The following is a 49,145-nucleotide window of genomic DNA, read 5'->3' as shown; positions in this document are numbered from 1 at the left end:
TGCAGGACGGCAGCACCGACTACTTCGACGAAAACGGCAGCAGCGCCGAGCAGTTTCTGCTGCGCAATCCCTTGCCCAATGGCCGGTTTACGTCCGGGTTCGGTGCCAGGCGTCACCCCATTTTGGGGTATGTGAAAATGCACACCGGCACCGACTGGGCAGCTCCCGTGGGATCGCCGATCATTGCCGCGGGCAACGGCGTCGTCGAAAAGGCCGGCTGGGCCGGCGGCTATGGCAAGCAGATCATCTTGCGTCACGCCAATGGCTACGAGACGTCCTACAATCACCAGAGCGCCTTTGCCAAAGGCATCGAGCCGGGTGTTCGCGTTCGCCAGGGTCAGGTTATCGGCTATCTCGGCTCAACCGGCCTCTCCACCGGTCCGCATCTTCATTACGAACTGATCGTCAACGGCACAAAGGTCGATTCGATGCGCGTCCGCCTACCGGTCGGTAAGACGCTGAAGGGCGACGACCTCGTCGCCTTCAAGCGCGAGCGCGAACGCATCGACGACCTGCTCAAGCAGGAAGACAGCAATCAGTTGAAGGTCGCGAGCGCCAAGATCGAAGGCTGAGCCGACGTTTTTCGTCGTCAGCCCTGCTGATTCGCCGTGTCGCGCGCCCATGGCAGCCGCTCGCCGGAAACCGTCGTCCACGCGGTGATTGCCGAAAACAGGCAAAGCAGCGCGGTCACCGCGGCAACGGCGGCGAATGCCGCGTCGCTGGCGGCAAGTCGTGCCGTATCGAGGCCGGGCGCCAGGCCGGCTGGCGGCGGTTCGCCGAAACCCGGAATGCCGGAGCCGGCAGCGGTGCCGAGCACGCCAGCATAGACCCAGGCCGCCAGCGATCCCATCGCCGCCACGGCAATCAGGCCGCCGATGCGCGAGACGGCGTTGTTGATGCCCGAGGCCGCACCCGTATCCTTGTCCTCGACCGCCGTCATGACGGCGGTCGACAGCGGCGATACCACCAGCGCCATGCCGAACCCCATCAGAGCCATCAGCGGGAATACCCCGATCCAGAAATTGTGGATGCCCCAATAGGCCAGCAGGGCAAGTCCGGCAAAGGCAAGAGCCACAACCAGACTGCCGCTGGCGATCGGAAAGCGAGGCCCGATGCGGTCGGACCACTGGCCGACCGGTCCGGACAACACTGCGATCAATGCCGAAAGCGGCAGGAAGATGAAACCGACCTCGGCCGCGCTCAGCCCCCATCCGGCGATCATGAGCATCGGCAGATAGAACAGATTGGCCGACAGCGCGAAATAAAGGAAGAAGGTCGCCACATTGGCGCCCGCGAACGCGCCGATTCGAAACAACGACAGCTCGATCATCGGCTCGCGCCGCCGGCGCTCGAAGACGATGAACACGACGAGCAAAACCGCACCGGCGGCAATACTCGGGCCGGACATCAGCCCCTCCCCGTCGCCGCTCATCGAGGTCAGACCGTAAGCGAGAGCTCCGAACGCCAATATGGCGAGTGCAGCGCCGCCGAGATCGAGGCCGCGCTTTTCCGCCGGCGCGTCGGCAGGGACCTTGGCCAGCAGAAGATAGACCGAGATAAGGCCGAGCGGCAGATTGATGGCGAAGATCGCCCGCCAGATGCCGTCGCCGAACGCCGACAGCACGAAGCCGCCCAGCACCGGGCCGAGCGCCGTCGTCAGTGCTGATGCTGCGGCCCAGATGCCGATCGCCCGGCCGCGTTCCTTTTTCGGATAGGCTTTGGCGATAATGGCCAGGCTGCCCGGCACCATGATGGCCGCTCCGACACCCTGGATAGCCCGAAACGCAATAAGCACCGTCGGGTTAGGCGCCAGCGCGCAGGCAAGCGAGGCGGCAATGAACAGGACGATGCCGGCGACGAAGGAGTGGCGCAGGCCGAAGCGATCGCCGGCGGCGCCGCCGACGAGAATGAGGGCTGAGAGTGTCAATGCGTAGGCATTGGAAATCCATTGTGCCTCGGCGAGGCTGGCGCCGAGGTCGACGCGGATCGCCGGCGTCGCAATGGCTAGGACCGACCCGTCGATGAAGCCGAGCGCAGAAGCCAGGATCGCGGCGATCAGCACGAACCGCCGCTGCGCCTGCGGACAGAACGTATCGGCGGGAAGTGAGCCGGTCAGGGGAACGGCGCCGGTACCGACTTTGGTTGGCGTGTGCATGCCGCCTTACCTAGATCGCCGGCGCGCCGGCGACAACCGGCCAGCACGCTGTTCTCGTTGAAACCAGGCCCAACCTGGCCACACAGGCAGGATCACGCCGCTCAGGGTGCAAACGGCAAGTGCCGTGCTAAGCTTCTCGCAGCGCTACCGGCAAGGGGGAAATACCGCATGAAACGACCGCTCGAACCCTCGGCGGAAGGACGCGGGCGCGTCGTCGGCATCACCGACGGCGTGTTCGCCATCGCGCTCACCCTGATCGTTCTCGAGATCAGGGTGCCGGCGCATGAAACGGTGCATTCCGAACGCGAGTTGATCACAGCGATCACAGCACTGGCGCCGCGCTTCCTGACCTATGCGCTCAGCTTCCTGACGCTGACCATCTTCTGGTTCGGCCAGCAGGCGCAACACGGGCTGATTGCAAAATCCGACCGGCGGCTTGCCACGCTGAACCTCTGTTTCCTCGGCTTCATCGCCTTGCTGCCGTTCTCGACCGACCTTCTCGCCGACTTCCTCGAATTCAGGACTGCGGTGCTCGTCTACTGGTTCAATCTTTTGATGCTCGGACTGACGCTGCTCGCCAGTTGGCGCTACGCGGACAAAAACGGATTTCTGGCCGAAGGTGTCGACGCGGAGACCACCCGAACGGTCTATCTGCGCATCGTCAAGGCACAGATCCTGTGGGCCGTCGGCGCTGCACTCTGCCTGATCAGCCCGTTGCTCAGCGTCGGCTTCATCCTGGTGGTGCAGCTGATCTATGCCGCAGCGCTGCGCGCGCCACTGCTGCGCAAGGTCATCGGGTGATTCGGGCGAAGGCGTTGCGCTTTAGTCGACGAACTCCACGATAACGCCGGGCGTCACGATCTTGGCAAGCTCGCGCGCGTCCCAATTGGTCAGCCGCACGCAGCCATGGCTTTCGGTCTTGCCGATCTTGGACGGATCCGGCGTGCCGTGAATGCCGTAGGTCGGCTTGTCCAGCGCAATCCAGACCGAGCCGACCGGGCCGTTCGGCCCCGGCGGGATGGTCAGGATCCTGTCGTTTTCGCCCTGCTTGAAATTGATGTTCGGGTTGTAGGTGTAGTTCGGGTCCAATGCGACACGCGACACCGCATGCGTGCCGGACGGCGACGGCGTGTCGGACGAGCCGATAGTCGCCGGATAGGCTGCGACCAGCTTGCCCGCCGCATCATAGGCGCGGACCTGCTTATTGGACTTGTCGGCGATGATGCGCGCCACCGGCGTCGCCACCAGCCTGCCGAAATTGGCGACCTTGATGATGGTGCCCGGACGATTGAAATTGGCGTCCGGATTGAGCTTGTTCAGATAGGTTTCATCCATATGAAAGCGCTCGGCCAGCGCTTCGGGTACCGACGTGTAGCCCATCCGATCGAGCTGGGCCTTTTGGCTGTAGTCCTCCGGTATCGAGGCGACATAGGGACCGGCCGCATCCTCGGGCGTGATCGTATAGGAGGCGAAGGCATCGCCGCCGGATTGCGCCAGGGCCGCCTGGATGCCGATTGCGTCGGTCGATTTCAGATTGCTGCCGGTGATCTCATTATAGGCGGCGAGTGCCTTGTCGACATTCGAGCCGAAGCGTCCGTCGATGACGCCGGGCGATGCACCGGCACGGTCGAGCAGCACCTGCAGTGCCGCCACGTCCTCGCGGGCGCCGAGCGCAAGCGACGGGTCGACCGCCGTCTTGCCGCCAGTGCTTGGCGGCGGGGCTGTGTCTGGCGGTAAGGCCGCCTGCTCGTTCGGCACCGTCGGCTCGACCGGCTCGATCGAGGCCTCGTTGAGCGGCTGGCGCTCGATGGTGCGCGGCTTTACCGGCTGCGCTGCCTCCGGATAACCGTTGCCGTAGCCGTCATCCCGTGGCGCTTCGGGGAAGGCTTCCACCGAATTGTCGCCATTAAGATCGTAGTCGTCGGCCGGCGGCACGATGATCCTGCCCTCGTCTTCCAACTGCCTGCGGCGGTAGCGCGCCATGTCCTGCGGGTCGTCGAGATAATAGCGGTCGTCCTCGACCGGTCCGAGATTGCGCAAGCGCTCGCGGCGCAAGGCGCGGCGGTCGAGCCTGGTCTGCGGCGGCTGGATGGCGATGACCTTGCCGGTCTCCGCATCGACGATGACGCGGTTTCCCCTGGCATCGTAGTAGATATCGAGATTGCCGTTCTGGGCGACAAGAATGCCGCCGCCATTGGCGGCACGAACCACCCGTGGCGCGGTATCCACTATTGGCGAGGCCATCGCATTCGACGCCAGCAGCCCGGCAGCAAGCGCTGAAAGGGTGAAGATGGTGCGCAACATGATGGCCAAATTCTCCGGTCCGTAATTGCCGCCGCCGGCATTGTCTCTTCAAAGCGCCGCGCGTCTTTTTCGACGCGCAAAGGACGCTCTAACGCTTTAAATCTCCGCATCGTGCTTTGCGAAAATCAAAACTCGATTTCGGGCCGATGTGGTAGGCGAACCCCTTCGCCAGCAAATCAGTTGCCAACGATAAGGTTCCAATATGAACCGGGCATGAAGATGGCGGATTTCTGACCGATTAACCGGCAGCGAGTCCCAATTCCTTGCGCGCCTGCTTCGTCAGCTTCAGCACGACAAGACGGTGGCTTTCGCGCAGGTAATCCTTCAGCGCGCCATCATCCATGCTTTCGCCGGTCTGGCGCTGGATCCATTTCATGCCGCGTGAGGCAAGATAGGGCGCGGGCCGAAGGCCCGGCTGCTCCCTCAGCACGTCATAGGCGATGTCGGAGCATTTGAAGGTAACGAACGGCTCCTTGCCCTCACTCCAGCCGCCGATCGCGAAGACCTTGCCGCCGACCTTCCAGACATGGGCGCCGCCCCACTGCACGACATGGGTCGCCGAAGGCAGCGAGGCGCAGAAGCTGTTATAGTCGTCCAGCGTCATCTGCGCCCCGCCAGTGATGTTGGACCATGAACCGAAGGCCGGCGTAACAAAAGGGTATGCCGGTTTTTCGGAAAGGATCATGGTCGAGATTGAAGACAGGAATTCCATCCCGATTCGATCGGGATGGAACAGGCTCTTGGCTTGAGCTCAGGCGGCTGCCTCGGTTGCCACGACCGCGGGCTTCGAGCGGAAGTTCAAGCGGTCGGAGCCGGCGGTGACCTTGACGGTTGAGCCGTCGAGGATCTCGCCGAGCAGGATCTTTTCCGCCAGGGGGTCCTGCAATTCCTTCTGCATCACCCGCTTCAGCGGCCGCGCGCCATAGGCCGGGTCGTAACCCTTGGCCGCCAGCCAGTCGATCGCCTCCTGATCGAGCGAAAGCGCGATCTTGCGGTCGACAAGCAGGTTTTCCAGGCGCTTGAGCTGTATCTCGACGATACGACCCATATCCTGGCGGCGCAGCCGGTGGAACAGGATTACCTCGTCGATGCGGTTGAGGAATTCCGGCCGGAACGAAGCCCTGACGACATTCATCACCTCGTCGCGCACGACGTCGACATCCTGGTCCTCGCCGAGATTGACCAGATATTCGCCGCCGAGGTTCGATGTCATGATGATCAGCGTGTTGCGGAAATCGACCGTGCGGCCCTGCCCATCGGTCAGCCGGCCGTCGTCGAGCACCTGCAGCAGCACGTTGAAGACATCAGGATGCGCCTTCTCGATCTCGTCGAACAGCACGACCTGATAGGGCCGGCGCCGCACCGCTTCGGTCAGCGCGCCGCCTTCCTCATAGCCGACATAGCCGGGAGGCGCGCCGATCAGCCGGGCGACCGAGTGCTTCTCCATGAACTCCGACATGTCGATGCGCACCATGGCGCTCTCGTCGTCGAACAGGAAGCTGGCCAGCGCCTTGGTCAATTCGGTCTTGCCGACGCCCGTCGGTCCGAGGAACATGAACGAGCCGAGCGGCCGGTTCGGGTCCTGAAGGCCGGCGCGCGCACGGCGCACGGCTTTCGACACTGCCTGCACCGCCTCGCCCTGGCCGACGACGCGCTTGCCGACCTCGTCTTCCATGCGCAACAGCTTGTCGCGCTCGCCTTCCAGCATCTTGTCGACCGGGATCCCCGTCCAGCGCGAGACGATATGGGCGACGTGATCGGGACCGACCACTTCCTCGACCATGCCGGCCTTGCCATCCCTGGCTTCGGCCTGCTTCAGCTGCTTTTCGAGTTCCGGGATCTTGCCATAGGCAAGTTCGCCGGCGCGCTGGAATTCGCCCTTGCGCTGGGCAATGGCAAGTTCGTTGCGCGCCTCGTCGAGCTGCTTCTTGAGGTCGGCGGCAAGCCCGAGCTTCTGCTTCTCGGCCTGCCATTTCGAGGTCAGCTCGGTCGATTCCTCCTCGAGGTTCGAGAGTTCCTTCTCAAGCCGGGCGAGCCGGTCCTTCGAGGCATCGTCCTTCTCGACCTTCAGCGCCTCGCGCTCGATCTTGAGCTGCATGATGCGGCGATCGATCTCGTCCAGCGCCTCGGGCTTCGAATCGACCTGCATGCGGAGCCGCGACGCGGCCTCGTCGACGAGATCGATCGCCTTGTCCGGCAGGAAGCGGTCGGCGATGTAACGGTTTGACAGTGTAGCGGCCGCGACCAGCGCCGAATCCGAGATGCGCACCTTGTGGTGCTGCTCGTATTTCTCTTTCAGGCCGCGCAGGATCGAGACGGTGTCTTCGACCGTCGGCTCATTGACGAAGACCGGCTGGAAGCGGCGGGCAAGGGCCGCATCCTTCTCGACATGCTTGCGGTACTCGTCGAGCGTGGTGGCGCCGACGCAGTGCAGTTCGCCGCGGGCGAGCGCCGGCTTCAGCAGGTTCGACGCGTCCATGGCGCCATCCGCCTTGCCGGCACCGACAAGCGTGTGCATCTCGTCGATGAACAGAATGATGCCGCCGGCGGCAGACGTGACTTCGGAAAGCACCGCCTTCAGCCGCTCCTCGAACTCGCCGCGGTATTTGGCGCCGGCGATCAGCGACCCCATGTCGAGCGCCATCAGCTGCTTGTCCTTGAGCGATTCCGGCACATCGCCATTGACGATGCGCAGCGCCAGCCCTTCGGCGATCGCCGTCTTGCCGACGCCGGGTTCGCCGATCAGCACTGGGTTGTTCTTGGTGCGGCGCGACAGCACCTGGATGGTGCGGCGGATTTCGTCGTCGCGGCCGATGACCGGATCGAGCTTGCCCGCGCGGGCGTCCGCCGTCAGGTCGCGCGCGTATTTCTTCAGCGCGTCGTAGCCCTGCTCGGCGCTCGCCGAATCGGCAGTGCGACCTTTGCGTACGTCGTTGATGACCTGGTTCAGCGCCTGCGGCGTGACACCCGCCTTGGACAGGATGTCGGCGGTCTTGGCCGATTTTTCCATGGCCAGCGCCTGCAATAGCCGTTCGACGGTAACGAAGCTGTCACTGGCCTTCTTGGCCAGTTCCTCGGCGGTCGAAAACACCTTTGCCAGCGGCTGCGCCAGATAGAGCTGGCCATTGCCGCCCTCGACCTTGGGCATTGCCTCCAGTGCCGTTTCGACGCCGAGCTTGACGTCACGGACATTGCCGCCGGCGCGCTCGATCAGCGACGCAGCCAGGCCCTCGTCGTCATCGACAAGGACCTTGAGGATATGCTCGGGGGTGAATTGCTGGTGATTGCGGGAAAGCGCCATGGTTTGCGCGGACTGGATAAAGCCGCGCACGCGCTCGGAATATTTTTCAAGATTCATGCCTGTCTCCTTCCGTCACCGGCCCGCTTCGCGGCACCGGATCAGATTGCGGTGACGGACCCGCCCGTTCGAGCCGGGTCCTGTTCACGCAAGATATGGGACGCAAACCACAGACCCTCAAGACGCCTCGACACTGGCGAATGCATAATATTCCGAGCGCGCAAAACAAAAACGGCGGAGATTTCTCTCCGCCGTCCAGGGTAAAGGATGCGCTAAGATCGGCTGAACGTTTTTCCGATCAATTCTCGACGTCTGCGATCACAGCTTGACCGCCGGGGCCTTCAGCCGGCGCTGCATCGACATTGCCAGCGTCGGTATTGCCAGTCTCGGCATTGCTTGTCTCGGCACTGCTTGTCTCGGCACTGTCACGGCCGGCGTTGTCGTTGCCGCCATTTGCCGGTTCGACATCGAGCCGCGGACGGCGCGGACGCCTGGGGCGGCGTGCCGGGCTGTTTTCGGCCGCGGCTTCGTTGAGCTCGGCCTGGGCGGCGAGACCCGCTGGCGAAAGGTTTTCGAATTGCGGTGCGGGCTCGCTCACAAAGACCGGCTCAGCGGCCGGCACGGGCTCCGCCTGCGCCGGCGTCTCGTCGCGCCGTGGCTGTTCGACGCGCTGTCCACCCTGCTGCTCGCCGCGCGCGCCATACTCGCCGCGCTGGCCGTTCTGGCCGTAACCGCCATTGGGGCGACGGTCGCGGTGGCGTCCGCCATTGTTGTCGCGTCCGTCACGGTTATCGCGGCCGCCCCGATTGTCGCGGCTGTTTTCCTGGTTCAGCGCCAGCTCGGCCGGCGTGCCATCGATGACCGGCTGCGGGCCGGCCCCGTGATTGACCGCCGAACCCGACGTCTCGTTGGCATTGTTGCCGGCATTGTCGAACTCGTCGCGATCCTCGTCGCCGTCATCGTCGAAATCGTCGCGATTCTGCTGGGCGTTCTGGATCGGCATCTGCGCCTGAGCGGCTGCGATGATGCGGTTATAGTGCTCTGCATGCTGGAGATAGTTTTCCGCCATCACCCGGTCGCCGGAGCTTTGCGCGTCACGGGCAAGGGTTGCGTACTTCTCGGCAATCTGCTGAGCCGATCCGCGGATCTTCACGTCCGGGCCGTTGCTCTCATAGTTACGCGTCAGGGGATTCGGCCCCTTACGATTGTTGTTGTTATTGTTGTTGCCGCCGCCGCCACTGTTGTTGCGACCGCGCATGCGCCTGTTTTGCTGTTGTGGCCTCATTAGACTCTCTTCACTTTGAAATTTTCGAAAAACTCTTCACGAACGGAGGCGCTCATACGGCCAGCCGTTTCGTTCCTTCACCGGCGTTCGCCCGCATCAATTGCGTTGGCGCCACGTGCCATCCTGTTCCGGTTACTTCACTTGCCGGACGATTCCCGCACGAAGCTTGGGCGTCGTTTGCGCAAGAAGGCAGCTATTTCCAAGGAAAACCGAATCGCTAAGAGCACTGCCTGCTTCGTCTCATCCGGTTAACGCGACCCTAGCCGCATTCCCCGGTATTGCCAAGCGCTTTTTTCGCACTGCATCACGGCTTCCACCGTTCGAACACAAGAACTCTGTCGTTTCCGCCGAGATCACGAAACACCCCGACCGAACGGTACCCGGCCGCGGAGAATATCTCCGTAACCTGTTGGTGCTGCGTATGGCCGATCTCGACCGCAATCCTGCCTTGGAGTTCCAAATACGCTGCCGCTCCCGCGGCGATCTTCCTGTAGGGGCTCAGACCGTCCACGCCGCCATCGAGGGCCTGGCGTGGATCGAAACCGCGGACCTCGTCCTGCAGATTTCCAATGTCGTCTGAGGGTATATAGGGAGGGTTTGCGACAATTACATGGTACAGGCCAGAAACTTTTTCAAACCAGTCGGATTTGACCGGCGTGAACCGGCCGACGAGCCCCAATTCCCCGGCATTACGCATGGCTGTGGCCAGCGCCTCCTGCGAAATGTCAACGCCGGTGGCGGTCGCGGCCGGAACGGCGCTGAGCAGCGCCAGCGCGATGGCACCGGTACCGGTCCCTAGATCGAGGATGCGGCAGCCGCCCTCGCGTGCCGCCATTGCCTTGACGAAGGGCAGTATAGCCTCGACCAGCGTTTCGGTATCCGGCCGCGGCTCCAGCGTTTGCGGCGAAAGCGAAAGGCGCAAGCCGTAGAATTCGCGGTAGCCAAGGATCCGGTGTACCGGCTCGCCGGCGATGCGCCGCCGCAAGGCGGCTTCGATTACCGCCGTCACGTCCGTATCGACAGCGCGCCCGGGATCGGCGATGGCCTGCGTGCGACTGGTGCCGGAAAAATGCTCGACGATCAGCCTGGCATCGAGCGCCGGATCCGCGATCCCGGCTGCGGCGAGCCGGTTTCGCGCCTCCCGCAGCAGCGGCGCCAGCGTGGCGGGCAGGCTGTCAGCCATCGATGCCGATATCGGCGAGCAGCTTCGACTGGTGATCGGCTATCAGCGCGTCGATGATCTCGTCGAGTTCGCCCATCATCACCCGGTCGAGCTTATAGAGCGTCAGGTTGATACGATGATCGGTGACGCGACCCTGCGGAAAATTATAGGTGCGGATGCGTTCCGAGCGGTCGCCCGAGCCGACCTGCGACTTGCGCGATTCGGAACGTTCCTCGTCCGCCTTGCTGCGCTCGAGGTCGTAGAGCCTGGCGCGCAGGATCTGCATGGCCTTCGCCCGGTTCTGGTGCTGCGACTTTTCCGCCTGCACCACCATGATGCCGGTCGGCAGATGGGTGATGCGCACGGCCGAATCGGTGGTGTTGACGTGCTGGCCGCCGGAACCCGAGGCGCGCATCGTGTCGATGCGGATGTCTTCGGCCCTGATGTCGATGTCGACCTCTTCGGCTTCCGGCAGCACCGCGACCGTCGCCGCCGAGGTATGAATGCGTCCGCCCGCCTCGGTCGTCGGCACGCGCTGCACCCGGTGCACGCCGGATTCGAACTTCAGATGGGCAAAGACGCCCTTGCCCGAAACGGTGGCGATGATTTCCTTGTAGCCGCCGACCTCACCCTCGCTGGCCGACACCGTCTCGAAACGCCAGCCATGCGCCGCGGCATAGCGCTCGTACATGCGAAACAGGTCGCCGGCGAAAAGCGCCGCCTCGTCGCCGCCGGTGCCGGCGCGGATCTCGAGGATGGCGTTCTTGTCGTCGGCGGCATCCTTGGGCAACAGCAGGATCTGGATGTCCTTCTGCAGCGCCTCGATGCGATGCTTGACCTCCGGCAGGTCGGCCTCGGCCAAGGCGCGCATCTCGGCGTCGGTGCCCTTGTCGGCGAGCATCGCCTCCAGATCGGCCTGTTCGCGCTCGGCGGCGCGCAGCGCCCTGATCTTTGCCACCATCTCCTGGATGTCGGCATATTCGGAGGCCATCCTGACATAGGCGTCCGGCGCTGGCCCGGCCGACATCTGCGCTTCGAGCATGTCGAAACGCTTGACGACTTGATCCATACGGTCGCGGGGCAGGTTGATCATGGCGAAGTCTATAGCGGTATCGAGCGGTCATCGGCAAAGGCTTGCAGCAGCGCCCGCATCGGCAGGCCATGCGCCGGCGCCATCAGATTGTCGTCGAAGAACGCTTCCAGTTCGCTGAGCGGCAGTTCCGTCAGCATCGCCTTGACCGGGCCGATCGATGCCGGCGACATCGAGATCGAGCGATAGCCAAGGCCGATCAGCGCCATCGCCGAGATCGGCTTGCCGGCAAGTTCGCCGCACAGGGTCACCGGCGTCTGGTTGCGAGCCCCGGCATCGGCAATTTGCTTCAAAACACGCAGGAACGGCGTCGACAGCGGGTCGAAGCGGTCGGACAATTGGGTATTGCCACGGTCCACCGCCATGACGAACTGGAACAGGTCGTTCGAGCCGACCGAGACGAAATCGACCGCCTTCATCAACTCGTCGAGCTGGAACAGCAGCGACGGCACCTCCAGCATCGCCCCCACCTTAAGGCTGGTCGGCAAATGATGGGCAAAGCGCGACAAATGCCGGACCTCGCGATCGATGATCTCGCGCGCCTGCACGATCTCACCGAGTTCCGTCACCATTGGCAGCATCAGCTTCAGTTCGCGCCCGCCGCACGCCTTGAGCAGCGCGCGGATCTGGGTGCGCAGCAGGCCAGGCCGGTCGAGCGTCAGGCGGATGGCGCGCCAGCCGAGCGCCGGGTTCTCCTCCTGGATCGAGCCCTTGAAATAGGGCAGCACCTTGTCGCCGCCAATATCGATGGTGCGGAACGTCACCGGCTTGTCGCGCGCCGCCTCGAGCACGTCACGGTACAAGCGCTCCTGGGCTTCCGCGCGCGGAAAGGTCGAGGCGACCATGAATTGCAGCTCGGTGCGGAACAGGCCGATGCCGGCCGCGCCCGCTTCGGCCAGTTGCGGCAGGTCGACCGCCAGCCCGGCATTCATCAGAAGGTCGACCTGGACACCGTCCTTGGTCACCGACGGCTTCTTGCGCAGCTCGCGGTAGACCTCCTGCCGCCGCGCCCGGAAACGCACTTTCTCGGCATAGGCCGCCTCGAGGTCGGGCTGCGGGCGCAGATGGATCGCGCCTTCCTCGCCGTCGACGATGATGGCATCGCCGTTTTCCGCCATGGAAACGGCGCCCTTCATCTGGCCGGCGACCGGTATGCCCATGGCCCGCGCCACGATGACGACATGGCTGGTCGCGGCGCCGTCCTCCAGCACCAGCCCGCGCAGCTTGTCCCTGGGATAATCGAGCAGCTCCGCAGCACCCATGGAGCGGGCGACGATGATGGCGTCCTTGGGCAGCGAGGCCGCGACGTCCTCCGGTCCGCGCCCCATCAGCTGCCGCAGCAGCCGATTGGCGAGATCGTCGAAATCGCTCATCCGTTCGCGCAGATACGGATCGGTCATGTGCAGCATGCGGGCACGCATGTCGCTCTGCACCTTTTCGACCGCCGCTTCGGCCGTCAGGCCGTTGCGGATCGCCTCCTCGAGCCGGCGCACCCAGCCGCGGTCGTTGGCGAACATGCGATAGGCTTCGAGCACCTGGCGATGCTCGCCCTCGAAGGCGACGTCGCGGCGCTCCAGCATGTCGTCGATGGAGAGCCTGAGCGAGCCGAGCGACGCGTCGAGCCGCCTGACCTCTTCCTCGCTGTCCTCGTTGAAAAGATTGGTGACGACGATGCGCGGCTCGTGCAGCACCACATGGCCGAGACCGACGCCTTCGTTGAAGGACAGGCCGGTAAAGCTTACCGGGCGGCGCAGATCGAGCTCGAGGCCGGGCCTTGTCAGCCGCTCCAGATCGCCGGTGGCGATCATCTCGGCGATCACCATCGCCGTTGTTTCCAGCGCCTCGACCTCGTCGTCGCGATAATGGCGCATGGTCTTGTTCTGCACGACCAGGACGCCGAGTGTCCGCCCTGCCCGCAGCACCGGCACGCCGAGGAAGGAATTATAGATTTCTTCCCCTGTCTCCGGCAGGTAGGCGAAGGCAGGATGCTCCTGTGCATTGGAGAGGTTGAGCGGCCGCGCCGAGGCCGCGATCGTGCCGACCAAGCCTTGGCCCAGCCTGAGCTGCGCCAGGTGGACGGCGTTCGGGTTCAGGCCTTCGGTGGCGTAGAGTTCGAGCACCGAATCGGCGCGCAGCACATAGAGCGAGCAGACCTCGGCAACCATGTTGGAGGCGATGTCGCGCACGATTCGGTCAAGCCGCTCCTGCGGCTCCAGCGGCTCTTGCATGAGCTCGCGGAGCCGTTTCAGCAAAACGCGCGGGCCACTGGCCGAATCACGCATCGCGGCTTCTTCTCCAATAGCGTTTCAACCGGTGCAGGTTGCCCTGCACAGCGGCACAAACGCAACAACTCAATTAGAGCGCCATCGTCCAATTGGACGCATAAAGACCGCTCCAAGATTTTCGATCCGCTGCATCCTGCCTTCCGAAAATCGATTCCGATTTTCGGGCCGATGCAGTCCGCTACTGCTTATCCAGACCGTACACGGAATGCAAAGTGCGAACTGCTAGTTCCGTATAGGGACCGTCGATCAGGATCGAAATCTTGATTTCGGACGTCGTGATGGCGCGGATGTTGATCGCGCGGTCGGCCAGCGCCTTGAAGGCGGTAGCGGCGACGCCGGCATGGCTGCGCATGCCGATGCCGATGACCGAGACCTTCGACATGCCGGCTTCCGACTGCACCACGTCGTAGCCGATCGTCGCCTTCAGCCGCTCAAGCACGGCGAGCGCCTTGTCGACGTCGCCGGATGGCACGGTGAAGGTCATGTCAGTGAACTTGCCGTCCTCGGAGATATTCTGGACGATCATGTCGACATTGATGTTGGCCTCGGCCAGCGGCCCGAAAATGCCGGCGGCGACGCCCGGCCGATCGCCGACGCGGCGCAACGAAATCTGCGCCTCGTCCTTGGCGTAGGCAATTCCGGTGACGACCTGCTGTTCCACGATCTCTTCCTCGTCGCAAATAAGCGTTCCCGGCGGATTAAGCAAATCCCCCATTCCTGGTGCGTCGGGATCGTCGAAGGACGACCGCACGAAAGTACGCACCCTGTGCACCATGGCAAGCTCGACCGAGCGCACCTGCAGGACCTTGGCCCCGAGCGAGGCCATTTCGAGCATTTCCTCGAAGGAAATCTTGGCCAGCCGCCGCGCCTTCGGCTCGATGCGCGGATCGGTCGTGTAGACCCCGTCGACATCGGTGTAGATATCGCAGCGGTCGGCCTTGACCGCTGCCGCGATGGCGACAGCGCTGGTATCGGAACCGCCGCGGCCGAGCGTTGCGATCCGGTTGTCCGGCCCGATGCCTTGGAAACCGGCGACCACCGCCACCTGGCCTTCGCCGAAGCGCTTGATCAGGAATCCGCCGTCGATATCGAGAATGCGCGCCGCGCCATGCGCGTTGTCGGTCTTGATCGGGATCTGCCAGCCTTGCCAGGAGCGGGCATGCACGCCGATATTCTGCAGCGCGATCGCCAGCAAACCGGCAGTGACCTGCTCGCCGGACGCGACGACGGCGTCATATTCGCGCGCATCGTGCATCGGCGAGGCCTCGCGCGTCCATTGCACGAGCTCGTTGGTCTTGCCGGCCATCGCCGAGACCACGACGGCGACCTCATGGCCGGCGTCGACCTCGCGTTTGACATGACGCGCCACATTGCGGATGCGGGCGATGTCGGCGACGGAGGTTCCGCCGAATTTCATCACGATGCGCGCCATAGAAGCGAAATGCCTTTGACTGGATGCCGGACCGGAGGCCGAAAAGCGGAAAAATGCGCCAAGCTGTGGCCGGGCGCTCAATGCGCGGCCTCCTTAGCCAAATGATCGCGGTTTCGCAAGGCGGTGAGGATTCCGTCGCCTTGCCCCGTCCATCAACCAGATTTCAAGCCACGCTCTTGGTGAGTTTTGGCTTTTGCTGCTCGACACGGGCGAGACCCGCTCCGGCGATGACGCGGTCACGGCCCTCAGCCTTTGCCTGATACAAAGCGCGATCCGCGGCATTGACGATCTCCGCCCATGAGGCGCCGAGCTCCGGGAAGGCGGCGACCCCGAACGACGCGGTGATGGTGCCGAGCGTGCGGCCGCGATGCGTGACATGCAGCTGCTTGATCGCCTTTCGCAGAGCTTCGGCGCGATCGGCGCCATCGGCCAGTGACGTTCCCGGCATCATCAAGGCAAATTCCTCGCCGCCGTAGCGCGAAACCACGTCGCTTTCCCTGACATGGTCGACCAGCGTGGCGGCCACCTGCTTGAGGACGAGATCCCCCGCTTCGTGGCCGAACGTATCGTTGAACTGCTTGAAATGATCGACGTCGAGCATGATCAACGTCAGCGGCTGCTCGGCACGTTCCAGGCGCCTGAGCTCGCGGCTGCTGGTCTCCTCGAGGTAGCGGCGATTGTAGAGCCCTGTATTCGGGTCGCGGATCGACTGCTGCCGCAACGTCTCGCGCAGACGCAGATTGGCAAGCGCCAACGCCAGCGTATCGACGACGCCACGCAGTATCTGCTGCCGTTCGGCAAGCCACTCCGGCTTGTCAACGGCATTCGGCTCGCACAGATGCAGGATGCCAAGCGTCTCTCCCTGCGCTGCTAGAGGCATACAGACATAACCGCGGCCGCCATTTTCGGTGATGTGGTTGCAGCGCGGCGTCAGCATGCCTGGACCGGCGACGTGCTCCTGGCCGCGCCGCAGCGCCCAACAATCTTCCGGTCCGAACTGGCCGACGCTCGACCGGATGGTGCCCCAATGCGCCATCTCCTCCACGAGGTTGCGCGACGCACTGGTCAGGTGAACGGTTCCGCTCAATCCGCCGAAGAAATCAGGCATGGCGGAGCCGACGACGGAAAATGCCTCGTGAAAAGTGACGCAGGCCTGAAGCAGTTCGCCGAGCTTGACCAGGCGGGTCGTGGCCTCCGATGTCTCTTTCAGTTCACGATTGAGCCTCGCCAGTTCTTCGGCACGATCGTGCACCGCCCGCTCGGCACTGCGCAGGTCGCTGATGTCGCTGAGCGTCAGCACGATGCCGCCATCGGCGCGGTTGAGCGGATTGCAGCTGACGACCACGGGCAAGGAGGTCCCATCCGGTTTTGCCAGCCTCACCTCATTCTGGTGGCGGCGGCCGGTGGTCATGGCCAGTTCGACCGGAGATGTTCCCGACGCGGGCTTGTCTCCCGACGGCCCCCTGATATCCATGGCCGACTGCCAGTCCTGCCCCACGACCTTGTCGCTGCGCCGCCCGATGATCTCGGCTGCCGCCGGATTGACGGACACGACCTGACCCTTGCCGTCGATGACGGCGATGCCTTCGGCAACGGTCTGGACGATGTCTTCGATGTAGGCCTTCTGGTCGACAAGTTGAGCGCGCGAGGCTTCGATTTCGGACGCCATAGTGTCGAACCCTTGCGCCAACTGTCCGAACTCGTCATCGGAGGTGCGGCCGATACGGGCCCCGGCGTCGCCGCGCGCCAGCGATTCGATGCCGCGGTTGAGACCAGCAAGGCCTTTACTGAAGCCTCGCAACAACAGGAAGGCGGAGGCCGCCGCGATCAGCACGGCTGCAGCGGTACACAGGCCCACAAGCCACAGCATATCGTTCGTGCGCTGCTGCGCGGCACGCAGCAGCGGCGTATACTCGAACAGGACGGCGCCGACGATCTTGCCGGGTGCATCCTCGATCGGCACCGCAATCAGGTCAATCGGATCGGCCACGTCGGCACTGGCCTCGACGAAGTTGCGCGGCACGCCGTCGTCAATCGTCCGGGCGATTTCATTGCCGGGATCGTAGTCGAACGTCGTGCCGATATTTTGCTCTTCTCCCGGAACGTCGGCGAAAATAACCTTGTTTTTGTCTACGATGACGAGATCGCGTTTCGAGCGGCCGTGCTGCAAAGTCACGAATTCGCGGAGCGCATCGGGTCTCTCGAATAATGAACGCGGCGCGTCCGATGCCCTGAAGGCAATAGTTTCGGCCAACTGCCGTGCGACGCTTGTCGCCTCGGCCAGCGCCACCGATTTGGTCAGCGATATCTGCGAGACGATCGCAACGCCGCCGACCAGGCCGATCAAGGCCACGGCGCTGAACAATGTCGCGACTATCTGGGTTCTTATGCGCACCGGGCTGCCCCTACTCGGACAGCAATCTAAATGCCAAACACTGACCCAACGTTAAGAAACCGCCAATATCGTAAATTTGCCGTTAAGCCACACCGGCCAGCTGCACTCCCAACGCGGGCGGTTCAGCCCGTCCGCACGATGGCCTGCCACAGGCGCGGATAGTCGAGGACGAAACCGAGCGGCGAGACCTCCAGTGTCTCGTGGTAGCCGAACATCGGGGCGGCATAGGCGTAATGTGCAGCATCGACGCGCTGATAGGTTTGCTCGAGGCGAACGAGCCTGAGTTCGGGAAATGTCAGATAGGCTGCCGGCGCGGGCGTCGCCGTACCGACATCGAGGGCAAAACGGCGAAGCGCCAAAAGGTTTGTGGCGGGCGTGAAGCCGAGATCGACATCGATGAGACCGTCGACTTCCGCTTGATGCTCGCCGTTCAGCGTCCATTGGCGCTCGGTCAGCCGGTCGATCCTGTAATGCAGCTCTTGCGTGCCGAGAAAGCCGTCGGCGCGCGCCGATCGTGTATGCCAATCGGCGTCGCAGTCCGCCTCGTAGGCGATGCTGCACGGCTCGCCGTCCTGGACGAAAAGCGCCTGTCCCCTGAGGTTCCACCCGGAACTCGCTTCCGACAGAAGGCAAGCGTCGTGGCCTTCCTGGTCAAGCCGGCGCCAAAGAATGGAAGCAACCGTTCGCATCATTGCGCACTCCTCCGAACCCGATGTCTCTGCTTCGTCCGCCAAAGCCTAGGCGTTTCCTTCCGGCACACCATCAACTGACACGTGCTGACACAAATGCAGCCGGCAAAAGGCCGCGCCGGAAGGCATCGCGCGCATCGCACCGCCGGCGGTGAATTTCGCGCCTTGACATTCGCAGCCTCGCGCCCGACTTCCTAGCGTCCGAGGAGACCACGCCATGCCAGAGCCCCGACGATCGACGATCGATGCCGGAGAGGTGGAACGCTTTTCCGCCCTTGCTGCCGAATGGTGGAACCCGAACGGCAAGTTCCGCCCGTTGCACAAGTTCAACCCGATCCGGCTTGCCTATATCCGCGACCAGGTGGCGGCCCGCTTCGGCCGCGATCCGCGTGCGGCACGGCCATTCGAAGGCCTGCGCTTCCTTGACATCGGCTGCGGCGGCGGGCTTTTGTGCGAGCCGATGGCGCGGCTTGGCGCCGAAGTGGTCGGCGCCGATGCCTCCGCCACCAACATCGAAGTGGCCAAGCTGCATGCGGCGGAAGTCGGCGTGAGCGTGGATTATCGCGCCACGACCGCGGAAGACCTTGCCGATGCCGGCGAAAAATTCGACGTCATCCTCAACATGGAAGTGGTCGAGCATGTCGCCAATGTCGATCTGTTCCTGGCCAAATGCGGCGAGATGGTCAAGCCTGGCGGCATCATGTTCGTCGCCACCATCAACCGCACGCTGAAGGCCCTGGGCCTGGCCATCATCGGCGCCGAATATGTGCTGCGTTGGCTGCCACGCGGCACCCACCAGTTCGGCAAGCTGGTGCGCCCCGAGGAACTGGAAAAGGCGCTTGCCGGCGCCGGCCTGACCGTCATCGACCGCACCGGCGTCACCTACAACCCGCTCGCCGACCGCTGGCAGCGCTCGAAGGACATGGACGTCAACTACATGGTGCTGGCGGAGAAGGCATCCGTTTGAAGCTTACGCCTTCTGGCCCCTATGGCCTCTGGCTTTGCGCCTTGGTGGTGATGAACACGCCGGCGGTGATGATGACGGCACCGGCCCAGGTCAGCAGTTGATAGCGCTCGCCGAGGAAGAGGGTCCCGGCAAACAGCCCGACCGCCGCCGCGACGTAGCCGATCTGGCTGAGATAGACCGGGCCGCCGACCGCTTGCAGGCGGAAGAAGAAGGCGAACATCGCCGAGGCTGATGCCACCTGTGCCGCAGCGACCAGCGGCACGCCGCCGAGCGAGCCGAATGCATTGCCGCCAAGCAGGACCAGAATGCCGGCAAACAGCATCAAGGCTGCTGCCAGATGGCTGCCGACGGCGAGCTCGATCGGGCCGGTGCCTTCGGGCCAGTCGACGGTACGGTAAATGTTGCCGGCGGCGAGGCTGACCGGGATGAGCAGGCCCATCGCAACCCAGAAAAATTCGGCCGGCTGGCCCGCTTCGCCGCGCGTCACCGCCACCATGACTGCGCCGACGAAACCGACGACTATGCCGACGATGCCCAGCATGGTCGGGCGCCTGACGCCGAGCAGCATCGAGAACACCAGCGTGACGACCGGCGACAGCGTGAACATGATGCCGCTGTAGCCGGCGCCCAGATGCGGAATGGCTGAAAACATCAGCAGATTGGGGATTGCATATGAGACGGCCGCGGTGACGAAGAAATAGCGCAGCCTGTGCGGCGTAAGCCGCATGCGCTTCCCGTTGAGCAGCAATGCGCACAAAAGCACGCCGCCGGCACCAAGCGAGATGACGAAGGCCCAGACCATGGCGGCCACGCCGGCCGCCGTCGCGATCTTGCCGAACGGCAGCGTCAGGCCGAGCAGTCCACCGGTGACAACCAGAAGGCCAAGCGCCGAGTCCCAGAGAAATTTCATCGCACCGTCCCGTCGCCCGTTCGCGGCACTTGGCCAATATCGCAAGCTGAGGTAAGATAAGCTAAAGATTCTTCACGTCAAGATACATAACGGTGAGAGACATGGATCGCGCAGCAAAAGCGATCGGGCAATGGAAAAAGGAACGGCCGGATCTCGATGTCTCGCCGATGGCCGTGCTCGGACGGTTGAACGAGGCCGCCTCGCTGATCGCACGAGAGCGGCTGGCGCCGCTGTTTGCAAGTTACGGGCTGCAATCCGGAGAATTCGATGTGCTGGCAACGCTGCGTCGTTCCGGGCCGCCATACGCGCTGACGCCGACGGCTCTCTACGAGGCGACGATGGTGACGTCGGGCGCGATGACCAACCGCCTCGACCGGCTCGAGAAATCCGGCCTGATCAAGCGCGGGCCGCACCCCGACGATCGCCGCGGCATTGTCGTGCAGCTGACTAAAAAGGGTCTGGCGTTGATCGACGAGGCGGTTACCGCTCACGTCGCCAACGAGCACCAGATACTTTCCGGCCTGATACGCCCGGAGCAGATCATGCTCGCTCGCCTGCTCGAAAAATTGATAGCGAGCCTGAACTAACCCAAACGGCAACCACTGGGACTCTGCGATCATTGCATTGGGAGTCGTAACTGCCAGAGGAGTTTGCCGATGACAGAACATGCAGTCGTGATTGCCGGAGGAGGTCCGACGGGCCTAACCCTGGCAGGCGAGTTGGCGTTGGCAGGCATCGACGTAGCCATTGTCGAACGCCGCCCGAACCAAGAGCTTGCCGGTTCGCGTGCTGGAGGTCTGAGTTCACGCACTCTCGAAGTTTTCGATCAGCGCGGCATCGCGGACCGGTTCCTCGCCGAAGGACAAATAGCCCAAGTCACGGGATTCGCGGCGATGCGTTTAGACATCAGCGATTTTCCGACCCGCCACAACTACGGGCTGGCGCTGAGACAGAAACACATTGAGCGCATTCTCGCTGGATGGGTCAGCGAGCTGGCAGTGCCGATCTATCGCGCCCGTGAATTAACGTGTTTCGTGCAGGACGACGCCGGCGTCACCATCGAACTGTCCGATGGTGCGTCGCTGCGGGCAAGCTATCTCGTCGGGTGTGATGGAGGCCGCAGTCTGGTCCGCAAAGCTGCTGGCATTGAGTTTCGAGGATGGGATGCGACGACCAGCAGCATCCTCGCCGAGGCCGAGATGGCGGAGGAGCCGCCACTGGGCATTCATCGCACCGCACTTGGCATCCATGCCTTCGGCAGGGAAGAGTACGAAATTCGTGACGGCAAGGTCGTCTTTGCCGATAAAGGTCCCATAGGCGTCATGGTCACTGAAAAGAATGTCGGCGCCACGACCGAGCCCACGCTGCGCGATCTCCGCGAAGCGCTCGTCGCCGCATGCGGAACAGATTACGGAATCCATAGCCCAACCTGGATTTCCAGGTTCACGGACATGTCGCGGCAGGCGGCGGCTTACCGCAAGGGCCGGGTTCTCCTAGCGGGCGATGCCGCCCATGTGCATTCCCCGGTGGGCGGACAAGGCCTCAATATCGGTGTGCAGGATGCGGTGAACCTCGGTTGGAAGTTGGCCCAAGTGGTGAAAGGAACATCGCCTGAACGCTTGCTCGACACTTATCACATCGAGCGGCATCCGGTTGCGGCCCGCGTGTTGCGTACGACAATGGCACAGGTCGCATTGCAACGTACTGATGATCGCACTGAAGCCTTGCGTGAAATCGTATCAGAGCTCCTTGGGATGGAGGAGCCTCGCAAACGGATCGCTGCCGAGATGTCCGGACTTGGTATCCATTACGACCTCGGCCAGGGGCATCCGCTGGTCGGCCGCCGCATTCCTGACCTCGACCTGGCCACGCCTGATGGTCCCATGCGCGTATTTGCGCTCCTCCAAAAAGCGCGGCCAGTGCTCTTGAATCTCGACGCGCCGGGCAGCCTCGACATCAAGCCGTGGTCAGACCGCATTAAGTTGGTTTACGCCAAATGGGACGATCCATGGGAGTTGCCTGCGCTAGGTTTGGTCTCCGCTCCAACCGCAGTTTTAATCCGACCCGATGGATATGTTGCTTGGGTAGGCGACAGGACGCAGGATGGTCTTCAAGACGCGATGAACACCTGGTTCGGACCACCGGGCTAAAAACCGCAAAAACCAGTTAGCTCGAATGGTCCCGAAATCAAACGGCTACGGAGGGCAAAAACTCAGATTCTGGTCGCAGAGCCTCGTTTGGGCCGGCGAACAGCTCTGATCTTGCCGCTGTTTCCGCCGCCACAGAAAAACTGGTCACCGCCATCGGATTCGAGCCCCGACACGCCTGTTCCCGGCGGCATATCGAGCTTCTCAAGGACCTTTCCCGTTTCAGGATCGATCCGTCTGACATCGCTCTCCTCGCCCTCCCAGGTGCCATGCCACAGCTCGCCGTCGACCCAGCTGACCCCGGTTACGACGCGGTTGGAAACGATGGTGCGAAGGATTGCCCCTGTCTCGGGATCGACCTGATGAATCTTTCGGCCCCGATGCTGCCCGACCCAGAGCGTTCCTTCGGCCCAGGCGAGCCCGGAATCACCGCCATTGCCAGGCGCCGGGATCGACGCCAGCACCCGGCCATTCCTCGGATCGATCTTCTGGATGCGATCCTCGGCGATCTGATAGAGGTGATGGCCGTCGAAGGCCGTTCCGGCGTGTGCCGCGACGTCGATCGAGCGCACCACTTTGCCGCTCGCCGGATCGAAGGCGTTCAATCTGTCGCCTGAGGCAAACCAGACATGCTCACCGTCGAAGGTAACGCCGTCCACGTGGTCGACACCCGGAAAGGGTCCATATTCTCGAAGGATTTCGGCTGCGGATCGTTCCATGATTCCATCCTAGTAGCCCGGCAGTGGGCCGGGGAGTAACAAGATTGTCGGGAAACCCGTCAGCGGCGGGGTCATCCAGCGACGCGCCCGTCCGCGGCCGAACGACTGCACCTTGCCGGCCTGGGCGAGCTGCTCGAGCGCTCGCTGCACGGTACGCGAACTGGCTCCAAGCGCAATCGACAGGGCCGAACTCGACCAAGACTCGCCGTCGGCGAGGAAGGCGAGCACGGCGGCATGCTCTTCTTCGACGGGTGGCGCCAGCACGACGACCTCACCTGCGCGGCGCGGGGCCAGCGCAAAGCCCCGCTTCGTCGCGCTCACATCCGCCAAGCTCCGAAGCTCCGCGCGAAGCCGCCCGACTTCGACCCGTAACCGTGCGCGATGTGATTCGTCCGCGTCCTTTCCGCGGAAAGCGCGCGCAATGAGCGTCGATCTTGCCACGTCCCCCGGCCAGGCTTCGGCCAGCGCGCGGGCCAGCGCGAACAGCACCGGGCGGGTCGCCAGCGAGACGACCGTGTCTGCGACCCGCACGACATTGCGGCATGCATCCACCACGAGCGCCCCCGACGCCAGGAGCGCTTCGACTTCGTCGAGCAGGAGGGGCCGTTCCCCGCCACGCGCGACAAGGCGTGCGGCCGGCGTGTCCAGCACCAGCGATGCGCTCTCCACCTCCGCGATCAGCGCGGGGATGCCGGACGCGCGCGCCGCCCGCGCCGCCAGGCCAAGCGCGGCGCGCGCAGGGCCGGTCCGCAAGCGGCGGATGGCGATGCCGGCGACAGCCAGCTCGTGGGCGGCCCGCGATGCCGGCGGCAGCGGCGAGGGATCGAAGCCGTCCAGCCTGCGCTCGGCTTCGTCGAGATGGCCGATCAGCAGCAGGCGCCGAACGTCGAGGTTGCGCGCATGCGCGGCGTTGACGCGGTCGCCATGCTTTTCAAGCGTCGCCCGTGCGGCGTCGAGTGCCTTGGCCGGCCAGGTAAGGTCGCGCGAGACGAGCGCGATCTCGGCCTCGGCGACGATACACCGCGCGCGGGCCACGGCCTCCCTCGGGCTGAATGCGCGCGCCGCCCTCTTGAGAAGAACCTTCGCCCGAACCAGGTCGCCAAGCTGCGCCATTGCGATACCGCGCAACGCCAGTGCCGGCGCATCGTCGCGCAGCGCAACCCGTTTCAAGGCGCCGAGCGGATCGCCCGCCGCAAGCGCATGCGCCGCGGCCGTGATCAGCGAGTCCATCGGAATCCCGTCACACTTGTCACTCCCATGGCTTCGACATCCGGCGCTAAGTCCATCTCACCAACCAGTCGTATCGACAACGGCGACTGTAGCCAACCTGAGTTGCGGCGCGCCAACCTTGAGTCGCGGCTAGACCGTGCACTGGGCTCGAACACAACGATAAGCATTAGGAGAGACGCAATGAAGATCGAAGGTACAACCATCCTGGTGACTGGCGCCAATCGGGGCATCGGTCGGGCACTGGTCGAGGAAGCCCTGAGCAGAGGCGTAAAGCGCGTCTATGCCGCAACCCGCCAACCGATGGCTCATCCGGACCGGCGTGTGACGTCCCTGACCATGGATGTGACCAACGCTGCGCAGATCCGGGAGGCCGTCGAGAAGATCGATGCTCTCGATATCCTCATCAACAACGCCGGCGTATCGCCCATCGATGACCTAAGCGACCGTCGTGTGCTCGAACAACAGCTGGCCGTAAACCTCTTCGGCTCGTACGACGTTACCCAGGCTCTGCTGCCGTTGCTGGCCCGGTCGCGGGGAGCCATCGTCAACATTCTGTCGCTGGCCTCGATTGCCGCCGTGCCGTTCAGTCCGGCTTACTCCATCTCGAAGGCGGCCTCGTTCTCGCTGTCGCAGTCGTTGCGCACCCTTTTGGCCGGACGGGGTGTCAGCGTCCACAGGGTCCTTCCCGGCCCGGTGGACACGGACATGACACGGGGCCTGGACATCGCGAAAGCCTCTCCGGAGTCTGTCGCGCGGGCGATCCTGGACGGAGTGGAGAACGGCGAAGAGGAAATCTTCCCCGATCCCATGTCGGAATCCCTGGCGGAGGGCTGGCGCAGCAGTGCAGTCAAGGCGCTTGAACGCCAGTTTGCAGCCTATGCGGAAGCAACTCCGTCAAGTGGTGGGCATGAAAGAAGCAGCGAAACGATTGCCCGCGAGCCCCATCCTTGCTGCTCGGCCTGAAATTGCGGACGCTTGTGCAGGGGGCGGCGGCATCGCCGCTCTGGGCGGAAGCGAACCCCCACAAGCGAAACGGAGCATCATTTTCGCTTGTCGAAATGCGCTTCAGCTTCTTGTCGCCTGATACGCCTCTGATATCGCCGCCGGGCGAAAAAGACGATCAAGTCTGCCAGCCAACCTGGAGCATTGAGATGGAGCAAGGCATCACGCGCGCTATCAATTTGCCGACCATTCATCGCTACATTGGAAAAATCCGAGGGTTCCGTTTGTCGAGCTTCGACCCATTGACGAATACTCGCCCCGTCCGGCAGTTTCGCCGCAAAAGCCAGTTCACGTCTCATGCAAACCCACTCCACCCGGTGGCGCAATTCCTCCTCATAGCCAATGCCTCGCTGATGGAGACGCGCATGCGTCGCCTCATGCACTATCGCGCTGGCGATCTGGTCGCTCAGCGTGTGCTCGCCTAGAACAAATCGCCGATCAAGCTCGCAAGTCGAAGTCGATTTCACAAATTGCGCAGCGGCACCTGGATTGATTGTAATCCAGATCCGTTTGAGATCGCGGACCAGACGGCTGTATCGAACAGGGTCAAATTTCTGAATCAACCGCAGCGCGGCGGCAACCTTATCTGCATCTTTCCCACCGCTCTCGCCATTATAGAAAACTGGCAACCCATCGATCGTCCTCTTGTCGATCGACTTTATAGCCAACCAGCTGAAAACACGGATCACTACCTCTGAACCACGCCGCTTTTCAGTCTTCTCCGGATGGGGCAAGACTTTCCTCAGTTGCGGTCGTCGGGGAAGCTTGGAATAGGCATGAACTCGACGCCGTCTTCGGCGAGGCTCTTGGCCTCGTCCAGCGTCGCCTCGCCATAGATGCCGCGCGGATCGCTTTCGCCGAAATGGATCTTGCGCGCTTCCTCGGCAAATTTGTCGCCGACATAGTCGGCATTCTCGCGCACCTTGTCGGCCAGCGCCTTGAGCTGCGCCAGCGCCTGCTTCTGCGCCTCGCCCATGGCCAGCGCGATGCTTTCGCGCTTGCGCCCGGTGGAGACGGCAGGCGCCATCAGCGCCTTGTCGACCTTGTGCGAGCCGCAGGCCGGGCAATCGACGAAACCGCGCCTCTTCTGGGTGTCGAAATCGTCGTTGCTGCGGAACCAGGCCTCGAATTCGTGCTCGTGTTCGCAGATCAGGGAAAAGCGGATCAAGAGGCGGCACCCCTGAGCGGCATTGCCTCCGCCGAACCGGCGTTTACGGCAAAATCGCGTGCGTTTTTGAGATTCGGTATCTTTTTGCGCGCAGCGACTGACTGCGCCGGGTCGATCTCGGCGACGATCACCGCCGGCTCGTCATGCGCAGCTTCGGCGACGATGCGGCCCCAGGGATCGACGATCAGCGAATGGCCATAGGTTTCGCGGCCGTCCTCGTGCACGCCGCCTTGCGCGGCGGCAACCACATAGGCGCCGTTCTCGATGGCGCGCGCCCTGAGCAGCACGTGCCAATGCGCTTCGCCGGTCTGGCGGGTGAAGGCGGCGGGCACCGAAAGCAGATCGGCGCCGGCCAGCGCCTCGGCACGGAACAGCTGCGGAAAGCGCAGATCGTAGCAGACGGCAAAGCCTAGCTTCGCGCCATTGACTTCGGCGACGACGGCCTCGGTGCCAGGCTCATAGGCGGCGGATTCGCGCCAGCTCTCGCCATTGTCGAGATCGACGTCGAACATGTGGATCTTGTCGTAGGTGGCAATCCTGGCGCCGTCCGGCCCGAACAGAAGGGCGCGGTTGGCAAGCTTGCCGTCGGCGCGCAGAATGGCGGTCGAGCCGATATGCAGGAAAATGCCGAGCTCCTTGGCCAGCCGCCGCGACGTCGAGACGACGATGTCCTTGTCCTCGGAGGTGAAGGAAGCGGCCCGTGCCTGGCTGTCGCGGATCAGCGCGCCGGTCATTTCCGGCGTCTGGATATAGGTCGCGCCAAGGCCTGCCGCCTCGCGCACCAGCCGTTCCAGATCGACCGCATTGCGCTCCGGGCTGGTTCCCGAACGCATCTGGATCGCCGCCGCCTTGAAACCACCCATCGTCATGTCCTTATCTGGCCGAGCCGTTGGCGAGCAATTTGTCCAGCCGTCCTTCCGCCTCCAATTCGTGGAGATCGTCAGAGCCGCCGACATGCGTGTCGCCGATGAATATCTGCGGAAAGGTGGAACGGCCGTGAGCGCGGGAGATCATCTCCTGGCGCAGCTCCGGCGAGAACGAGGCGTCGTGCTCGGTGTAGGTCACACCCTTCCTGTCGAGCAGCCGCTTGGCCGCGGTGCAATAGCCGCACATCATCCGCGTGTAGATCGTCACATCGACCATCGGTCAGCAATCCTGCCTCGTTCCTAGGCTATATAGGCGCCGATTCGTCGGCCCGAAAGTCCCCCGGCAGCACACGCGCAAAGGTCAGTACGTCGACCGCGCCGGCACCGCCCTTCTTCAACGCCTTGGCGACCGCGCGGACGGTGGCGCCGGTGGTGTAGACATCGTCGATCAGCAGCACCCGGCGGCCGGCGATTTCGATCTCCGCCTCATCAGGCACTTTGAATGCGGCGCGAACATTTTCCTCGCGTTCCCGCCGCTCAAGCCCGACCTGCTGGCGCGTGAGTTTGACGCGCCTGATGGCTGATGGCGCGAAAGGCCGCTCCCCGAGCTGCGCCACCGCCCGCGCCAGTTCCGCCGACTGGTTGAACTGCCGTCGGAAGAAACGCCGCCAGTGCAGCGGCACCGGCACGACCACGTCGGCCTCGGCGATGAGCTCGGCACCGGCGCGAAGCATCCAGCGCGCCATCCACGGCGCCAGATCGGTGCGGTCCTGGTATTTCAGCCCTTGCACCATCTGGCGGGCAACGCCGGAATAGGCGACCGCCGCCCGCGCGCGCTCGAACGGCGGCGGGTCGGCTATCGCCTCCGCCGACAGGAAACCCTCACCCATATTGTGGGTGAACGGCGTGCCCATCACCGGGCACCACGGCCGTTCCAGCAGCCTGAGTTTCGGCCAGCAGGCGCCGCACAACACGCCGGGCTGCGAGACATGGCGGCGGCAGCCGGCACAGACCGGCGGGAACAAGAGGCGCGCTGGCCAGCCCAATGCCTTGCGGGCAATGCTCTTGATCGCACTACGCTTGATCTCTGGCATGGGATCGGCCACGTGGTTGGTCCTCCGCATCACTATATCAGAGAGCGAAGCACAAGGACCTGCCCATTGCAGCCTGTAATTGACACCTCGCTCTGGCTGGCGCGCAAGCGCCGGGCACTGGCCCGCCCCATCGCCGGCGCGGATTTCCTCATGCGGCGGGCGGCCGAGGATCTTGCCGACCGGCTCGGCGCCGTCGAACGCAGGTTCGGCAAGGCGGCCTCGTTGTTTTGCCAGACGCCGGCTGCAGCAGAGGTGCTCGCCGAAAGCGGCAAGGTGACGGAAAACGTGCGCGTCGAGGCCGACGCCGCTTTCCTGGGTGGCCAGCCAGGACTGTTGGCGCCGTTGGAAACCGTGCCATTCGAGCCGGAAAGCCTCGACCTCGCAGTGTCGCTGCTGTCGCTGCAGGCGATGAACGACATTCCCGGCATGCTGGTGCAGGTCCGCCGGGCGCTGAAGCCGGACGGGCTTTTCCTTGGCGCCTTCGCCGGCACAGGCACGCTCTCCGAACTGCGCGAAAGCCTGCTTGCCGCCGAGACCGAGCTCTATGGCGGCGCCAGCCCGCGTGTGATCCCGTTCACCGACGTCCGCGACGCCGGCGCACTGCTGCAGCGCGCCGGCCTGGCACTGCCGGTTGCCGACGTCGAGACGATCACGGTGCGCTACGATTCGCTATTTGGCCTGGTCGCCGACCTGCGCGCTATGGGCGAGACCAGCGCGCTTGTCGACCGCAGCAGGCGGCCGGGCACGCGAGCGCTGTTCGCGCGCGCCGCCGAAATCTATGCGGAGCGGTTTTCGGATGCCGATGGCCGCGTCAGGGCGAGTTTCTCGGTGGTCTGGATGTCAGGCTGGGCGCCCGATGCCTCTCAGCAAAAGCCGCTGAAGCCGGGCTCCGCAAAAATATCGCTGAAGACAATCCTGGAAAACCCCGGCGGCCCCTGAGCGGATCCTTGCGCAAAAGCCAAGCGTATCCCACGCAAAAGCTAAGCCGGTCACTGTGCAAAAGCGTTGGCAAGCTTGCTGCTGTTGTCGCTGAACAACCACTGAATGGCGCCGGCAGCCTGGCCAATACCCGCGACAATGGCAAGCGACAGCACGGCGACGATCAAACCATATTCGATAGCCGTCGCACCCCTCTCGTCTTCTAAAAATCGTTGCAGCAAGATTTTCATGGGCGCCATCCCTCTTGCCCGAACCTAGCGCCGACCCGTTAAGAAAGGTTAATGCGACAGGCTTAACGCGCGGTGAACCAGCTGCATTCTAGGAACCAGCCGAATCCTAGAGATATGTTGAGGAGTCAGCAGTCGCCGCTGCTCCTGCCATCGGCCCGTATAACGCAGGCCGAACTGGGCAGCGGCTGCAGCACGCTCTTGCGTAGCGTATAGCTATCGCGCTGGCCGATCGAGCCGGTGCTCATCGTATCAAGCCCGTCGCGGGCAAACTGCGAGCGGGTCCGGCTGTCGAGGTAGGGCGTCGCGATCAAGGCCAGAGCCACCGCGGCCGAGCCGAACAAGAGGGCGATGCGCAATATTCCCATGCCGGCATTGGCGGCGCCAGGAAGGCGGTCGGGCCAAGGCGAGTCCCAGTCCTTTTCAAGGCTCATGCAAATCGCTCCCCAGCGGTGGAATCGGCGTAACCGCCTAGCGTCAATTTTTCACGGTCAGATAAATCTTTCATTAACGCTGCTGCCAGCGCGTTGCAGCGCTGCCCGATTTACGGCAGGTCGGCCGTTACAGCAGATCGATGAGGAACTGGATCAGCGGGGCATCGGCCGGCGGCATTGGAAAATCGCGCATCTGGCGCGGCCGCACCCATTTCAGCACCTGGCCTTCCCTCGGCTGGGCAATGCCGCGGAATCGACGGCAGACGAATAGCGGCATCAGCAGGTGAAAATCATCGTAGGAATGGCTGGCGAAGGTGAGTGGCGCCAGGCAAGGGATGTCGGTTTCGATGCCGATCTCTTCGTACAATTCGCGGATCAGGCATTGTTCCGGCGTCTCACCGGGCTCGACCTTGCCGCCCGGAAACTCCCACAGGCCGGCGAGTTGCTTGCCTTCGGGCCGCTGCGCCAAAAGCACGCGCCCGTCGGCATCGACCAGCGCGCAGGCCGCGACCAGGAGCAGGCGTTTGCCGATCGTATCCAAGCCGCTCATGCGCCGGGTGGCCGGCGATAGCGATAGCGATAGACTTCGTCGAATCCGAGCGAACGGTAGAGCGCCAACGCCGGCGCGTTGTCCGCCTCGACCTGCAGCCAGGCTTCCCGCGCCCCGCGCAGCCGCGCCCATTTCAGCGCCGACCGGATGAGATGGCGGCCATGGCCCTGGTTGCGCACCGACCTGTCGGTGGCGATCTCGAACAGGCCGGCAAGGTCGCCGTCATGCACGCAGATCAACGTTGCCAGCGGTTCGCTGCCGGCCTCCAGCGCAAACAGCCCGGCCTCCGGCTGGATGGCGCCGATGATCTCCGACAGGCCCGGCCGCAGCGACACATCCGAGCCGCTCACCTTGAGCGCCGCGCCGATGAAACGGCTGATGTCCTTCAACGGAATCTGGTCCATGGCGTCGTCGAGCATGGCGTCCGCCAGCGGCAGCCGCATGACCAGCGACTCCGCGAATATGCTCCAGCCCTCGCCGTCGAGGTACTTCGAAAGATCCGGCCCCGACAGCGGCGAGATGCGAAAGGTCAGCGGCCTGCCATAGGCGTCGAAGCGGCGGCTGGCACGGCCGATGCGCTCGGCAATGTGCTGGATGTCGCCCGGATCGAGCGGATTGACCGAGTTCAGCCGCTTGGCCGGGTGGCCGGCCGTCAGCCGAACCACCCAGGTGCCGTCATAATGGACGGCGGCCGCCGGCCAGGCGCGAAAGCCGGCCGCCTCATAGCGGCGCACGATCGCCAACACGCTTGCCGGATGTCTGGAAGCCAACGCCATCAGCTCCGATAATCGCCGTTTATGGCGACATATTCCTTGGTGAGATCGCAGGTCCACACCGTCGCCTTGCCGCGGCCGATGCCGATATCGGCGCGGATGCGGATCTCGTCGCGCTTCATATACGCCGAAGTCGCCTCCTCGGAATAGGCGGCGTCGCGCTCGCCCTGATAGGCCAGGCGGTTGTCGCCGAACCAGATCGACAGAAGGTCGCGGTCGGCCGGTTCGCCGGCCTTGCCGACGGCCATGACGACGCGGCCCCAATTGGCGTCCTCGCCGGCGACTGCCGTCTTGACCAGCGGCGAATTGGCGATCGACAGCGCGATGCGCTTGGCCGAGCGGGCCGATTTGGCCCCGGTGACGGTGACCTCGACCTGCTTGCGGGCGCCCTCGCCGTCGCGCACCACCTGCAGTGCCAGCGATTTCAGCACCTTGCCGAGGGCACGGCGGAAGGCGCCGAGGCGCGCATCCTTGGGGTCGGAAATTGCCGGCGCGCCGCGCCTGGCGGCAGCACCCGTGGCGAATATCAGCAGCGTGTCGCTGGTCGAGGTGTCACTATCGACGGTAACCGCGTTGAAGGTCTTGGCCGTGCCGCGCGACAGGAGGTCCTGCAGCACGGGTGCTGCGATCGGCGCATCGGTGGCGATGAAGGAAAGCATCGTCGCCATGTCGGGCGCGATCATCCCGGCGCCCTTGGCGATACCGTTGATGGTGACGTCGGCATCGCCGAGCTTGACCGTCGCGGTCGCCAGTTTGGGATAGGTGTCGGTAGTCATGATCGCCTTGGCGGCGTCGGTCCACAATTCCGGCTTGCCGTCCTTGACCAGCGCGGCCAGCAGATGGCTGAACTTGCCGGCGTCGAGCGGTTCACCGATCACGCCGGTCGAGGCCAGGAATACCTCGCCCGCTGTGCAGCCGGCCGCCTTCGCCGCCACCTCGCCCGTGAGAGCCGTCGAGGCGCGGCCCTTCTGGCCGGTAAAGGCATTGGCATTGCCGGAATTGACGACCAGTACGCGCGCCTTGCCCGCCACGAGGTTCTGCCGGCAGAAATCGACCGGCGCCGAAGGGCATTTCGACCTGGTGAACACGCCGGCGACGGTGGTGCCGGCGTCGAACACCATGGCCAGCAAGTCGGTGCGGTTCTTGTATTTTATGCCGGCCTCGGCGGTGGCGATGCGCACGCCCTCGATCACCGGCATCTTGGGATATTTCTTCGGCGCGAGCGGCGAAACCTGTGTGGACATGGAAGACCCCGGGCGGGAAAAATCGCGAAAGGAACGCCGGTTTGCCCGATAGCACGCGCTGGCGCAAGGCGTTTCACAGCCGTTATGGGTGCCGGAAGCCTGACACCGCCTCATACAGCAAGCAGGCTGTTGCAAATTTGTTGGCGTCGCTGCGACCGATAGCGCTATGATCCTTCCCCATGGGCAGGCTTGTGGTCTTGGCACTGGCGTTTCTGGGCTTTCTGCTGCTGCGCGCCGATGCGCAGACGGCGCGGCGTGTGGCGCTTGTGGTCGGCAACGGCAGCTACGCCGAAGCCGGCACGCTGGCCAATCCCGTCAACGATGCGCTCGACATCGCCGACAAGCTGCGCGCCATCGGTTTCGAGGTGATCGAAGGCAACGATCTCGGCAAGCGCGAGCTCGAACGCAAGATCGGCGAATTCTCCGATGCGCTGCAAGGCGCCGGTGCCGGGCTGTTCTACTATGCCGGCCACGGCCTGCAGGTCGACGGGCGCAACTTCATCGTGCCGGTCGACGCCCGGCTGGACATGCCAGTCAAGCTGCAGCTCGAGGCGGTGCCGATCGACGAGGTTCTCGACATCATGGAGCAGCAGACCAAGGTCAGCCTGGTCTTCCTCGATGCCTGCCGCAACAACCCGTTTGCCCGAAGTCTCAGCCGCAGCGCCACGACGCGCTCGGCGACGGCTCTCGCCGGTCTTGCCCAGTTCGAGTCGACACGCGGCTCATTCATCGCCTTCTCGACTGCGCCGGGCGCTGTGGCAATGGACGGGACGGGACGCAACTCGCCCTTTGCGGCGGCACTTTTGCGGCATATGGCCGAGCCCGGACAAAGCATCAACGACATGATGATCGCAGTGCGCCGCGACGTCGTTTCCGCAACGCGCGAGGCGCAGCGTCCCTGGGAGCAGGGGTCGCTGCTCGAGCGTTTCGAATTCGTTCCGGGCGCAGACATTGCCCAGCAACCGAAACCGGCTGTCAGCCCGGCTCCCGCTTCGCAGGTGGCTGCGCTCGAACGCTCCGTCGGCGACAAGAGCGCCATCGAGCAGTTTCTGCGCGAGGACTATCTGGCGCCTGATGCCAGGAGAATGCACGAAACCGTCAAGCGGCTCTACGGTTCGTCGGCCATCATCTACGGCACGCGCTACGACAGCGAGGCGATCGTCAAGGTCAAGACCGACTGGTTCGCGCAATGGGCATCGTGGTCGTTCGGTCTCGAACCCGGCAGCCTTGAGGTGACGCCGCACGGCCAGGACCGTGCCGACGTGGTTTTCGCCATGCGCTACGACTATGTGCCGAAAGACAAATCGGCGCAGCGCCTGACCGGCAAGGCGCGGGTGACGCTGGAACTCGTGCTGGCCGATGGCGCGTGGCGCGTTGCGTCGGAGACGTCGCAAGCGCAGGAATGAACATCAGCGGACCGCTGGGTTGATGAACCCGCGAAACACCCGCTGCACGCCCGGAATCAGCCCCCAGATCATGATCGAGACCATCAGCGGCGCGATGACCAGCGTGCGCTGCCAGATTTGCCATTCCTGCGTCAGCGGAAAAACCACGTACAAAATGGCAGTGATCAGCGGATAGACGCCGAGCAGCACAAGCAGGGCGAAGCGCAGGCGCGAAAAGCGGGTCACGGCGGTCGAGTTCATCAAACTCTCCTTATCGTTACGGAACGTTCCGTTACATATAAAACGGATCGTTTCGTTTCGTCAAGAGTTGTATATGATGGCTGCTGAAATCGCGGGTAAGGAAGAAGAGATGGGCGAAATCACCGATCCCGGGCGCAAGTCGGCTGGCGCACGGCGCAGCCCGGAAAGCGCCGATGCCATTCTCGATGCCGCCGAGGCGGTACTGGTCGAAGCCGGCTATTCCGGCTTCTCGATCGAGGCGGTGGCGCGCCGCGCACGCGCCGGAAAACCGACGATCTATCGCTGGTGGCCAAGCAAGGCCGCCTTGCTGCTCGACGTTTATCAACGGCAAAAGCGCGTCGATAATCCCGACACCGGGAAGTTGGAGGAGGATCTCGTCGGCTTCCTGAAGAGCTTGTTCGCGCACTGGCGCGACACGTCGTCGGGCAGCGTGTTCAGATCGCTGATTGCCGAGGCGCAGTCGGACGAAAAAGCCGCCGCCGCCCTCGCCGAATACGCAAGAGGGCGTCGTGTCCATACCGGCCAGATGGTCGAACGCGCCAAGGCAAGGGGAGAGGTGGCAGCCGATGTCGATGCCACTGTCGTCGCCGACCTGATTGCCTCGTTCGCCTGGACGCATCTTCTGACGAACCGCCTGGACGAGGACGAGGCGATCTTACGCAGGGCGATCGGCTATGTCTTGAAAGGCATAGTCGCTGACGATGCCGGCGACGCCACGGCGGTCCGGCGGCGGCGTCGACGCATCATCGCTCGCCCTGCCAAATAGAAGCGACAGGGCGGCAGCGCGCCCTGTCGTAGCCCAATCTGGCCTATTTGGCGCTTTCCAGCGCGTCGACCGTCTTCTTCAGGTTCGCATCGGGGATGTCGACCTTGGCGTTGGCGCGCAGCGACTTGACCAGCGCGAAATACTTGTCGCGGATGACCGCCTGGCGCGCCTGGTCCTTGACCTGGTCGAACGCCGGCGGCTGCTTGGTGCGCTTGTCCTCGACCTTGATGACATGCCAGCCGAACTGTGACTGCACCGGCTGGTCGGTATATTTGCCGACCGCCAGCGCAAACACCGCCTTGTCGAATTCCGGCACCATCTGGCCAGGTCCGAACCAGCCGAGATCGCCGCCGCTGGTCTTGCCGCTCGGATCGCTGGTGTGCTCGTTGGCAAGCTTCTGGAAGTCGGCGCCGCCGTCGAGCTGCTTGATGATGGCGTCTGCCTCTTCCTTCGTCTTCACGAGGATGTGACGGGCGTGCACCTCATTGGTGGGCGGCGTGTTGGCGATTTCCTGGTCGTAGCGGGCGCGGACCTCGGCATCGGTAACCTTGTCGACGACGCCCTTCTCGACCATTTCGCCATGCAGCGCGCGCTGCTGCAGGAAGGCCATGCGGCGCTGGAAGTCGGGATCCTTGTCGAGGCCGGTGGTCACCGCCTGAGCCGCCATCACGCGGATTTCGATCGCCGCCGAAAGCGCCGCGGCGCGGCGCTGCTCGGGCGGAAGCTGCGCGAACTGCTGTGACAGCTCGCCCTCGGCAAGCCCAAGGTCTGCCTCGGTCAGCGTCTGGCCGTTGATGGTGGCGACCACGGCGTTCGGATCGACCGGCTTGGCCGCCGGAGCGGGTGCTGCCGGCTGGGCAGGGGCGGCCTCCTGTGCCATCAGCGGCGACAGCGAGAGGGCCGATAGCCCGAATGCCAGACCAAGGCTGGCGAGCGACGCGCGGCGGAACAATACTGACATTACGATTATCTCCAAAGCGGGGTAGCTAGAGCGGAATGGCTTCCAGACCAGCAAGATTGTGGCGGAATTTGGCGCGGTCGACAGGGCGAGCGCGGCGTTGACATCGAATGAGCCCCCTCTTATCTGTCCAACGACTTTGCGTCCAGAACCGTTTTCCGGGCGCTTTTTGCGTTTGTCCGGGTTCACGTTGAGTTGATGGGGCCAGCCGGCGCCCGTCGCAATGACTTGGAATGCTATCGAAAGGGCCATTGGATGGTCAGTCTCGGCGGTCTCGCCCGTAAGGTTTTCGGCTCCTCCAACGATCGTCGCGTCAAATCGACCCGGCCGCGCGTCGAGGCGATCAATGCCATGGAAAACGAGATGCGGGCGCTTTCCGACGCCGAGCTTCAGGCCCGCACCGACAAATTCCGCCAGGACATCGCCAACGGCGCCAGCCTCGACGACCTCCTGGTGCCGGCCTTCGCCACCGTGCGCGAGGCCGCCCGCCGCGTGCTGGGCATGCGGCCGTTCGACGTGCAGCTGATCGGCGGCATGGTGCTGCACAATGGCGGCATCGCCGAGATGCGCACCGGCGAAGGCAAGACGCTGGTGGCGACGCTGCCGGTCTATCTCAACGCGCTCGCCGGCAATGGCGTGCATGTCGTCACCGTCAACGACTATCTGGCCACGCGCGACTCCGAATGGATGGGCCGCGTCTACAAATTCCTCGGCCTTAAGGTCGGCGTCATCGTCCACGGCCTGTCCGACGAGGAGCGCCGCGTCGCCTACGCCGCCGACGTCACCTACGCCACCAACAACGAGCTCGGCTTCGACTATCTGCGCGACAACATGAAATACGAGCGCGCCCAGATGGTGCAGCGCGGCCACAGCTACGCCATCGTCGACGAGGTCGATTCCATCCTGGTCGACGAAGCGCGCACGCCGCTGATCATTTCCGGTCCGCTCGAGGACCGTTCGGAAATGTACAACACCATCGACACCTTCATCATCCAGCTGCAGCCGCAGGACTACGAGATCGACGAGAAGCAGAAGACGTCGATCTTCACCGAGGAAGGCACCGAGAAGCTGGAGAACATGCTGCGCGATGCCGGCTTGCTCAAGGGCGAGTCGCTCTACGACGTCGAGAACGTCGCCATCGTCCACCACGTCAACAACGCGCTGAAGGCGCACCGGCTGTTCCAGCGGGACAAGGACTATATCGTGCGCAACGGCGAGATCGTCATCATCGACGAGTTCACCGGCCGCATGATGCCCGGCCGCCGCTATTCGGAGGGCCTGCACCAGGCGCTCGAAGCCAAGGAGCATGTGGCGATCCAGCCGGAGAACCAGACGCTCGCCTCGGTCACCTTCCAGAACTATTTCCGCCTCTACAAGAAGCTCGCCGGCATGACCGGCACGGCGCTGACCGAGGCCGAGGAATTCGCCAACATCTACAATCTCGACGTCACCGAGATCCCGACCAACCTGCCGGTCATCCGTATTGACGAAGACGACGAGGTCTACCGGACGGTCGAGGAGAAATACAAGGCGATCGTCAAGGAGATCAAGGAAGCCCGCGCCAAGGGCCAGCCGACGCTGGTCGGCACGACTTCCATCGAGAAGTCCGAGCAACTGGCCGAACGCCTGCGCAAGGAAGGTTTCAAGGATTTCGAGGTGCTGAACGCCCGCCACCACGAGCGCGAGGCGGCGATCGTCGCCCAGGCCGGCAAGCCCGGCGCCATCACCATCGCCACCAACATGGCCGGCCGCGGCACCGACATCCAGCTCGGCGGCAATGCCGACATGCGCATCGCCGAGGAGCTTGGCGACATGCCGGCCGGCCCCGAGCGCGAGGCCAGGGAAAAGGAAATCCGCGACGACATCGCCCGGCTGAAGGAAAAGGCGCTCGCCGCCGGCGGCCTCTACGTGCTGGCCACCGAACGCCATGAATCGCGCCGCATCGACAACCAGTTGCGCGGCCGCTCGGGCCGCCAGGGCGATCCCGGCAGGTCGAAATTCTTCCTGTCGCTGCAGGACGACCTGATGCGCATCTTCGGTTCCGAGCGCATGGACGGCATGCTGCAGAAGCTCGGCCTCAAGGAAGACGAGGCGATCATCCACCCCTGGATCAACAAGGCGCTGGAAAAGGCGCAGAAGAAGGTCGAGGCGCGCAACTTCGACATCCGCAAGAACCTCTTGAAATACGACGACGTCTCAAACGACCAGCGCAAGGTGGTGTTCGAGCAGCGCATCGAGCTGATGGACGGCGAGGGCCTGTCCGAAACCATCACAGAGATGCGCGAAGGCGTCATCGAGGAGATCGTCGCCAAGAACATTCCCGAAAACGCCTATGCCGAGCAGTGGAACGTCGCCGGCCTCAAGGCCGAGATCGCCGAATTCCTCAATCTCGATCTGCCGGTCGAGAACTGGGTCAAGGAAGAAGGCATCGCCGAGGACGACATCCGCGAGCGCGTCAGCCAGGCCGCCGACGCCGCCGCCAAGGAGCGCGCCGAGCGTTTCGGCCCCGACGTGATGACCTATGTCGAGCGCTCGGTGGTGCTGCAGACGCTCGACCATCTGTGGCGCGAGCACATCGTCAATCTCGACCATCTGCGCTCGGTCGTCGGCTTCCGCGGCTATGCGCAGCGCGATCCGCTGCAGGAATACAAGGGCGAAGCGTTCGAGCTGTTCCAGGCGATGCTGGGCAATCTGCGCCAGGCCGTCACCGCGCAATTGATGCGCGTCGAACTGGTCCGCCAGGCGGCCGATGCGCCGCCGCCCGAAGCCCCCGACATGTTCGGCAGCCATATCGACGGCTTCACCGGCGAGGACGATTTCGAAGGCGGCGAGACGGCCGTTCTGGTCCGCCAAGAGACCAACGCCATCGTCGCCCCCGAAGACCGCGACCCGAAGAACCCGGCGACCTGGGGCAAGGTCGGCCGCAACGAAGCCTGCCCCTGCGGCTCAGGCAAGAAATACAAGCACTGCCACGGGGCGTTTGCGTAAGCGCCTACTTTCCTTCTCCCGTCATACGGGGAGAAGGTGCCCGAAAGGGCGATGAGGGGCAGCAGAGGCGTTGGCGACTAGTCGATCTCCCCATTTGAGGGGGAGATGGCCGGCAGGCCACAGGGGGCGCTGTCCCGCCGACACCAAAATACGCATTTCGAATTTTCTGTATCTCGACCGTCGGTGGTGTTTCAGTTTGAAATCTAATAGCCGGGTGACGCACGCGCTGATGTCCGCGCTTCATGAAGATCGGAACTTGCTAAAGTGGGTAAAGACACTACTTCGATTCAATAACCCCGTTCGAGGTCGATCTTGTTGGACAGAGGCTCTCCTCTTGCGACTTGACCGCAGAGATCTGCGGCCTGGTCGATTCCAGAATCCACCCAGAAGCTCGCGACATGAGGTGTGACGGTCACCTTGGGATGAGTCCACAACGGCGATGAAGCCTCCAGCGGTTCACGCTCAAACACGTCAAGACAAGCACCAGAAAGCTGACCTTCGTCGAGAGCGCGGATCAGGTCGGCTTCGTTGACATGCGCGCCCCTGCCGACATTCACAAGGTAGGCACCTCGCTTCATTTTTCCAAAGGCACTCGAGTTCAGTATCCCACGAGTGTCACCAGTCAGGGGAAGTGAACAGATAACGTAGTCCCGACTTGTGAATGCGTCCGCAAGCTGGGCACGGCCAAAGTAACTGTGTATACCAGGAAGCGTCTTTTGATGACGAGACCAGACTGCTGTGTCGTAGCCCAAGTCCGCAAACAGCTTTGCGGCCCAGCCACCGATCCGGCCCGCACCCAGCACAACTATTCTTGTCTCGGAGATCTTCCGCGGCGCGATCGGATTCCACAACTTGCGGGCTTGTAGACTAATGTAATCCGCAACATGCCGTTGCTCGGCACCGATCTTGATGAGCTTGTTTGTGAGCTGGTAAGTGGTGGCAGAACATCCTTCCTGGCCTTTAGGTCCGGTTGGCATTCCTAGTTCTCCGCATGGCTAAAGACGACAGCGCCGTTGTCCTTACGAACTTCAACGGACACGATTCCATCGTCACCCTTTCGGGTTTGGAACATGGAGGTTGCATGATCTTTCGCGGTCTTCTCCTCGTCGAAGATCACCTTGTCGACGATGCCCTGCCTTCCATACCAGATGACAGTGTAGACCATTGTTGCTGCCATGCGTTCCGCTAAGCATATAGGCGTTTTGGCATATGGGGCAAACGAGATAGGCGTTTCCGCGTATTTCAAACTGAGACACTACCGAGCAGGGTGAAGGGTTGCGCGAATGATGAATATGAAGCAGCGCACCCGCCCCTCATCCGCCTGCCGGCGCCTTCTCCCCGAGACGGGGCGAAGGAAAGCCCACCCAACCGTTTCTTAATGTGTCTCCGCTACACCAACACCCTGTAAATTGGCGGAAAACGGAGAGTATCGGGGTGCGCTTTTCCGCGGCGACGACAGCCGGGCGGTTCTTGCCGCAGCGCCTTGCGCTGCGCATAAGGCCGCTGCTTGGCCTGATCGATGCCGTGCTGTTCAGCGCCGGCGCGCGCGGCGAGGCCGGCCGCATGTCGCTGATCGCCTTTTCGGTCCGCATCGTCAGCGCCGTCATCGCCTTCGTCAGCCAGGTTTTGATGGCGCGCTGGATGGGGTCGTTCGAATACGGCATTTTCGTGCTCGTGTGGGTGACGATGGTCATCGTCGGCAATCTCGCCTGCCTCGGCTTCCACACCTCGATCATCCGCTTCATTCCCGAATATCGCGAGCGCGGCATGATGGCCGAACTGCGCGGCATCGTGCGGGCCAGCCGGCTGTTCGTGCTGGTTGCCTCGACGCTGATCGCCGGCCTCGGCGCGCTCGGCGTCTGGCTGCTGTCGGCCTATATCGAAAACTACTATGTCGTGCCGTTCATCCTCGGCATCATCTGCCTGCCGATGATCGCCATGTCCGACCTTCTGCAAGGGCTGGCGCGGGCCAATTCCTGGGCGCTGTTTGCGCTGTCGCCGACATTCCTGGTGCGGCCGCTGCTGATCCTGGCGTTCATGGCGCTGATGCTGCTGGCAGGCTACGCGCCGGACGCCAGAACGGCGATCTTCGCCGCGATCGCCGCCACCTACGCCACCACGCTCGGCCAGCTCGTCGGCGTCACCTCGCGCATCGACAAAAGAATTCCGGCCGGGCCGATGAAATTGCATTTCGGCCAATGGTTCATCGTCTCGCTGCCGATCTTCCTGGTCGAGAGCTTCTTCTTCCTGCTCACCAATGCCGACGTGCTGATGGTCGGCGCCTATCTCCATCCCAACGACGTCGCCGTCTATTTCGCCACGGTCAAGACGCTTGCGCTGGTGCATTTCGTCTATTTCGCGGTCAAGGCCGGCGTTGCCCAGCGCTATGCGCAGTTCACCCATGGCGAGCCGCAAAAGCTCGCCGCCTTTGCTCGCGAAACCGTGTCGTGGACCTTCTGGCCGTCGCTGGCGATGGCGCTGCTGGTGCTGGCCCTGGGCGAGCCGATGCTGACCCTGTTCGGCCCGGAATTTTCCGCCGGCTATCCGCTGCTGTTCCTGCTGGTGCTCGGCGTCGTCGCGCGGGCCGCCGTCGGCCCTTGCGAAAGCCTGCTCACCATGAGCGGCAACCAGAATATCTGTGCCGCCGTCTACGCCATGACTCTGGCCTTCAACATCGCGCTTAGCGTCGTGCTGATCCCGCTCTTCGGTCTGTGGGGCGCGGCGATGGCCACCGTCTTCGCCATGATCTTCGAGGCCGGCGCGCTGTCCTTCACGGTCTGGCGCAAGCTCGGCATCGTCATGGTCATTTTCGTGCCCGCCAAAGGAGCCGCCTGATGGCTGCCGTCCCCTTGCTCGAGGAAACCAGCGGCGGCCCGGCCGGCGCCATGGTGTCCGGCCTTGCCGGGCTTGCCCGCGAAGCCGACCCCGCCCATGTCGAGATCCTCGCCAACAACCGGCCCGAGCGCAAGCTTGCCATCTATCCGGCCTCCGCCGGCTTCGACCTGGTCGAGGAGCTCGACTATCTCTGTACCCGCACGATCGAGCCCAACGTCTTCTTCAATCCGCGCTTCCTGGCGCCGGCCATGCCCAGGCTGGAGGACCGCGAGGTGCGGCTGGCCGTCATCCGCGACGGCGACCAGTATCGCAACCGGCTGCGCCTGCTGGTGCCGTTCTCGGTCGAGCGGCCGGCGGTGCCGCTCGGCGTTCCCGTCATGCGCACCTGGTCGAGCCCGTTCGGCCCGATCGGCACGCCATTGGTCGACCGCGACGATCCGATCGGCGTCATCGAGGATTTCTTCTCGATGCTGTCGAGGCCGCATCTCAAGCTGCCGAAGGTCTTCGTGCTGCCCGACATAAGGCTGGACGGCCCGGTGGCCAGCCTGCTCGCCAGCGTCGCCGAAACGCGCGGCCTGACGCTGGTCACCACCGGCAAGGCCGAGCGCCCGGTGCTCGAAAGCGAGCTCGATGGCGAGGAATATCTGAAAGCTTCGCTGCGCGCGCACCATTATCGCGAGTTCCGCCGCCTGAAGCGCCGCCTCGCCGACCTCGGCCGGCTGGAGCATGTCGTGGCGCGCGGGCCTGACGAGATCCGCCACGCCATCGAAAATTTCCTGACGCTGGAGGCTGCCGGCTGGAAGGGCCGCGAGCGCACCGCCATGGCCATCGACCGCTACCGCGCCGCCTTCGCCCGCGAAGCGGTGCACCGGCTGGCCGAGCAGGATCTCTGCCGCATCCATTCGCTGACGCTCGACGGCCGCACCATCGCCTGCCTGATCGTCTTCGTCGAGGCCGGCGTCGCCTACACCTGGAAGACCGCCTATGACGAGACGCTCGCTGCCTATTCGCCGGGCACGCTGCTGATGATCGAGGTGACCAGGCAGCATCTCGACGACCCCAACATCATGATGACCGATTCCTGCGCGGTGCCCGACCATCCGGTGATGAGCCGGCTGTGGAGCGAACGCAAGCCGATGGGCACGCTGGTGATCGGGTTGACGCCGGACGCCGACCGCCCCGCCCGCCAGGCGGCGTCGCAGCTTCACCTCTATCGCGAGACCCGCAACATGGCGCGCCTGCTGCGCAACCGGATGAAGAGCCTGTTGCGCCGCCGGTAGGAGTATTCGCCTAAATCGCGTCTGCCGGCGCGAAGAAGCAGTTTTCGTGTTCTTCGGTCGGATGAAGGCAGATGTGAAAATTGTCGTCGCCGGACGGAATTACGCTATCGTAGGGGACAAAATATCGGTCCTGATGAGTGACCTTCTGGTGGTCGCCTGGCCGCAAAACGATCACGTAGCCATCTGGCCGCGGTGTGACGGTTATGCTGGGAATCTTGCCGCACTCTCCTGTCAGCGGATCGCCGTGACAGCAGGCCGGTGGATAGGTCCAACCGCCATCGGAACTATGCGCAAATGCCGAAACACTCCCAAGTGCTGCAGCCGTGGCGATCACGCCTGCCAAGCTGGCCTCCATCCATCGATTTCCGACCGCGTGCACCCGAACGGCTCCAAACGCCAATGACACTTGCGGCAATCATATATCATTAGCGCACACTAATATAGTGAAGCGGGCGTTTCCCGATACCCTTTCGAGGCGTAGGCAATGCTGCTTCCCGGCTGCGGCCAAATCAATGTCCAGCAAAATAACGCCGAGGCCCAACCTGTTCTGGTTTCTGTCCGTCTGGGGTCTTCCCGCGCCATGGGCTGGGCTCTCTCGGGCCTAGGTCGTCAGGGTTAATTCTCCCGATCAGCGGAAAGGATTAGCATCGACGCAGTCCCAACCGGGATGAGGCGATCAATTACGGCCGCGCGTCCAGCATCACTGCCGCCTCGGTCCTGCACGGCCAGAAGAAAAAAATCTGGGAGGAATGCATGATGAAAACAACTCACCTCAGGCGTGTCGGTATCCTCACCTTGGCAGGTCTCATTGGCGCGTGTCTGAACGCCGCCACTCCTCGGGCGGCCGAACCCGACAAAGCCGAGATCGATGCCCTGCGTAAATCGCTGTCCAGGTATGAAGACTACAAGGTTGCCATTCGCGAGCTTTATCTATCGACGGTAGGATGCGTCTTCTACAGCGGCGAAAAGGTAGAGGGGGCGATGGACTACCCGAAGGGCGCGATGGGCATCCATTTCGTCAACGTCACGACTGTCGGCCCGACCGCGGATCCGACGCGCCCCAATGTGCTGATCTATGAGCCGGTCGGCGGCGAATTGCGCCTGGTCGGCGCGGAATGGCTCGTGCCCTTGACGCCGGACACAAAGGAGCCGCCGAAGCTCTTCGGCCAGACATTCCAGGGGCCGATGGAGGGGCATTATCCGCTCATCCCGAAGGAGTTCCACCACTACGACCTTCACGCCTGGCTGTTCAAGGACAACCCGCTCGGAATGTTCAGCCCGACGAACCCGGACGTGAAATGCGACAACTATCCGTTTCCGATGCCTGAGCAGCCGACCAAGATGGTGCCGGGGCCGATGTAATAGCGGCTCAGGGTACGATCCGTAGCTTGCGAGGAAAGGCAGCCGGACTTCAAAGGCGTTATCCCGGAGGACGCTCCTGGGATAACGTCCAACCAAAAGTCCGTGCCCGGAACTTCGGACTCGTTTTGCCGTTTTGGCAATCACACGACACTGCCGCGAATTCACAAAGGCGTTCCAAGGAGCCGACCGCGAAACGACGGAGGACCAAGTGAAAAGTCTGATCCAGACAGGATTGTCCGCAGCCGTTTCGGGTACGATCGTCAGCTTCGCCACGACAGCTGCGCTGGCCCTGCTTGCCAGGCGGGAAGGCAAAGGCGCCCTGCAGCCCACGAATGCGACCAGCCACTGGCTCTACGGCGAACAGGCCGCGTCGGTGCGGCGCGGTGACGTGGCGCACACGCTCGTCGGCTATGGCACGCATCACGCTTCCTCCATCTTCTGGGCATTCCTCTTCGAACTATGGCTCGCCTCGAGGCCGCCGCGTCCGTCGCTTCTGATATTTCGCGATGCGTTGGCGGCAGCGGCCATTGCCGCGGCAACAGATTATGGCTTCGTGCCGAAGCGGTTGACGCCAGGTTGGGAGACGGTGCTGCCGAAGCGATCTATCGCGGCGACTTTTGCGGTGATGGCGGTCGGTCTAGCGATGGGCGGCATGATCAACAAGGAATTGCGCCGGCAGCATTAGGGACAGGGATTTGAGACAGATGCTTCGCACGGCGCGTTCACATCATCGCGACGGGCGGATCGCCGCGCTCGTCCCATTCTGCGGCATCTCCACCTCATCGGGAACCTTTCTCAAGGGACAGGGTTCCGAATGTGCGGCGAAAGCGTGCTGCTCATTCCTGCTATCGCCAAGGAGATTCGACCATGAAGCTTCGCGAGTTGTTGGATCAAGTAAAGGACCTGCCGCCGGACACCTTGATCTGTGCCGCCGAAATCGATGAAGCCTTTGCAGTCAACGTTGTTGGCATCGAAGCTGTCGGGAGCGCCAGAATCCAAAGCCGCAAACCAGATGGCACCGAAGCTGTCGAACTCGCCAACGGGACCGAGAAAGTCATCGTGATCCGCTGGTGAAAACCGGGGAAGTTGCGTTCAACAGCATGATGTTCGCCCCACTGTGGGGTGCTGAATTGCGAATGCTGGCAGCGTATCGATGGCGGCGGTCGCCTATGGCTTGGCGGGCATGGCTTGGACGAAGGCCGCCATCTGGCGTTCGAGCGCTTTGAACGCGCTGCCGCGCCAGCTCTCGGCCATGGATGCCGATTTCGGATCAGGGAAGATTTCCTCTTCCCCTCGCGCCATGCCGTCCAGGATGCCTTTCGCGACGCTCTCCGCGGAGCTCTTCGGTATATCGGCGTCTCTGCTCATGTCGGTGTCTATGGGACCGGACAGGACTGCATGAACACTCACGCCACGAGCGCCGGCGAGAGCACGCAGCGATTGCGTCATGGAAAACGCGGCGGCCTTCGACAGTGAGTAAGACGGAATAATCGGGAAGGGAACGAGAGCCGCTTCCGACAGGATGTTGACCACGGCGCCGCGCGAATGCGTGAGCAGCGGCAGGAATGCGTGGGTTACGCCATGCACGCCGAGCAGGTTGACAGCGAGGTGTCGCTCGAGCGCAGCACGATCGCCAAGATCGTCGTAGAGCCCGATGCCGGCGTTGTTGATGAGGATATCGAGAGACCCGATCCGCTCGACAGCCGCCCCAATCTGCACCGCATCGGTCACGTCCAGGATCAGCGGCGTGACGCGCCGATCCGCGTGGGCGAGCGGTTTGCGCGCGCCGGCATAGACGCGCTTGGCACCCCGCCTCAATATTTCCTCGACCAGCGCCTTGCCGAGGCCGCGATTGGCCCCGGTCACGAGAACGGCTTTGTTTGTGACTTCCATCGATTTCGGCACGGCGATCTCTCTTCCTCTTGCATGAATGCAAGCCATTCGTTCTTGCATCATGCAAGTAGGCTATGGTTTTCTGTTCCCACGCTTGGACGCCGTCTCCCCCGTTGCATTGCTCCAGGGCAGCCGGCGCCGTGACCGGGCGAACCTTGCAACTAGGACCCGACTTCCAACGTCGTGTAGGAGATCGGCGAAGGCCGCTCCAGGAAGGCGCCGGTTATGGCCGAAACGAAATTCTTCGCGTCCGCCGAGCGTAGAAAAGCGTCGCGCTCCTGCTTCGATGCCCAGCGCTCGACGCAGATGGTAACGTTGGGCTCTGCCTCCGAGCGAAAGACGCTATAGTCGATGCACCCGCTTTGCTTGCGGGCCGCCCCCGCCACGTCCCGCAGGGCATTCCGCACCTTGCTTTCGATGCCGGGCTTCGCCGCTGCCGTCGTCATGACGATCATCTCGGCGCCATCGCCTGCCGCCTTGCGCTCGACGGCGCCGAGGTCCTCGTTTTGCGGCACAACCGTTGGGTTGGCGTTCTCTTCGCCCTTGTTGGGTTGCCCCTTGCCCGTCGAAATCAGGTCGCGGAGACTCGCGACATAGAAGCGCCACGAGTCATGGCAGACATCGTAGCATTCTTCACTCGGCTTCAGCCCGACATGGGTGAAACGCAGTTCGGTCCCCTTATCAGTCGGCGCGATCTCGAAGACCACGTCCGTGCCGGTCCACTCGGTCGCATCCTTGACGAAGTTGAAGTAGTTCTGAGCGACGTGCCAGACGACCTTCTTGCCGGGCACAAGCTCCGTGACCTTGAATGTGCCGCGGTGGATATCCTTGAAATGATAGTAGAATATCGCACCGAGCTTATTGGTATCGCCATCGATGTCTTCGGACCACCAGGCGCGCGGATTGACAACCGCGGCAAAAACCTCTTCGGGGCTTTGCTTAACGACGAATGACGTCGTGTAATCTTGTTCCTTTTTCATGACATATCTCCTGTCTGGATCTGATTGGTTGACGGACACCCGAAATCTCGGGCGATGAAGTGGAGCGACGCTCTCTCGACCTCTGTCGCTTGCATCATGCAAGCACAATGCATACTTGCATGATGCAAGTCAATAGGGTATGTTCACACCATGCTTGGTCGTCTCTATGAAAAACAAAACTGCTCGGCCTCACGCGCCCTGGAGCTGGTCGGCGAGCGCTGGAGCCTGTTGATCCTGCGCGACGCGATATTCGGCGGCTGCACGCGCTTTTCGCAATTCCAGAAGAGCCTGGGGATCGCCACCAACATCCTGGCCAAGCGCCTCGAGGATTTCGTCGAGGCCGGCCTGATGGACCGTCGCCCGGGTGCCGCCGGCGAGCAGGCCGAATACGTCCTGACCCGGAAGGGGCTGGAATTCAAAACGGTCATTATCGCGCTGACCGAGTGGGGCGACAAATGGGTGCGGCCCGGACCCATCGTCTACTGCGACCAATCCGACGGCAAGCCGGTCGAGGTGCAATTGCGTCGCGCCGGCAATGGCAAGCGGGCCGACTTCGCCGACGTCGTGGCGGCCCTGCGCTAGGCACGGCGGCGGCTCCGGCCCGCAGCACGATCCAAGACGAAGCTGTTTCGCATCGTGCCATAATGTTACCGCATATCTCACCTCCCGAGGTTGCATCCGTGGGCCGGGTCTGGTGGGTAGTTCGCGGGAGGAAACATGTCCGTCGGGCAGCGATCGACTTTGCGGCAACGTCTTTTTGCGGGACCGCGGCACGCCTGATCGCGTGCGGTGAGGAACGCCAGATTGCGCTTGGGGCTGGTCCGCGCACCGTTCAGCGGAAGCTTGGGCAGCTTGCGGCAACAGGCAAGACGCAACCATTCGGTGGCCGTCGAGGGCGTCGTGGACGATCCCACCCACGCCATTGGATTTAACAGGAAGTGGCGTGGGAATTTTAGGAAATGGTGCCCCTAGCCGGGATCGAACCAGCACTCCTTGCGGAACTCGATTTTGAGTCGAGCGCGTCTACCAATTCCGCCATAGGGGCTCAGGCCGGGCGGCCTGGATGGGCGCGGACTATACGGTTGGAGGCCTGTTCGTCAACTGGCCAATTCCCGAGACCCCATGTAGCTCAAACCCAGGCTTTCGATTTCGTCGATCGGAGGCTTCGGTCTAAAGTGGGCATCTCAGCCCGTTTGAACCCTTCTACCGCAACAGCGGAATGCCGATGAATACCGACGCCCCATCCATGAGCCAATGCGCCGTCGCCAGCGGCAGGATGCGGCGCACGCGCAGGTACACGAGGGTGATGAATGTCGAATGCGCGATGGGTGCCAAGAGCCGGTAGAGCATGAAGTGTGGGTCGAACGTCAGCGGCATCACCGCATGCTGAAACGACCAGGAAAACGCTACGACGGCAACGGCAAATCCCGTGCTTCCCGACAAGACTTGGAAACGCGGCAGAAGATAGCCGTTATAGGTGGTCTGCTCCGTAATGCCCCAGACCAACGGAAAGATCAGCACCCCGTAGAGCGCAGGCAAGAGCGGCAAAGGTCCGTATATTTGCGGTGCGTCAGGGTTGCCATAGACCAACAGGCTGCTGGCGGTGATCCCAGCGTAGATGAAAACGAGGCTCGGGAGGATGAGCGCAACGCCCAACAACAGATCGCGCCCCAAGCGTTTGCGATCGAAACCGACCAAATCGAGCAACGTGATGCCCTCGCGCCGCGCAAGGCACCAAAGGAGTCCAAGGCAGCCCGCGTCGATCAAGCTGCCATATACCGGCAGCCAAGCCCGTGCGTCGCGCCAGGGCGTCGCCGAACCGTGCGCAGCGTACACGGCCGCAACCAGGCCCTGCGCGGCAACAGCGAAAGCCGACCGCGCGAACAACATCAGGGCGGGGCCGGACCATGTCAGCGCGCCGGCAGATCGCCGCTCGAGAATGGCGGCACGGGAGTTCGGGATTATGGCTTCGCTCATGATCGATGAAGTTGGGATCGGCTTCCGAACGTTATGGTGGAAACGAGTTCAGCCAAGTCCGGTTTCCGGAGTGAAAGCAGAATGTATCGAGCCGG

Annotated in this window: 48 protein-coding genes and 1 tRNA gene (1 of these 49 only partly in view); 16 read left to right on the top strand and 33 right to left on the bottom strand. The window is 63.3% G+C overall.

The genetic code is table 11. The features are described 5' to 3' along the window. Nucleotides 1-572, top strand: partial view of a M23 family metallopeptidase gene (locus NKI16_RS05385; RefSeq protein WP_352577119.1) — the 3' portion only. Its footprint begins 1,387 nt before the window's first position; 572 of the gene's 1,959 nt are visible here — the last part of the coding sequence; its start codon lies off the left edge, out of view; it ends in the stop codon at nucleotides 570-572. Between the two features lie 17 nt (nucleotides 573-589). On the opposite strand, the gene NKI16_RS05380 is transcribed toward NKI16_RS05385, so the two are convergent. Then, nucleotides 590-2,155 (bottom strand): MFS transporter, encoded by a 1,566-nt coding sequence (locus NKI16_RS05380; protein WP_023675160.1) that lies wholly within the window; start codon nucleotides 2,153-2,155, stop codon nucleotides 590-592. A gap of 168 nt (nucleotides 2,156-2,323) precedes the next feature. On the opposite strand from NKI16_RS05380, the gene NKI16_RS05375 reads away from it, so the two are divergent. After that, nucleotides 2,324-2,956 (top strand): TMEM175 family protein, encoded by a 633-nt coding sequence (locus NKI16_RS05375; RefSeq protein ID WP_023675159.1) that lies wholly within the window; start codon nucleotides 2,324-2,326, stop codon nucleotides 2,954-2,956. Nucleotides 2,957-2,977: 21 nt separating this feature from the next. Here NKI16_RS05375 and NKI16_RS05370 read toward each other — a convergent pair whose 3' ends face one another. The 10 genes from NKI16_RS05370 to NKI16_RS05325 all read right to left on the bottom strand — a co-directional run bounded on the left by NKI16_RS05370 (nucleotide 2,978) and on the right by NKI16_RS05325 (nucleotide 18,098). Further along, nucleotides 2,978-4,459 (bottom strand): L,D-transpeptidase family protein, encoded by a 1,482-nt coding sequence (locus tag NKI16_RS05370; RefSeq protein ID WP_352621702.1) that lies wholly within the window; start codon nucleotides 4,457-4,459, stop codon nucleotides 2,978-2,980. A 238-nt stretch (nucleotides 4,460-4,697) separates the two neighbouring features. Continuing rightward, nucleotides 4,698-5,063: an MmcQ/YjbR family DNA-binding protein gene (locus tag NKI16_RS05365; protein ID WP_352456638.1), complete on the bottom strand. Its 366-nt coding sequence runs from the start codon at nucleotides 5,061-5,063 to the stop codon at nucleotides 4,698-4,700. A 147-nt stretch (nucleotides 5,064-5,210) separates the two neighbouring features. Beyond that, nucleotides 5,211-7,817 (bottom strand): ATP-dependent chaperone ClpB, encoded by a 2,607-nt coding sequence (gene clpB / locus NKI16_RS05360; RefSeq protein ID WP_352570512.1) that lies wholly within the window; start codon nucleotides 7,815-7,817, stop codon nucleotides 5,211-5,213. Nucleotides 7,818-8,055: 238 nt separating this feature from the next. Next, nucleotides 8,056-9,015, bottom strand: coding sequence for a DUF4167 domain-containing protein (locus NKI16_RS05355; RefSeq protein ID WP_352922317.1), 960 nt, complete (start codon nucleotides 9,013-9,015; stop codon nucleotides 8,056-8,058). A 331-nt stretch (nucleotides 9,016-9,346) separates the two neighbouring features. Beyond that, nucleotides 9,347-10,225, bottom strand: coding sequence for a peptide chain release factor N(5)-glutamine methyltransferase (gene prmC, locus NKI16_RS05350; protein ID WP_352621700.1), 879 nt, complete (start codon nucleotides 10,223-10,225; stop codon nucleotides 9,347-9,349). Continuing rightward, entirely contained in the window at nucleotides 10,218-11,297 is a 1,080-nt protein-coding gene (prfA, locus tag NKI16_RS05345) for a peptide chain release factor 1 (RefSeq protein ID WP_352633855.1), read from the bottom strand. Before prfA ends, prmC begins: the two co-directional genes overlap by 8 nt. 8 nt (nucleotides 11,298-11,305) lie before the next feature. After that, the gene (gene ptsP, locus NKI16_RS05340; protein ID WP_352621697.1) at nucleotides 11,306-13,576 is read right to left on the bottom strand and encodes a phosphoenolpyruvate--protein phosphotransferase; all 2,271 of its coding nucleotides are present in this window, start codon (nucleotides 13,574-13,576) and stop codon (nucleotides 11,306-11,308) included. Between the two features lie 181 nt (nucleotides 13,577-13,757). Further along, complete coding sequence (locus tag NKI16_RS05335; RefSeq protein WP_352456701.1) at nucleotides 13,758-15,011, bottom strand: aspartate kinase; 1,254 nt, start codon at nucleotides 15,009-15,011, stop codon at nucleotides 13,758-13,760. 163 nt (nucleotides 15,012-15,174) lie between these two features. Beyond that, entirely contained in the window at nucleotides 15,175-17,406 is a 2,232-nt protein-coding gene (locus NKI16_RS05330) for a sensor domain-containing diguanylate cyclase (protein WP_352621696.1), read from the bottom strand. 122 nt (nucleotides 17,407-17,528) lie between these two features. Then, a complete protein-coding gene (locus NKI16_RS05325) occupies nucleotides 17,529-18,098 on the bottom strand; it encodes a putative glycolipid-binding domain-containing protein (RefSeq protein WP_352621694.1) in 570 nt (189 codons plus the stop codon). A 214-nt stretch (nucleotides 18,099-18,312) separates the two neighbouring features. On the opposite strand from NKI16_RS05325, the gene ubiG reads away from it, so the two are divergent. Next, complete coding sequence (gene ubiG / locus NKI16_RS05320; protein ID WP_023675148.1) at nucleotides 18,313-19,062, top strand: bifunctional 2-polyprenyl-6-hydroxyphenol methylase/3-demethylubiquinol 3-O-methyltransferase UbiG; 750 nt, start codon at nucleotides 18,313-18,315, stop codon at nucleotides 19,060-19,062. A gap of 19 nt (nucleotides 19,063-19,081) precedes the next feature. Here the strand turns inward: ubiG and NKI16_RS05315 are convergent, their stop codons facing one another. After that, nucleotides 19,082-19,972, bottom strand: coding sequence for a DMT family transporter (locus NKI16_RS05315; RefSeq protein ID WP_352503215.1), 891 nt, complete (start codon nucleotides 19,970-19,972; stop codon nucleotides 19,082-19,084). 101 nt (nucleotides 19,973-20,073) lie between these two features. Here NKI16_RS05315 and NKI16_RS05310 point away from each other — a divergent pair, with 101 nt between their 5' ends. Next, nucleotides 20,074-20,559 carry a MarR family winged helix-turn-helix transcriptional regulator gene (locus NKI16_RS05310; RefSeq protein ID WP_352542481.1) on the top strand — a complete coding sequence of 162 codons (486 nt, stop codon included), beginning with the start codon at nucleotides 20,074-20,076 and terminating at the stop codon, nucleotides 20,557-20,559. Between the two features lie 69 nt (nucleotides 20,560-20,628). Then, nucleotides 20,629-22,122, top strand: a complete 1,494-nt coding sequence (locus NKI16_RS05305) for an FAD-dependent monooxygenase (RefSeq protein WP_023675145.1) — start codon at nucleotides 20,629-20,631, stop codon at nucleotides 22,120-22,122. A gap of 62 nt (nucleotides 22,123-22,184) precedes the next feature. On the opposite strand, the gene NKI16_RS05300 is transcribed toward NKI16_RS05305, so the two are convergent. Then, entirely contained in the window at nucleotides 22,185-22,838 is a 654-nt protein-coding gene (locus NKI16_RS05300; RefSeq protein ID WP_352621693.1) for a Vgb family protein, read from the bottom strand. Nucleotides 22,839-22,847: 9 nt separating this feature from the next. Continuing rightward, on the bottom strand, nucleotides 22,848-24,068 hold the full coding sequence (locus NKI16_RS05295; protein ID WP_352621692.1) for a winged helix-turn-helix domain-containing protein: 1,221 nt from the start codon (nucleotides 24,066-24,068) through the stop codon (nucleotides 22,848-22,850). 180 nt (nucleotides 24,069-24,248) lie between these two features. Here NKI16_RS05295 and NKI16_RS05290 point away from each other — a divergent pair, with 180 nt between their 5' ends. Further along, complete coding sequence (locus NKI16_RS05290) at nucleotides 24,249-25,031, top strand: SDR family NAD(P)-dependent oxidoreductase (protein ID WP_352621691.1); 783 nt, start codon at nucleotides 24,249-24,251, stop codon at nucleotides 25,029-25,031. Nucleotides 25,032-25,108: 77 nt separating this feature from the next. On the opposite strand, the gene NKI16_RS05285 is transcribed toward NKI16_RS05290, so the two are convergent. From NKI16_RS05285 to NKI16_RS05265, 5 genes are read right to left on the bottom strand one after another with little or no spacing between them, the layout of a single operon-like run. Continuing rightward, nucleotides 25,109-25,804 (bottom strand): hypothetical protein, encoded by a 696-nt coding sequence (locus NKI16_RS05285; protein ID WP_352570520.1) that lies wholly within the window; start codon nucleotides 25,802-25,804, stop codon nucleotides 25,109-25,111. An 8-nt stretch (nucleotides 25,805-25,812) separates the two neighbouring features. Next, the gene (locus tag NKI16_RS05280; protein WP_352471325.1) at nucleotides 25,813-26,238 is read right to left on the bottom strand and encodes a DUF1178 family protein; all 426 of its coding nucleotides are present in this window, start codon (nucleotides 26,236-26,238) and stop codon (nucleotides 25,813-25,815) included. Further along, nucleotides 26,235-27,101, bottom strand: coding sequence for a carbon-nitrogen hydrolase family protein (locus NKI16_RS05275; RefSeq protein ID WP_352621689.1), 867 nt, complete (start codon nucleotides 27,099-27,101; stop codon nucleotides 26,235-26,237). Before NKI16_RS05275 ends, NKI16_RS05280 begins: the two co-directional genes overlap by 4 nt. 10 nt (nucleotides 27,102-27,111) lie before the next feature. Next, nucleotides 27,112-27,381, bottom strand: a complete 270-nt coding sequence (gene grxC, locus NKI16_RS05270) for a glutaredoxin 3 (RefSeq protein WP_352491813.1) — start codon at nucleotides 27,379-27,381, stop codon at nucleotides 27,112-27,114. A gap of 28 nt (nucleotides 27,382-27,409) precedes the next feature. Then, complete coding sequence (locus tag NKI16_RS05265) at nucleotides 27,410-28,210, bottom strand: ComF family protein (protein WP_352570523.1); 801 nt, start codon at nucleotides 28,208-28,210, stop codon at nucleotides 27,410-27,412. 54 nt (nucleotides 28,211-28,264) lie between these two features. Between NKI16_RS05265 and NKI16_RS05260 the strand changes: the two genes are divergently transcribed. Further along, a complete protein-coding gene (locus tag NKI16_RS05260; protein ID WP_352577157.1) occupies nucleotides 28,265-29,137 on the top strand; it encodes a methyltransferase domain-containing protein in 873 nt (290 codons plus the stop codon). Nucleotides 29,138-29,187: 50 nt separating this feature from the next. On the opposite strand, the gene NKI16_RS05255 is transcribed toward NKI16_RS05260, so the two are convergent. From NKI16_RS05255 to argJ, 5 genes are all read right to left on the bottom strand, one after another. Next, the gene (locus NKI16_RS05255; RefSeq protein ID WP_352453066.1) at nucleotides 29,188-29,367 is read right to left on the bottom strand and encodes a Flp family type IVb pilin; all 180 of its coding nucleotides are present in this window, start codon (nucleotides 29,365-29,367) and stop codon (nucleotides 29,188-29,190) included. Between the two features lie 125 nt (nucleotides 29,368-29,492). Then, entirely contained in the window at nucleotides 29,493-29,798 is a 306-nt protein-coding gene (locus tag NKI16_RS05250; RefSeq protein ID WP_352922314.1) for a hypothetical protein, read from the bottom strand. Between the two features lie 127 nt (nucleotides 29,799-29,925). Continuing rightward, a complete protein-coding gene (locus NKI16_RS05245) occupies nucleotides 29,926-30,348 on the bottom strand; it encodes a (deoxy)nucleoside triphosphate pyrophosphohydrolase (protein ID WP_352621687.1) in 423 nt (140 codons plus the stop codon). After that, the gene (locus tag NKI16_RS05240) at nucleotides 30,345-31,124 is read right to left on the bottom strand and encodes a GNAT family N-acetyltransferase (RefSeq protein WP_352593931.1); all 780 of its coding nucleotides are present in this window, start codon (nucleotides 31,122-31,124) and stop codon (nucleotides 30,345-30,347) included. The genes NKI16_RS05245 and NKI16_RS05240 overlap by 4 nt, the downstream gene beginning before the upstream one ends. After that, nucleotides 31,124-32,365 (bottom strand): bifunctional glutamate N-acetyltransferase/amino-acid acetyltransferase ArgJ, encoded by a 1,242-nt coding sequence (gene argJ, locus NKI16_RS05235; RefSeq protein ID WP_352621686.1) that lies wholly within the window; start codon nucleotides 32,363-32,365, stop codon nucleotides 31,124-31,126. Before argJ ends, NKI16_RS05240 begins: the two co-directional genes overlap by 1 nt. Nucleotides 32,366-32,544: 179 nt before the next feature. On the opposite strand from argJ, the gene NKI16_RS05230 reads away from it, so the two are divergent. Beyond that, entirely contained in the window at nucleotides 32,545-33,771 is a 1,227-nt protein-coding gene (locus NKI16_RS05230; protein ID WP_352621684.1) for a caspase family protein, read from the top strand. Nucleotides 33,772-33,774: 3 nt separating this feature from the next. Here NKI16_RS05230 and NKI16_RS05225 read toward each other — a convergent pair whose 3' ends face one another. Beyond that, nucleotides 33,775-34,011, bottom strand: a complete 237-nt coding sequence (locus tag NKI16_RS05225; RefSeq protein ID WP_352621682.1) for a putative antibiotic biosynthesis monooxygenase — start codon at nucleotides 34,009-34,011, stop codon at nucleotides 33,775-33,777. A gap of 109 nt (nucleotides 34,012-34,120) precedes the next feature. Between NKI16_RS05225 and NKI16_RS05220 the strand changes: the two genes are divergently transcribed. Continuing rightward, nucleotides 34,121-34,777: a TetR/AcrR family transcriptional regulator gene (locus NKI16_RS05220; protein ID WP_352621709.1), complete on the top strand. Its 657-nt coding sequence runs from the start codon at nucleotides 34,121-34,123 to the stop codon at nucleotides 34,775-34,777. A 43-nt stretch (nucleotides 34,778-34,820) separates the two neighbouring features. Here NKI16_RS05220 and NKI16_RS05215 read toward each other — a convergent pair whose 3' ends face one another. Continuing rightward, nucleotides 34,821-35,738, bottom strand: a complete 918-nt coding sequence (locus tag NKI16_RS05215) for a peptidylprolyl isomerase (RefSeq protein ID WP_352456658.1) — start codon at nucleotides 35,736-35,738, stop codon at nucleotides 34,821-34,823. Nucleotides 35,739-35,990: 252 nt separating this feature from the next. On the opposite strand from NKI16_RS05215, the gene secA reads away from it, so the two are divergent. Then, the gene (gene secA / locus NKI16_RS05210; protein WP_352456659.1) at nucleotides 35,991-38,723 is read left to right on the top strand and encodes a preprotein translocase subunit SecA; all 2,733 of its coding nucleotides are present in this window, start codon (nucleotides 35,991-35,993) and stop codon (nucleotides 38,721-38,723) included. Between the two features lie 287 nt (nucleotides 38,724-39,010). Here the strand turns inward: secA and NKI16_RS05205 are convergent, their stop codons facing one another. Both NKI16_RS05205 and NKI16_RS05200 read right to left on the bottom strand, forming a co-directional pair. Continuing rightward, a complete protein-coding gene (locus tag NKI16_RS05205; protein ID WP_352782648.1) occupies nucleotides 39,011-39,700 on the bottom strand; it encodes an NAD(P)-dependent oxidoreductase in 690 nt (229 codons plus the stop codon). Nucleotides 39,701-39,702: 2 nt separating this feature from the next. After that, nucleotides 39,703-39,900, bottom strand: coding sequence for a hypothetical protein (locus tag NKI16_RS05200; protein ID WP_352922309.1), 198 nt, complete (start codon nucleotides 39,898-39,900; stop codon nucleotides 39,703-39,705). A 257-nt stretch (nucleotides 39,901-40,157) separates the two neighbouring features. Here NKI16_RS05200 and NKI16_RS05195 point away from each other — a divergent pair, with 257 nt between their 5' ends. Beyond that, nucleotides 40,158-41,558 carry a lipopolysaccharide biosynthesis protein gene (locus NKI16_RS05195; protein ID WP_352621678.1) on the top strand — a complete coding sequence of 467 codons (1,401 nt, stop codon included), beginning with the start codon at nucleotides 40,158-40,160 and terminating at the stop codon, nucleotides 41,556-41,558. Next, the gene (locus NKI16_RS05190) at nucleotides 41,558-42,838 is read left to right on the top strand and encodes a GNAT family N-acetyltransferase (RefSeq protein ID WP_352621676.1); all 1,281 of its coding nucleotides are present in this window, start codon (nucleotides 41,558-41,560) and stop codon (nucleotides 42,836-42,838) included. Before NKI16_RS05195 ends, NKI16_RS05190 begins: the two co-directional genes overlap by 1 nt. Nucleotides 42,839-42,848: 10 nt before the next feature. Here the strand turns inward: NKI16_RS05190 and NKI16_RS05185 are convergent, their stop codons facing one another. Further along, the gene (locus NKI16_RS05185) at nucleotides 42,849-43,172 is read right to left on the bottom strand and encodes a hypothetical protein (protein ID WP_352525213.1); all 324 of its coding nucleotides are present in this window, start codon (nucleotides 43,170-43,172) and stop codon (nucleotides 42,849-42,851) included. A 422-nt stretch (nucleotides 43,173-43,594) separates the two neighbouring features. Between NKI16_RS05185 and NKI16_RS05180 the strand changes: the two genes are divergently transcribed. From NKI16_RS05180 to NKI16_RS05170, 3 genes are all read left to right on the top strand, one after another. Then, nucleotides 43,595-44,200, top strand: a complete 606-nt coding sequence (locus NKI16_RS05180) for a hypothetical protein (protein ID WP_502897562.1) — start codon at nucleotides 43,595-43,597, stop codon at nucleotides 44,198-44,200. Between the two features lie 208 nt (nucleotides 44,201-44,408). Then, entirely contained in the window at nucleotides 44,409-44,885 is a 477-nt protein-coding gene (locus NKI16_RS05175; protein WP_352621674.1) for a hypothetical protein, read from the top strand. A 182-nt stretch (nucleotides 44,886-45,067) separates the two neighbouring features. Further along, complete coding sequence (locus tag NKI16_RS05170) at nucleotides 45,068-45,274, top strand: sugar phosphorylase (RefSeq protein WP_352621672.1); 207 nt, start codon at nucleotides 45,068-45,070, stop codon at nucleotides 45,272-45,274. A 93-nt stretch (nucleotides 45,275-45,367) separates the two neighbouring features. On the opposite strand, the gene NKI16_RS05165 is transcribed toward NKI16_RS05170, so the two are convergent. After that, nucleotides 45,368-46,093, bottom strand: a complete 726-nt coding sequence (locus tag NKI16_RS05165; RefSeq protein WP_023677963.1) for an SDR family NAD(P)-dependent oxidoreductase — start codon at nucleotides 46,091-46,093, stop codon at nucleotides 45,368-45,370. A gap of 161 nt (nucleotides 46,094-46,254) precedes the next feature. Continuing rightward, nucleotides 46,255-47,073: an antibiotic biosynthesis monooxygenase gene (locus tag NKI16_RS05160; RefSeq protein WP_352621670.1), complete on the bottom strand. Its 819-nt coding sequence runs from the start codon at nucleotides 47,071-47,073 to the stop codon at nucleotides 46,255-46,257. Between the two features lie 150 nt (nucleotides 47,074-47,223). Between NKI16_RS05160 and NKI16_RS05155 the strand changes: the two genes are divergently transcribed. Continuing rightward, entirely contained in the window at nucleotides 47,224-47,655 is a 432-nt protein-coding gene (locus NKI16_RS05155) for a winged helix-turn-helix transcriptional regulator (RefSeq protein WP_352452436.1), read from the top strand. Between the two features lie 378 nt (nucleotides 47,656-48,033). Here NKI16_RS05155 and NKI16_RS05150 read toward each other — a convergent pair. Together NKI16_RS05150 and NKI16_RS05145 are read right to left on the bottom strand one after the other, a co-directional pair. Continuing rightward, a tRNA-Leu gene (locus tag NKI16_RS05150) sits at nucleotides 48,034-48,118 on the bottom strand. Nucleotides 48,119-48,276: 158 nt separating this feature from the next. Next, entirely contained in the window at nucleotides 48,277-49,050 is a 774-nt protein-coding gene (locus NKI16_RS05145) for a CPBP family glutamic-type intramembrane protease (protein ID WP_352570539.1), read from the bottom strand. Nucleotides 49,051-49,145: the final 95 nt, after the last annotated feature.

This window comes from Mesorhizobium sp. M0698 (genome assembly GCF_040320455.1).
Lineage (GTDB): Bacteria > Pseudomonadota > Alphaproteobacteria > Rhizobiales > Rhizobiaceae > Mesorhizobium.
Note: the sequence above shows the minus strand (reverse complement) of the source record. Positions and strands in the feature narration are given on the sequence as shown.

Bases quoted from the DNA above. Each gene is read 5' to 3' on its own strand.
- NKI16_RS05380 (WP_023675160.1), bottom strand. From the start codon at position 2,155: ATGCACACGCCAACCAAAGTCGGTACCGGCGCCGTTCCCCTGACCGGC.
- NKI16_RS05375 (WP_023675159.1), top strand. From the start codon at position 2,324: ATGAAACGACCGCTCGAACCCTCGGCGGAAGGACGCGGGCGCGTCGTC.
- NKI16_RS05370 (WP_352621702.1), bottom strand. From the start codon at position 4,459: ATGTTGCGCACCATCTTCACCCTTTCAGCGCTTGCTGCCGGGCTGCTG.
- NKI16_RS05365 (WP_352456638.1), bottom strand. From the start codon at position 5,063: ATGACGCTGGACGACTATAACAGCTTCTGCGCCTCGCTGCCTTCGGCG.
- clpB (WP_352570512.1), bottom strand. From the start codon at position 7,817: ATGAATCTTGAAAAATATTCCGAGCGCGTGCGCGGCTTTATCCAGTCC.
- NKI16_RS05355 (WP_352922317.1), bottom strand. From the start codon at position 9,015: ATGCGCGGTCGCAACAACAGTGGCGGCGGCGGCAACAACAATAACAAC.
- prmC (WP_352621700.1), bottom strand. From the start codon at position 10,225: ATGGCTGACAGCCTGCCCGCCACGCTGGCGCCGCTGCTGCGGGAGGCG.
- prfA (WP_352633855.1), bottom strand. From the start codon at position 11,297: ATGATCAACCTGCCCCGCGACCGTATGGATCAAGTCGTCAAGCGTTTC.
- ptsP (WP_352621697.1), bottom strand. From the start codon at position 13,576: ATGCGTGATTCGGCCAGTGGCCCGCGCGTTTTGCTGAAACGGCTCCGC.
- NKI16_RS05335 (WP_352456701.1), bottom strand. From the start codon at position 15,011: ATGGCGCGCATCGTGATGAAATTCGGCGGAACCTCCGTCGCCGACATC.
- NKI16_RS05325 (WP_352621694.1), bottom strand. From the start codon at position 18,098: ATGATGCGAACGGTTGCTTCCATTCTTTGGCGCCGGCTTGACCAGGAA.
- ubiG (WP_023675148.1), top strand. From the start codon at position 18,313: ATGCCAGAGCCCCGACGATCGACGATCGATGCCGGAGAGGTGGAACGC.
- NKI16_RS05315 (WP_352503215.1), bottom strand. From the start codon at position 19,972: ATGAAATTTCTCTGGGACTCGGCGCTTGGCCTTCTGGTTGTCACCGGT.
- NKI16_RS05310 (WP_352542481.1), top strand. From the start codon at position 20,074: ATGGATCGCGCAGCAAAAGCGATCGGGCAATGGAAAAAGGAACGGCCG.
- NKI16_RS05305 (WP_023675145.1), top strand. From the start codon at position 20,629: ATGACAGAACATGCAGTCGTGATTGCCGGAGGAGGTCCGACGGGCCTA.
- NKI16_RS05300 (WP_352621693.1), bottom strand. From the start codon at position 22,838: ATGGAACGATCCGCAGCCGAAATCCTTCGAGAATATGGACCCTTTCCG.
- NKI16_RS05295 (WP_352621692.1), bottom strand. From the start codon at position 24,068: ATGGACTCGCTGATCACGGCCGCGGCGCATGCGCTTGCGGCGGGCGAT.
- NKI16_RS05290 (WP_352621691.1), top strand. From the start codon at position 24,249: ATGAAGATCGAAGGTACAACCATCCTGGTGACTGGCGCCAATCGGGGC.
- NKI16_RS05275 (WP_352621689.1), bottom strand. From the start codon at position 27,101: ATGGGTGGTTTCAAGGCGGCGGCGATCCAGATGCGTTCGGGAACCAGC.
- grxC (WP_352491813.1), bottom strand. From the start codon at position 27,381: ATGGTCGATGTGACGATCTACACGCGGATGATGTGCGGCTATTGCACC.
- NKI16_RS05255 (WP_352453066.1), bottom strand. From the start codon at position 29,367: ATGAAAATCTTGCTGCAACGATTTTTAGAAGACGAGAGGGGTGCGACG.
- NKI16_RS05250 (WP_352922314.1), bottom strand. From the start codon at position 29,798: ATGAGCCTTGAAAAGGACTGGGACTCGCCTTGGCCCGACCGCCTTCCT.
- NKI16_RS05245 (WP_352621687.1), bottom strand. From the start codon at position 30,348: ATGAGCGGCTTGGATACGATCGGCAAACGCCTGCTCCTGGTCGCGGCC.
- NKI16_RS05240 (WP_352593931.1), bottom strand. From the start codon at position 31,124: ATGGCGTTGGCTTCCAGACATCCGGCAAGCGTGTTGGCGATCGTGCGC.
- argJ (WP_352621686.1), bottom strand. From the start codon at position 32,365: ATGTCCACACAGGTTTCGCCGCTCGCGCCGAAGAAATATCCCAAGATG.
- NKI16_RS05230 (WP_352621684.1), top strand. From the start codon at position 32,545: ATGGGCAGGCTTGTGGTCTTGGCACTGGCGTTTCTGGGCTTTCTGCTG.
- NKI16_RS05225 (WP_352621682.1), bottom strand. From the start codon at position 34,011: ATGAACTCGACCGCCGTGACCCGCTTTTCGCGCCTGCGCTTCGCCCTG.
- NKI16_RS05220 (WP_352621709.1), top strand. From the start codon at position 34,121: ATGGGCGAAATCACCGATCCCGGGCGCAAGTCGGCTGGCGCACGGCGC.
- NKI16_RS05215 (WP_352456658.1), bottom strand. From the start codon at position 35,738: ATGTCAGTATTGTTCCGCCGCGCGTCGCTCGCCAGCCTTGGTCTGGCA.
- secA (WP_352456659.1), top strand. From the start codon at position 35,991: ATGGTCAGTCTCGGCGGTCTCGCCCGTAAGGTTTTCGGCTCCTCCAAC.
- NKI16_RS05205 (WP_352782648.1), bottom strand. From the start codon at position 39,700: ATGCCAACCGGACCTAAAGGCCAGGAAGGATGTTCTGCCACCACTTAC.
- NKI16_RS05200 (WP_352922309.1), bottom strand. From the start codon at position 39,900: ATGGCAGCAACAATGGTCTACACTGTCATCTGGTATGGAAGGCAGGGC.
- NKI16_RS05190 (WP_352621676.1), top strand. From the start codon at position 41,558: ATGGCTGCCGTCCCCTTGCTCGAGGAAACCAGCGGCGGCCCGGCCGGC.
- NKI16_RS05180 (WP_502897562.1), top strand. From the start codon at position 43,595: ATGAAAACAACTCACCTCAGGCGTGTCGGTATCCTCACCTTGGCAGGT.
- NKI16_RS05170 (WP_352621672.1), top strand. From the start codon at position 45,068: ATGAAGCTTCGCGAGTTGTTGGATCAAGTAAAGGACCTGCCGCCGGAC.
- NKI16_RS05165 (WP_023677963.1), bottom strand. From the start codon at position 46,093: ATGGAAGTCACAAACAAAGCCGTTCTCGTGACCGGGGCCAATCGCGGC.
- NKI16_RS05160 (WP_352621670.1), bottom strand. From the start codon at position 47,073: ATGAAAAAGGAACAAGATTACACGACGTCATTCGTCGTTAAGCAAAGC.
- NKI16_RS05155 (WP_352452436.1), top strand. From the start codon at position 47,224: ATGCTTGGTCGTCTCTATGAAAAACAAAACTGCTCGGCCTCACGCGCC.
- NKI16_RS05145 (WP_352570539.1), bottom strand. From the start codon at position 49,050: ATGAGCGAAGCCATAATCCCGAACTCCCGTGCCGCCATTCTCGAGCGG.